The organism is Novosphingobium sp. Leaf2 (genome assembly GCF_001421325.1).
GTDB lineage: Bacteria > Pseudomonadota > Alphaproteobacteria > Sphingomonadales > Sphingomonadaceae > Novosphingobium.
On the sequence record NZ_LMJY01000020.1, the window covers coordinates 114,193 to 170,969 of the forward strand.

The following is a 56,777-nucleotide window of genomic DNA, read 5'->3' on the forward strand; positions in this document are numbered from 1 at the left end:
CAATCTGGCGCTGGTGGTGATCGACGAGCAGCACCGCTTCGGCGTGGGCCAGCGCCTGATGCTGACCCGCAAGGGCCGGCGGGTGCCCCATACGCTGGCGATGACCGCAACGCCCATCCCCCGCACTCTGACATTGGCGCAATACGGCGAAATGGAAGTCTCGAAGCTGGACGAACTGCCGCCCGGCCGGCAGGCGATCGACACGCGGGTCGTCGCGGTGGAGCGCATGGACGATGTGGCCGGTGCACTGGCGCGGCACATCGCCACGGGGCAGCAGGCCTATTGGGTGTGCCCGATGGTCAACGAAAGCGAGACCGAGGATCTTGCCGCCGCCGAATCCCGCTACGCGGCGTTGCAGGCGCGGTTCGGTGATACCGTGGCGCTGGTCCACGGGCAGTTGCGCCCGGAAATCAAGGACGCGGCGATGGAGCGGTTCGCGCGGGGGGAAGCCAGTCTGCTGGTGGCCACCACCGTGATCGAGGTGGGCGTGGACGTGCCCAACGCCACGCTGATGGTGATCGAGCAAGCGGAGCGTTTCGGCCTTGCCCAGTTGCACCAGTTACGCGGACGGGTGGGGCGCGGGTCCGAAAAGTCCACATGCCTGCTGCTACGCGGCGCCCAGCTTTCCGAAACCGCCCGCCAGCGCCTGGCCCTGATGCGCGAGACGCAGGATGGCTTCGTGCTGGCGGAGGAAGACCTCAAGCTGCGCGGCGGCGGCGAACTGCTGGGCACGCGCCAGTCTGGCGATACCCCGTTTCGCATCGCCACGCTGGAGCAGATCACCAAGCTCCTGCCGCTGGCGCATGACGACGCGCGCTTGCTGATCGAGCGTGACGGCGGCCTTGCCGGCCCGCGCGGGGAAGCGGCGCGGTTGCTGCTGTACCTGTTCGAGCGCGACTGGGGTGTGCAGTTACTGCGATCGGGGTGAGGTGGGCCCAAATGTAAGTCGAGCCCGAATCAAAAACGGCGCATCGTTGCCGACGCGCCGTTTTGAACACCCGCAAGGAGTGAAATGGTCGGGGAAAGAGGATTCGAACCTCCGGCCCCTGCCTCCCGAAGACAGTGCTCTACCAGGCTGAGCTATTCCCCGACCGGAGGGCGATCCGAAGACCGCCCGGGGCAGGAGCGCGCCTATATAGGGCGACTTGGGGGGTGGCAAGGGGCTGCAAGACAAAATGATGCACGTGTGCCGGCATCGTGGACGCATCGGGCCTTCACCTTGTTCGGCGGGCGCGATAAGCCTGTGTCCATGACCACCGTCCCGCTTCGCACGCCTGCCGCCGCTGTCCCGCATTGGGAGTGGCAATACCTGGATCTGATGCGGCGGATCTGGGAGCAGGGTGACGAACGGCGCGATCGCACCGGCGTGGGCACCCGCTCGATCTTCGGCGCGACGATCCGCTTCGACTTGGCGGGCGGCGCGATGCCGCTGCTCACCACCAAGCGCGTCTATTGGAAAACCGCGACGCGTGAGCTGTTGTGGTTCCTGTCCGGCGGCACCAACATCCGTCCCTTGTGCGCGCAAGGGGTGGAGATATGGACGGACTGGCCGCTTGAACGCTACCGCGTGGAAACCGGCGACCAGATCGATCGCAAGGCGTTTTCGGCACGCATCGTGGCGGACGCGGCCTTTGCGCAAGCGTGGGGCGATCTCGGCCCGGTCTATGGCAAGCAGTGGGTGGACTGGGCGACGTATGAGCCGGTTGGCGATGGGCTGTATCGGCAGGGCGCGGGCATCAACCAGGTGGCGCAAGTGATCGAAAGCTTGCGCAGCGATCCCGGCAGCCGCCGCCATATCATCGAGGGCTGGAACGTTGCGGAACTGGACGCGATGGCGCTGCCGCCGTGCCACAAGACCTACCAGTTTCATGCCGCCGACGGGCGCTTGTCCTGCTTGCTGTATCAGCGCAGTTGCGACCTTGGCCTGGGCTTCGCGTTCAACATGTGGTCGCTGGCGCTGCTGACGCGGATGATCGCGCAGCAGTGCGACTTGGAACCCGGCGACGCGGTGTGGACCGGCGGGGACGTTCATCTCTACCTCAACCATGCGGATCTGGTGGAAGAACAGCTGTCGCGCGAACCGCAAGGCGATGCGCATATGACTATCGCGCGCCGCCCGGCCTCTATCTTCGACTATCGCATCGAGGATTTTGAAGTGACCGGATATGCACCGCAATCGCACATCGCCGCGCCTGTCGCGGTGTGATTGACATTACGCATGTTTGAAATAATATAACTGCAACGTAGAATTTTGCTGCGCAGTCTGGGGTGGATATCCCGCACTTCGCAAGCTGGGCGGAGAGTGGAGAATGGCCGAACCAACGGCAGCGGCAGACGGATCGGGCGGAGCACGGCGCGCCAACCTTGCGCCTCTGGAACTGCATGTCCCCGAACCGCGATACCGCCCTGGCGATGTGGTGGATTATTCCCACCTGGAGATCCCGCCCGCCGGCCGCGCGCCGCGCCCGGATGAGACATGCCCGGCGAGCGAAACCTGGCCGCTGACGCTGGACATGATCCGCGTGCTCGATGAGGACAACCGGGCGATAGGGCCCTGGAATCCCGCGCTCGATGCGGAAACCTTGCGGCGCATGCTGCGGTCCATGGCGCTCACACGCGCGTTCGACGATCGGATGTATCGCGGGCAGCGGCAGGGCAAGACCAGCTTCTATATGAAATGCACCGGCGAGGAGGCGATCTCGGTCGGCTGCGCGCAGGCGCTGGCCAGCGACGACATGGTGTTCCCCAGCTATCGCCAGCAGGGCATCCTGATTTCGCGTGGCTATCCACTGGTGCAGATGGTCAACCAGATCTATTCCAACCGCGCTGACCCGCTCAAGGGCCGGCAGTTGCCGATAATGTATTCGGCGCGCGATTATGGCTTTTTCAGCATCTCCGGTAACCTCGCCACGCAGTTCCCCCAGGCGGTGGGCTGGGCGATGGCCAGCGCGATCAAAGGCGATACGCGCATCGCCACCAGCTTCGTGGGCGAAGGCTCCAGCGCGGAAGGCGACTTTCATGCCGCGATGACCTTCGCGGCGGTGTATAACGCGCCCGTCGTCCTCAACGTGGTCAACAACCAGTGGGCGATTTCCAGCTTTTCGGGCTTCGCCGGCGCGGAGCGCACCACCTTTGCGGCGCGGGCCACCGGCTACGGGATCGCCGGCCTGCGGGTGGACGGTAACGACCTGCTGGCGGTCTACGCCGCGATGCGGTGGGCCGCTGATCGCGCCCGTGCCAACATGGGCCCCACCTTGATCGAATACTTCACCTACCGGGCAGAAGGTCACTCCACATCGGACGACCCCAATGCCTATCGCTCCGCGCGTGAGGCGACAGAATGGCCGCTGGGTGACCCGATCACGCGGCTCAAGAACCACCTGATCCAGCTTGGCGAATGGTCCGAGGAACGCCATGCGGCGATGGATCTGGAAGTGGCCGACCAAGTGAAGGTCGCTACCAAGGAAGCCGAAGCCAACGGCATCCTCGGCCACGGCCTGCACCATCCGTTCCACACCATGTTCGAGGACGTGTTCGAGGAACTGCCCTGGCACCTGGAGGAACAGGCCGCGCAGGCCATTCGCGAGCGCCAAACCAAATGGCCGGAATGGAAGGATTAGGGCGATGCCTGAGAACGATTTGCCAACCGTGGTCGAGGCTGACGCGCGTCCGATGAACATGATCGAGGCGATCAACGACGCGCTCGACATCATGATGACCCGCGACCCGAACGTGGTGATTTTGGGCGAGGACGTGGGCTACTTCGGCGGCGTGTTCAGGGCCACAGCTGGCCTGCAGAAGAAGCATGGCCGCAACCGCGTGTTCGATTCGCCGATCAACGAATGCGGTATCATCGGCGCGGCGGTGGGCATGGCGGCCTATGGCCTGCGCCCGGTGCCGGAAATCCAGTTCGCCGACTATATCTATCCGGGGCTGGACCAGCTGGTCTCGGAAGCGGCACGGATGCGCTATCGTTCTGCGGGCGAGTTCACCTCCTCGATCACCATCCGCTCGCCGTTTGGCGGCGGCATCTTCGGCGGGCAGACGCACAGCCAGAGCCCGGAGGCCATGTTCACCCATGTGGCGGGCCTCAAGACCGTGATTCCCGCAACGCCTCACGATGCCAAGGGCCTGCTGATCGCCGCGATCGAGGACAACGATCCGGTCATCTTCTTCGAGCCCAAGCGCATCTACAACGGCCCGTTCGACGGCTATTACGACAAGCCTTCGCGCACCTGGAAGGGGCAGCCCGGCGGTCTTGTTCCGCAAGGCTATTACTGTACGCCGCTGGGCAAGGCCCGGATCGTGCGCGAAGGATCGGCGATGACAGTGCTGGCCTACGGCACGATGATCCACGTGGCCGAAGCCGTGCTGGCGGAGAAGGGCGTCGATGCCGAGATCATCGACTTGCGCACGCTGGTCCCGCTTGACATCGAGACTGTGGAAAAGTCGGTGGAGAAGACCGGCAGATGCCTGGTGATACACGAGGCTACCCGCACGTCCGGCTTTGGCGCCGAACTGTCCGCGCTGGTGCAGGAACGCTGCTTCTATCATCTCGAAGCCCCCGTCGAACGGGTAACCGGCTTTGACACACCGTATCCCCACAGCCTGGAATGGGCGTATTTTCCCGGTCCCGTCCGCATCGGCGAAGCGGTCGACCGGTTGTTGAAGGATTGATCGCGATGGGACGCTACACTTTCACGCTCCCCGACATCGGCGAAGGCATCGCCGAGGCCGAGATCGTCGCCTGGCACGTCAAGGTCGGCGATACGATCAAGGAGGACGACCGGGTCGCCGACATGATGACCGACAAGGCCACCGTCGAGATGGAAAGCCCGGTTTCGGGCACCGTCATCGAAGTGGCCGGCGAGGCGGGCGACGTGATCGCCATCGGATCGCCCCTTGTCGTGATCGAAGTCGAAGGCGCCGGCAACGACACGGCGTCCCCCGGCGCCGCGCCTGCGCCCAAGGCCGCCCCGGTCGAGCAGCGGATCGCGGCGGAGAACCCGGACGCGAGCGATGTGGACCGTGTGGAGGCTGCCGTTTCCAACGGCCCCCCACGCCCTGCGGAAAAGCCGGCTCCCGTGGCGAAAGCCGAGCCGCAAGCGGCAGAGCCCCAGCGTGAACACGCACGTGTTCTTGCCAGCCCTGCGGTGCGCCAGCGGGCCAGGGATCTTGGCATCGATCTGGCCGACGTTCGCCCTGCGGAGGATGGCCGGGTGCGTCATGGCGATCTGGACGCGTTCCTGTCCTACAATGCGGGAGGTGGGTTCGCCGTCAGCGGGCGCAAGGCGGTGGACGAGCAGGTCCGCGTCATCGGCCTGCGCCGTCGCATCGCTGAGAACATGGCCGCCTCCAAGCGCAATATTCCGCACTTCGCCTATGTGGAGGAGTTCGATGTCACCGCGCTGGAGGAGACCCGGGCGCAGTTGAACGCCGGGCGTGGTGATCGACCCAAGCTGACGATGCTGCCGTTCCTGATCGCCGCCATCTGCAAGCTGGTGCCCAAATACCCGATGCTCAACGCGCACTACGATGACGAAGCGGGCGTCGTTACCCGGTACGGCGCGGTGCATCTGGGCATTGCCGCGCAGACGCCGGCTGGGCTGATGGTGCCGGTGATCCGCAACGCGCAGGATCACAACTTGTGGCAGCTTGCCGCAGAGATCACCCGCCTTGCCAACGCCGCGCGCGACGGCTCCGCCAAGTCTGCAGAGCTTTCCGGCTCCACGCTGACGGTGACCTCGCTCGGCCCGATGGGCGGGGTGGCGACCACGCCGGTCATCAATCGCCCCGAAGTGGCGATCATCGGCCCCAACCGCATCGTCGAACGCCCGATGTTCGTGCGCGATGCCAGCGGTACGGAGAGGGTGGAAAAGTGCAAACTGATGAACATTTCGATGAGCTGCGATCATCGCGTGGTGGACGGCTGGGATGCCGCCAGTTTCGCCCAGGATCTCAAGAAACTGATCGAAGCGCCGGCGCTGATTTTGGCTGGGTGAGGGGGGGGCGGCGAACGCCCTGCTCTGATCCGGCCTCTGGACGCTAGTCGTCCAGAGTCGGCCCCAGCGCGGCGTCAAGATCACGCGGGCGTTTCAGGTAGGTCAGCTGGCCGCAGCCATCGCTGATCTCCTTCCAGCTATCGATTTCCAGCTGGACGACGGCGTAGGACGCGGTGGGGAACTTGTCCTCCACCACATCGCGCAACGGGCTCGATCCGTCATCCGGCACCAGATCGAAAATCAAGTCTTCCAGTCCCGGGTTGTGGCCGACCAGCATGATCGAGCGCATGTTGGCGTTCTGCTCGCGCAGCAGTTCGATCAGCGCGGCAGAACTGGCCAGGTAAATGCGCCGATCCCAGGTGATGGGCGGGGTTTCCCCGGCCGCTTCGCCCGCCAGTTCGATGGTTTCGGTCACCCGCACGGCGGGCGAGGCGAGGATGCGCTTCCAACCCACCGCATGGTCCGCGATGTGCTTCCCCATTATAGCCGCGCCTTTGCGGCCGCGCGCATTGAGCGGACGGTCGAAATCGCGCAGGCGCGCATCGGTCCAGTCCGATTTCGCATGGCGGAATATGCCCAAGGTTTTCATTGGCGGCTCACAACGAAAGGTCAGAACAGCGGGCGCGAGTCTTCGACCGTGTCCGCCGCGGTCCCTTGAGCATGTCCCGACACGCGCTGTAAAGCCTCCTCCAGCGTGACGCGGCGGATCGGCGTGCCGTCTGGGAATGCGGTCAGCAGGCGGGAGGGGAACGCGGGCGACAGCACGACGAAATGCCCCTTGTCCCCGCGACTGCGGATCAGCCGCCCGAAGGCCTGCGCCAGCCGGGCGCGGATGATCGTATCGTCATAGGCGCCGCCGCCGTTCGCCAGCCGGCGGGCACGGTGCAGGATCGAGGGGCGCGGCCAGGGCACCTGCTCCATCACCACCAGCCGCAGGGAGTGTCCAGGCACGTCTACCCCATCGCGCAGGGCATCGGTGCCTAGCAGCGAGGCGGCGGGATCGTCGCGGAAGATGTCTACCAGCGTGCCGGTGTCGATCGGGTCCACATGCTGGGCGTAAAGAGGCAGGCCGCCGCGTGCCAGCCGGTCGGCGATGCGCCCATGCACTGCGCGCAGCCGGCGGATCGCGGTGAACAGGCCCAGCACGCCGCCGCCCGATGCTTCGATAAGGCGGCCATAAGCTGCCGATAGCAGCGGGATATCGCCCTTGGGCACATCGGTGACGATCAGCACTTCGGCCTGGGCGGCATAGTCGAACGGGCTGGCGTGCAGCGACAGGCGCGGCTGCACGTCGATCTCGGGTGCGCCCGATCGCACCACCGCCTTATGCCAGTCCTCCCCGTCGCGCAGGGTGGCGGACGTCATGATGACGCCGTGCGCGGGCTCCAGCACCACTTTGGCGAACGGCTTCATCGGGTCCAGCCAGCGGCGATGGATGCCAATGTCATACTCGCGTGCGTCGGAGCGGTCGACGGCGAGCCAGTCCACGAATTGCGGGTCCGCCGGGCCACCCATCCGGTCAAGCAGCGATTCCCACGCACCCAGAGTTTCGACCCGCCATGTCAGCGAGTGGCGCGCGCCTTCGATGCGCGCGCGGCCCGGCCCGTCAAGCCAGTCCGGCGGGTCTTCCAGCAAGGCCTCCAGCCGCACGCCGAGCCGGATCAGCGGCTGGCGCAGTTCCGCCAGCGCCATGCGCGCGGCCTGCGCCACTTCGACGAAAGCGCCATCAAGCCCCGCCGCTTCGGTTTCCAGCGCGTAACCCGCGTCCTGCCCGCCGCTTTCATCGCGCGCGTACACGCCGGCCCTTACCGCTGCCAGCAGCTCTTCCAATGGCCCGGACGCCGCATTCTCACCGATGCGCTGGAGCCAGCCGTCCCCCGGCAGCGCTTCGGCTGCGGCCACGGCGGCGGTGATCGCCTTGGCGCCTGCTTCATCGTAGCTGGCGATGTCGGCAAGCCTGGCGGAAAGCCCGCGCCTGCGCCCTTTCGAGGCTTTTTCCGGGCCGATGACCCAACGGCGCAGTTCGATCGTCTCGGCCCCGGTAAGCGCGGCGGCGAAGGTCGAATCGGCCGCATCGAACACATGGTGCCCCTCGTCGAAGACGATACGGGTGGGGCGCGAGGCCGGATCGCGTCCGCGTGCCGCGTTGACCATCACCAGCGCATGATTGCCTATGACGAGGTCGGCACCCACGCTGGCGCGGGTGGCGCGCTCGATGAAGCATTTGCGGTAATGCGGGCAGCCGGCATACACGCATTCGCCGCGCCGGTCAGTGAGGGCGGCCACGCCGCGCTGGCGGAACAACGTGCCCAGCCAGCCCGGCAGGTCGCCGCCGATCATGTCGCCGTCCTGCGTATAGGCGGCCCAGCGTGCCACCAGATGCGCCAGGATCGCGGCCCGACCCGAAAACCCGCCTTGCAGCGCGTCTTCCAGGTTGAGCAGGCACAAATAGTTTTCCCGCCCTTTGCGCACGACCACCGGGCGCGATCCGTCAGCGCGCCGCTCCGGCCACGCGCGGCGGCTTTCCTGGCGCAACTGGCGTTGCAGGGCCTTGGTGTAGGTGGACACCCAGACAGTGCCGCCGGCCTGCTCGGTCCATAACGAGGTGGGGGCCAGATAGCCCAGCGTTTTGCCGATGCCGGTTCCGGCCTGCGCCAGCAACACGTGCGGGCGTGCCGTACGGTCACGCGGGGCAAAGGCGTGCGCGGCTTCGGCTGCAAACGCCTGCTGGCCGGGGCGCAGCTCCGCCGTGGAGCCGGTGAGCTGCGCCAGGCGATCTTGCACCGCCACGCCATCCAGCACGATCTGCCGGGGCTGCGCGGGTTCGGGCGCTTCCTCCCACTCGGGCAGGCGGGTGAACAGCCAGCGTTCGGCGCGTTCCGGCTTGCGAATGCGCGCGGTCAGCAGGGACGACCACGGCCAGCGCATCCGCACCAGCGATTGCAGCGAAGTCCACGCGCCCTCCCGCTCGGGCCACTGCGCACTTTCGCAGATCTCCAGCAGGGCGGCGGCGGCTTCCTGCAGAAGGCGCGGCACATCGGAATCGCCATCCGGCTCGGCAAGACCCAGCGCGTGGGCAAGGCCTTTCGGCGTGGGCACCACGAAGCGCGCAGGATGCACGAAGGCGTAGAGCTCCAGCAGGTCGAGTCCCGACAGGTCCGGGTAGCCCAGCCGGGTGGCCAGCAGGGGGGCGTTGAGGATCAGCTGCGGGGTGTCCGCTGCCGCCATCACCGCCTCGCCTTTGGAGATCGGCCGGGTGGTGCCGCCTTCGCGCGCCCACGATCCGCCATGGCTGGCGTGAAGCGCGGGAAGGGGCAGGGCGGGCATACCTGTGTCTTAGAGACGCGGGCGTCCTTTGAAAATGCCGCCTGTCTAAACGGCACTGATTTAATTGCGGCGGCATGCATTTTGGCCCTTGTCATAAATTATTCTAGATATATCTTAGAAACATCATGAAGCATATTGGACAAACGATGAGAAATTTTCAAAACAGCAGCGAACGTAAAGGCTGCCATCATGGCCGCCGGGATCATGACGCTATGATCGCCGCAGCGGTGGACGGGGTTGAGCGCGTGCGCGCAATGCTGGGCGGACGCGGTCGGCATGGCATTGGACGCGGGCCTTTCGGCGGCGGACGTGATGGCGCCGATGGCGATTTTTCCGGTGAGCGCGGCGGCTGGCATCGGGGGCCGGGCGGCTTTGGCGGCGGGCCTCGTGGTCCGGGTGGTGGACGGCGCAAGCGTCTGTTCGACCAGGCCGAACTGCAGACCCTGCTACTGGCCCTGATCGCGGAAAACCCTCGCCACGGCTATGATCTTATCCGCGAGATCGAAGCGCTTTCGGGCGGTGATTATGCGCCCAGCCCCGGTGTGGTCTATCCCGCGCTGACATACATGGAGGAAGCCGGCTTGATCGCGGCGACTGCTGACGGCGGCGCGCGCAAGGCGTTCGAGCTTACCGATGAAGGTCGTGCCAAAGTAGCCGCGGATGCTGACAAGGCAGTCGCACTGAAGGAACGACTGACCGCACTTGCAGCGCAGCGCGAAAAGGTGGACCCGGCCCCGGTGCGCCGGGCGTTCCATGCCCTGAAGACATCGGTGTTCGACCGTTTGTCCCACGAGGGCGCCGACCGCGAACTTATCCTCAAGATCGCCGATGCGATCGACGAGGCAACCCGTACCATCGAAAGGATCTGACAGATGGCCACCATCGCCGCCAAAGTGCCCACCCAATCGGGCAGCAAATACGTGCAGCAGTTGTGCAAGCACTGGAGCCACAAGTTGGAGACGCATTTCGAAGGGGATGTGGGCACGGTAACGTTTCCGGGCGCGGTCACCACGATGACCGTCGATTCCGAAGGCATTGCCGTTGCCATCACCGGCGAGGATCGCGAAGGGGTGGAGCGGCTGACAGGTGTGGTCGCCAACCACCTCGATCGCTTCGCTTTCCGGGAAGCGCCGCTGACGTATGACTGGACGTGGCGCGAGGATTGATCACTTGGGGAGTGCGGCGGATCAGGCACGTACGCACTCCACGCTTGCGAAAATCGCCCATTTCGCCAATTAGCGCGCGATGACCGAAAACGCCCTGATCGAAGCCGCCCGCGTTTCCAAGGCCTGGCCGTTCCAGGAAGCCCAGAAGCTGCTTAAGCGGTTTCCGCAAGGCAAGCCCGGCGGCGCGCCCGTGCTGTTCGAAACCGGGTACGGGCCATCGGGCCTGCCGCATATCGGTACGTTTCAGGAAGTGCTGCGCACCACGCTGGTGCGTCGCGCTTACGAAGCGCTGACCGGCGGCGCGCCGACTCGGCTGGTTGCCTTTTCCGACGACATGGATGGGCTGCGCAAGGTGCCGGACAATGTGCCCAATGCGCAGTTGCTGGAAGCCAACCTGGGCAAGCCGCTCAGCCGCATTCCCGATCCGTTCGGCACCCACGAAAGCTTTGCGCACCACAACAATGCAATGCTGCGCCAGTTTCTGGACCGTTTCGGGTTCGATTATGAATTCGTGTCAGCCAGCGATCGCTACAACGCAGGCGGTTTCGATGGCGCGCTCAGCGATGTGCTGCGGCACTATGACGCGATCATGGGCGTGATGCTGCCCACCCTGCGCGAGGAACGCCGCAAGACGTATTCACCGGTGCTGCCCATCTCGCCAGCCACCGGCGTGGTGCTGCAAGTGCCGATCGAGGTGCTGGATGCGGCAACGGGGATGATCCGCTTCACCGATACGGACGGCGCCCCGATCGAACAGTCCGTGTTCGGCGGCAAGGCGAAGCTGCAGTGGAAGGTCGACTGGGCGATGCGCTGGTACGCGCTGTGCGTCGACTACGAAATGTGCGGCAAGGACCTGACCGATTCCGTCACCCAGTCCGGCAAGATCGTGCAGATCCTGGGCGGTCGCCGCCCCGAGGGGCTGATTTACGAACTTTTTCTCGACGAAAACGGCGAAAAGATTTCCAAGTCCAAGGGCAACGGTCTGACAATCGAGCAATGGCTGACCTACGGCACCGAGGAATCGCTGGAATTCTATCTGTTCCGCGAACCCAAGAGCGCGAAGCAGCTGCATGTCGGCGTAATCCCCAAGGCGGTGGACGAATACTGGCAGTTTCGCGCCAACCTGGCCGGGCAGCCGATTGACAAGCAGCTGGGCAATCCGGTGTGGCACCTGTTGCGCACCAACGGTGAACGGGCGGGCGCTGGCGATACCGTGCCGGTTACCTTCGCGCTGCTGCTCAACCTGGTGGGCGTACTGGGCGCGGATGCCAGCGCGGAGCAGGTATGGTCGTACCTTGGCAACTACGTGGCCGATGCGAACCCGCAGGCTCATCCCGAACTGGGCGAAATGGTGCGCGCCGCGCTGGCCACCAACCGCGACTTCATCGCCCCCACACTGCAGCGCCGGGCACCCAGCGCGAACGAGGCGGAGGCGCTGCGGGCGCTTGACGAGCAACTGGCGGCGGTGGGCGCGGATGCTTCGGCGGAAACCCTGCAGAACATCGTCTACGAAATCGGTAAGGACGAGGCTTACGGCTTTGAGACCTTAAGGGACTGGTTCAAGGCGCTGTACGAGACCCTGCTGGGCTCAGCGCAAGGACCGCGCATGGGCAGCTTCATCGCGCTGTATGGTATCGCCGAAACGCGCAAGCTGATCGCGCAGGCTTTGCACGTGGCTGCACCGTGATCTGAAGGAAGCCGAAACCATGCACAAGCCGGACTTGACTGTCGAAGAATTGTGCCAGGAACTGCTGGGACGCAAGCTGTGCGATGTCGATAACGAGGAGCAGCGTGTCCTTGAACGCATTGCCATGGGCGAGATTATGGGACCGGACGCCCAAGAAGAAGCGGCGCTGAACGCCACTTTCGGTCAGCGACTGGCCGACCGGGTGGCGGCTGTGGGCGGGTCTTGGGGGTTTATCATCGCCTTTGGCGTGATCCTGCTTTCCTGGATGGCGATCAACAGCCGAATCCTGGAGGATTTCGGGCTGCATCCCTTCGATGCCTATCCGTATATTTTTCTCAATCTTATGCTGTCCATGCTCGCTGCGATCCAAGCACCGGTTATTCTGATGAGCCAGAACCGTCACTCTGAAAAAGATCGCATCGCCGCTAGGCACGATTATGAAGTCAACCTGCGCACTCAGCTGGAAATCCTGCGCCTTCACCAACGTATGGACCAGTTGTTCGACCGGCTCGATAGCTGGTCGCAAAGCGAGCTGAGGTAATTCCCGGCGGTCAGCGCCAAGTGCGGGCGCGAAACCATTTGGTCATCACATACTTCACGCCGCGCAACACTGGGCGGGAGGCATGCATCGTCCACGGGTTGGGCGCGCCATCCGGCAGGGCGTTGTTCCACAGCAGCAGCGTGCCCGCGCAGGGCGGCACGGTGAGCGCCATGCGGGTGAAATCGGTCATGCCGCCTTCCTCCACATCGTTGAGGTAGATCATGGCGGTCCAGCTGCGCTGGCCACCACAGCACCGTTCGCTGCCCCAGTATGGCGCTGCGGTGTCGAACGAATCGCAATGCTCGTTGAAATACTGCCCGCAGGCATAGCGCTGCCCTTGTGCCGATTCACCGCATCGGCCGGCAATCCCGGTCAGCGTGGACAGCCGGTCGTCGATATCGCGCACGACCGCGTCGGCGGGGTCGAGGTCACTGGAGTAGCTGGTGCGATAGGCGGGCCACGCATCCGCGTCGATGAGGCCGGACGGGTGCGCCACCGCGTCGATAAGGCCGATCAGCCGATGGCAAGCCAGCACGGGCAGGAATTGCGCGACCGTGTAGATTTCCGCGCGTGGGTCCGTCAGCCGCGTTACGCGGGCATCGTGGCCAAGCCGGGTACGCACGGCCGTGCCGATGCGGGCAAGGGCATCGCAATCGGGATGGCGGGCAGGTGTCACCATCGCCGCAGCCTACAGGCTTGGCGAGCGACCGCAATCACCATCGGCACATGGAAAAAGCCCCCGGATCACGCGAGCGATCCGGGGGCTTTTTCAGGGTAAGCAGGCGATTAGTAGAAAAAGTCGTAGATCACATCCATGACTTGGCCGGAGTAGACGTCCACCAGCACCACATCGTCATAATACCGGACCCAGCGATACGGGCCATAGACGGGCGGGAGGCGATATGCCCAGGGATCATTGATCCAGTAGCGGCTGCCGTAGAACACCGAGCCCAGCGAAACACCGATGCCTATCCGGCGGTAGGAGTAGTTGCTGTACGGCGCATAATAACGCCCAAGGCTGTAGGCCGACCGGTTGCGATTGCGATAGTCCTGCCAGTTGTAGCGGTTATCGCGGCGCCAGTCGTTACGGTTCCAGGATTGGTACCGTCCGCGATCTCCATCGGGGCGACCGTATCCGGGCCGGCCGTCGTTCCCTGGTCGGCCGTAGCCGGGACGACCATCGCTCCCGGGGCGGCCATAGCCTTGACGGGGGTCATAGCCGGGCCGACCTTGCCCGCCATTGCGATCACCGCCGCGCCAGCCCTCGTTACCGGGCCTGCCGTCATCGCCACGACCGCGATCGCCGCGCTGCCAGTTGCCGCCGCGCCCGTCGTTCTGCACGCCGCCGGGGCGCTGATCACCGCCGGGGCGCTGATCACCGCCGGGACGATTGCCCGACCAACCCGGACGACCCTGCTGTTGACGGCCCTGCTGCTGTTGCTGCTTCCAGGCTTGCTCCTGTTGCAGCCACGTACCCTGCTGCGCACCTTGCGGTGCCCCATTGCGACGTACCGGCACCTGACCCTGAGGTTGCGGTGCACGCTGAGGCCGCTGCATCTCAGGGCGGGGGGCGGCACGCTCAGGGCGCGCCCGGCCATCGCCGCGACCGTCTTCACGCTGCGCGAAACTGGGCGTCGAAACCCCGGTTGCCGCCAGTACCATCATGCTGGCAGCAAGCAGAACGCGCGATCGTGTGTTTTTGTTTTTCGTTGCCATTTCGGTTCTCCAAACCGAAGTGCCGGGACATTTGTTCCGGCTCATCGTGAGATGGCATGTAAAGCGCCGCCGCTGTCCCGAACGTGAACCGGGGCAGTGCTTAACGTTCAGGTTCGTTATTTGTAAAATGAACGAGGCCGCCATCCGGCAGAACCGGTGGCGGCCTCAGTCACATGGGAACGACGCCCAGTGGCCTGCCCGTTAGCGGGTCAGTTTCTTGTAGGCGAGCGCAGTGGGCCGATCGGCGGCATCGCCAAGGCGGCGGCGCTTGTCTTCCTCATAAGCCGCGAAGTTGCCTTCGAACCATTCGACGTGGCTGTTGCCCTCGAACGCCAGGATGTGGGTGGCCAGACGGTCAAGGAAGAAGCGATCGTGGCTGATGACCACGGCGCAGCCCGCAAAGTTCTCGATCGCCTCTTCCAGCGCGCCCAGCGTTTCTACATCGAGGTCGTTGGTCGGCTCATCGAGCAGCAGCACGTTGCCGCCCAGCTTGAGCATCTTGGCCATGTGGACGCGGTTGCGTTCACCGCCCGATAGCTTGCCGACGTTCTTCTGCTGGTCCGCGCCCTTGAAGTTGAACGCGCCCACATAGGCCCGCGTCGACATCTCGTGCTTGTTGACGGTCATGTAGTCATGGCCTTCGGAAATCTCTTCCCACACGTTCTTCTTGGGATCGAGGTGATCGCGGCTCTGATCGACGAAGCCCAGGTGCACGGTGGAGCCGATCTCGATCGTCCCTTCGTCCGGGGTTTCCTTGCCGGTCAGCAGCTTGAAGAGCGTGGACTTGCCCGCGCCGTTGGGGCCGATGACACCCACGATGCCGCCCGGCGGCAGGATGAAGGACAAGTCCTCGAACAACAGCTTGTCGCCATAGGCCTTCGAGATGTTCTTCACTTCGATGACCTTGCCGCCAAGGCGCTCTGGCACCTGGATGACGATCTGCGCCTTGCCGGGCTTGCGGCCGGCCTGCGCTTCCTGCAGTTGCTCGAACTTGCGGATACGGGCCTTTGACTTGGTCTGGCGCGCGGCGGGGGTCTGCCGGATCCATTCCAGCTCTTCCTTGATCGCCTTCTGGCGGCCAGACTCCTCGCGGTCCTCCTGTTCAAGGCGCTTGGCCTTCTTTTCCAGATACGTGGAATAGTTGCCCTCGTACGGGAAGTATTTCCCGCGATCGAGTTCCAGGATCCAGCCCACCACGTTATCCAGGAAGTAGCGATCGTGGGTGATCATCAGCACCGCGCCCGCATATTCCTTGAGGTGGTTTTCCAGCCATTCGACGGATTCGGCGTCAAGGTGGTTGGTCGGCTCGTCAAGCAGCAGGATGGACGGCTTCTGGATCAGCAGGCGGGTGAGCGCGACGCGGCGCTTTTCACCGCCGGAGAGGCTTTTCACCGGCCAGTCGCCCGGCGGGCAGCGCAGGGCCTCCATCGCAATCTCCAGCTGGTTGTCGAGCGTCCAGCCGTCCACCGCGTCGATCTTGTCCTGCAGTTCGCTCATCTCGGCGCCCAGCGCGTCGAAATCGGCGTCTTCCTCGCCCATTTCCATGCCGATCTGGTTGAAGCGCTCCACCATGTCGGCCACGCCCCGCGCGCCGTCCTTGACGTTTTCAAGGACGTTCTTGGTCTCGTCTAGCTCGGGCTCCTGCTCCAGATAGCCGACGGTGATGTTCTCGCCAGCCCAGGCTTCGCCGGTGAAATCGGTGTCGATGCCGGCCATGATCTTGATCAGCGTGGACTTGCCGACGCCGTTGGGGCCGACGATGCCGATTTTCGAGCCCTGGTAGAATTGCAGCGAGATGTCGCTGAGGACCGGCTTGGGAGCGCCGGGGAAGGTCTTGGTCATGCCCTTCATGACATAGGCATATTGAGCGGCCATGGAGTTCCTCTGGGATGTAAGCGTGCTGGTCGATTTGCGGCCCGCTCTACAGGCGCGCGCGGGCCTTGCCAAGGGCGGCGGGGGTCAGGCCTTCGTCAGGCGGGCAACGGCCTTTTAAGGGCCGCGGCGGCCAGCATATGGGCCGTGCGGGGCAGGAATGCGAGCCCGGCCAGGATCGTCGGCGCGATCAGTATCGCCCAGTAGAAGTTCACCGGCCTGGCGAACACCGCGAGCAGAAACACGATGCTGCCCAGCCAGGGCAGGGCGATGCGCGCCAGCGGGCGGGGTGCGCCCATGAACCCGACCAGCGCCAGCAGGGCCGCGAGATAACACCAGGGCCGCGGCATCAGGTTGAGCAGGCTGACGTCAACGATGTCGCGCAAGGGGGCTTCAGGGCCGCGCAGCGCATCCCAACCTTGCGATACGGCGTCACCGGGCAAGGACAGGGGCATGACCATCGCCCGGTGCACCATCAGCGCCGCGGCATAGGCGACCAGCAGGCCCATCCACGCAAGCAGCGCGCGCCGATGGCCGCCGCGCCATGCATGATACGCGCCGATCGCCACGAACGGCACGGCAAGCTCCCGGATCGCCAGCGCGCACGCCGCCGCGACGATCGCCGCCGCCACGTGTCCGCGCGCCAGCAGCGCGCTGGCAAGCGCGATGAGGACGCCGGCCCATAACTCGTGCGACACCATCAGCGTGTCGCTGGCCGCCATCGCGCCGCCACCCAGGGTCAGCAACGTTGCCGCGATGCGTTCCGGCGCGCGGGTCATCGGGCGCAGCATCGCGTACCAGGCCAGCGCAGTGATCAGCAGCAGCGCGCGCAGCATGGCGCGGGTGGCCGGCCAGCCCAGCGCGGCCTCGATCCACGCGAGTGTTGGCAGGCGCACGGTCACGAATGGGCGGGTCGGAAACCCGTGCGCGCGGTGCAGACGGATCGCGGCGTGGTAATAGCCTTCCCCGTTCGCCACGGCATCGCCGATGTCATGGTACAGGCGGATGTCGGAATACGTTCCGTCACCGGTGATCGCCGCGCCGCCGCTGCCGGAGAGGGGCTGAATCGTCAGCGTCCATGCGCCCAGCAGCACGATCACGACGATCAGAAGCCGGGCCTGCAGCGAAGAGAGGGTGTCGAGCATGGTGGCGTTGTGCTGGCGGCGCAGCGTGAGTGCAAGCAGGCCGTTCGGCATTTGTGGTACGCCGTATCCTGGCGGCCTATACAACGGCTTGGCAGCGCACGCAGCCTCGGTTAGCACTTGGGGCCATGACCAACACCCTGCTGCTGCGCGCCGGCCTTGCCGCGCTTGCCTTCACCGTTCCCACCTCAGCTTTCGCGACGCCAACCCAAGGCAGTGGCGTGGCCTGGGATATCGTGGAGGGACTGACGACCGAAATCGGCCCGCGCCCCGCCGGCTCGCCTGCAGAACACCGCGCGCGGGACTGGGGCAAGGCCCGGCTGGACGCGCTGGGCTTCAAGAACGTGCGGATCGAGGAATTCCGTACTCGCGCATGGACCCGTGGCCCCGAAAGCGCGGTTCTGACCGCGCCGTATCAGCAGCCGCTGGCGATCACCGCGCTGGGCTTTTCCGTGCCCACGCCCAAGCAGGGCCTGAAAGCACCGCTGGTCTATTTCCCCAGCCTCGCCGCGCTGGAGGCCGCGCCGGGCGGATCGCTCAAGGGCAAAATCGCCTTTATCGATCACGCCATGCGCGCTTCGCAGGACGGTTCGGGCTACGGCCCGTATGGAGACGTGCGGCGGCGCGGGCCGGGGATCGCGTCGCGCAAGGGCGCGGCGGCCATCGTCATCCGCTCGGCCGGGACGGACAGCCACCGCAACCCGCACACCGGCGTGACGATTTTCCCCGCCGGCGTGGCGCCGATCCCCGCCGGTGCCGTCTCCAACCCAGACGCCGACCTGATTGCCCGCATCGCCGCGCGCGGACAGCCGATGGCGATCGACCTGACCTTGCTGGGCAAGCCGTTTCCCGATGCGCCATCCGGCAACGTGATTGCGGAACTACCGGGCCGCGATCCGTCGCTGCCGATCGTGCTGGTGGGCTGCCACCTTGATTCCTGGGATCTGGGGACTGGCGCGGTGGACAATGCCTCTGGCTGCGCCATCGTCACGGCCGCCGCGCTGGCGGCGCAAAAGGACGGGCAGACTTTACGCACCATCCGGGTGCTATGGGCCGGGAACGAGGAAATGGGCCTGACTGACGGCGGCGGTGCATACTACACCAAGCTGCATGGCGGCGAGCCGCACGCGCTTGCGATGGAAAGTGATTTTGGCGCGGACAAGGTCTGGCAGGTCAAGTTCCACGTTGCACTCCAGAACGCCGCGATGGTGGATAAGGTGAAGGCGGCGCTGTGGCCGATGGGGATTACCCCGCATGCCGGCGCTGCCGATGGCGGAGAAGACGTGTCCGGCATCATCAAGGCACAGAGCCTTGCGGTGATCGATCTGGGGCAGGACGGCACCCGCTACTTCGATCTCCATCACACGCCCGACGACACGCTGGACAAGGTGGACCCTGTATCGCTGCAGCAGAACGTCGATGCCTGGGCCGCCGTACTCAAGGTCGTCGCCAACGAGCCAGGCACCATCGGCAAGGCTGCGCCCGAGAAACAATAGCGGCCTATCTCCCTCAACCCAGGGTGATGCGCCCCGCCATCGCGACCATCTGCTGCGCTTGCTCCAGATGGAGCAGCTCGGTCATCTTGCCGTCAACCCGGATCACGCCCTGGCCGGCGTTTTCAGGCAGTGCGAAAGCGGCGATGACGCTGCGCGCCCACGCAAGGTCAGCCTCGCTGGGTGAGAATACCGTGTTGCACGGATCGATCTGAGCCGGGTGGATCAGGCTCTTGCCATCGAAGCCGAATTGCTGGCCTTGACGCGCCTCGGCCTCGAAGGCGTCCAGATCGCGAAACTCGTTACACACGCCGTCCAGGATCGCTACGCCATGCGCGCGGGCTGCGGCGACCGCCATCGACAGGAACGGCAGGAATGGCGTGCGCTCCGCACTCAACGGCGCCCGCATTTCCTTGGCCAGGTCGTTGATGCCCATGATCCACAGCGATAGCCGGGTAGAGCTGGCCATCGCCGCGATCGGCTCCAGCGCGAACATGCTAGCGCATGTCTCGATCATTGCCCACATCTGCATGCCGGGATGCGCGGACGCCAGGGCGGCCTCGCACCGGGCGATGTCCTGCGGGCCGTTCACCTTGGGCATCAGCACCGCATCTGCGCACGAGCCGGCGATGGCGAAAAGGTCCGCCGCGCCCCATTGCGTGTCCAGTCCGTTGGCCCGGATGGCGACCAGGCGATCGCCAAAACCGCCTTCGGCTACGGCGGTGATGGCAGCCTCCCGCGCGCTCGCCTTGGCCTCAGGAGCGACTGCGTCCTCCAGGTCCAGGATCACCACATCGCACGGCAACGTGCGTGCCTTGGCAATGGCCTTGGCGTTCGACGCGGGCAGGTACAACGCGCTGCGGAGGGGATGGTCGGTGAACGGCATGAAAGGCTTTCCCAAAGATCGCACGAACAGCGCACGTCCTTGAAGCCGCATGCCGGCCTGTCAAGCTGCCGATGTCATGGATAATCACTCGTCAGCGCACCTGATCGCGCAGACACCTATACCAAAGGCACCATTTCCAAGGCTTTGGGTCGTACCTACCCTGATGGCAGCCGCAGACTGTCATGTTAGTCGTGACCCGGTCCGACAATGGAGTATCCCTCTGCTCCGGCCGTTGGATTGCGGCAACCCTTCGGGGTCGCACCCATCGCCCTGCTCCGGTCAACGCGCCGGGGCAGGGCGATGCAGTTTGCGGGCTGACCAAGATCGGGTAGTGGCTGCGCCAAGACAGTTTGACCGACAAGCAGATGACTATGGCAATCCGCTGGACAGGCCATGAATGGCGGGGCACTATCGCCGCCATGAAGCGCCTCCTGCCCTCGATCGCCGCCTTCGGGCTCCTCGCCATTTCCGGTACGGCTCACGCCAGCCTGCCCGTGGGTGCGAAGGCACCCGCCTTCTCGACCCAAGCGGCCAAGGGCGGCAAGACGATGCCGTTCGACTTGCGCGAAGCGCTGCGGCGCGGGCCGGTGGTGCTGTATTTCTACCCCAAGGCCTTCACGCAAGGCTGCACCCTGGAAGCACACGCCTTCGCCGAAGCCACGCCTGAATTCGCCAAGGCTGGCGCCACGGTGATCGGCATGTCGGCGGACGATCTGCCCACGCTGCAGAAATTCTCCACCGAAGCCTGCCGTGACAAGTTTGCGGTCGCGATGGCAACGCCGCAGATCATCAAGGAATACGACGTTTCGCTGAAGAAAGCCGGTGCGCCTGCCGGCATGACCGACCGCACCAGCTACGTCATCGCCAAGGACGGACGCATCGTGATGGTCCATTCAGACCTCGATTACCGCGATCATGTGAAGCTGGCGCTGGAAGCGGTGAACAAGCTCAAGAAGTAAATCGGTGCACCGGCATGCCGCATGGGCGTGCCGGTGGTCGACAGGCTGATCGGTCAGGATGGATGATCTGCGTACCGCAAATCAGGCGATCTGTGTAGTGGTGGATTGAGCCTGAAGTCGATAGCGGGGCCCATACGGGCAATGTTCACGCGCTTGAAGGCAATGGCGGAGACGCCGGGATTCGAACCCGGGGAGCCCCCTTAAGAGCTCGACGGTTTAGCAAACCGCTGGTTTCAGCCACTCACCCACGTCTCCGGATGCGGCTTGGAGCGGTGCCTATAGCGAGAGGGTATGGGGCCGGCAAGGGGAGAAGCGCGCCGGATCGAGCGATGTGGAAAAAACATTTCCAACCGTCGCATATGGCCGCGCCCTGCCGCAAACCGGACTCCGATCGTCGCCCGTTCATTGCGCGGCAATGCCGGGGGATTCACAGGGGACGGTAGGGTAAATATCGCGTACGGGGCGCGGAAGGGGGAGGCAGCACATGCGTCGACCCGCACTATGGCATCGGCAGGAGGGTCAAATCATGCACAACCGCAAGCTGTCCAGCAGGACAAGCACCAATGCGCCATATCGCCGCGCATTGACGGCGGCGATCGCCCTCTTCGCTGCAGTTGCACCGGTGGCCCCGGCGCTCGCGCAAGTCACCACGGTGGACCCGGACGCGACGATCGACGGCGATCTCAACCGCGGTCCGGCAACCTATCCTGCCCCCAACAACCCGGCGCCTGGCAACGGCACGCCCGTGGACGCCCCGCCGCCCGCCACCGGCTGGACGCCGCAGCCAGGCCCCGCCAGCCCGCCGCCGCCAAGCTCTGCACCGGTCGCCCCGCCGCCAACGCCTGCAGGCGACAATACCGCGACGTATCGCGAAGACGACCTGATCGGCGCGGCCGAGGGCGTCTTCGGCAAAGGCGCGAAGGGCCTGGCCGACGTGATCCGCGATCTGCTGGCCAAGCAGGGGCAGCCCAACGCCTATATCGTTGGCCGCGAAGCAGGAGGCGCGATCGCGGTGGGGCTGCGTTATGGCTCGGGTACGCTGCACCACAAGATCGAAGGCGAACGGCCCGTGTACTGGACCGGGCCTTCGATCGGCTTCGATGCCGGTGCCAATGCCAGCAGCGCCTTCGTACTGGTGTACAATCTGTACGATTCGCAGGAACTGTTCCACCGCTTCGGCGCGGGTGAGGGGCAGGCCTATCTGATAGGTGGCTTTACCGTCAGCTACCTGCGTCGCGGCAACACCGTGCTGATCCCGGTGCGTGCCGGGGCGGGGCTGCGGTTGGGCGCAAACATCGGCTACATGAAGTTTTCGGAAAAGCAGCGCTGGCTGCCGTTCTGATGATGTTACTCGCTCTATCGGCGAGGGTCAGGCGCAACAATCTTACGGTGATGGAGGGCGATGCACATTCGGCGGTTGCGCCGCGTGGCGCGCAAGGTTAAGGGCCGCGCGCCATGCTCAACACCCTCACGCAACAGCCCGCCGATGCGCTTCTCGCGCTGATCAAGCTCCACAACATCGACCCCCGGGCCGACAAGATCGACCTTGGCGTCGGCGTTTATCGCACCGGGCAGGGAGATACCCCTGTGTTCGGCGCGATCAAGGCGGCGGAGGCCAGGCTCGTCGCCGAGCAGGACTCCAAAGCCTACCTGGGCCCGGAAGGCGACATGGGCTTCGTCGAAAAGCTCATGCCTTATATCTTCGGCGCGGACAGCGCTGACCTTGGCGGCCGCATCGAAGGCATGCAGACGCCGGGCGGCACCGGCTCGTTGCGCCTGGCTCTGGCGATGGTGAAGCGCGCCGGCTACAGCCGCGTCCTCGTCGGCAAGCCCAGCTGGCCCAACCACAACCAGATCTGCGCCGATCTTGGCCTCGACGTCTTCGAATTCAATCACGCCACGCCCGACGGCCGCACCGATATGGAGGCGCTGCGCGGCGCCCTCGCAGCGGCCGGGGAGGGTGATGCGATCCTGCTCCACGGCTGCTGCCACAACCCCACCGGCATCGATTATTCCAATGCCGAATGGGACGAGATCGCCGGTCTGCTCGGCGCTTCGAAGGTGCTGCCGATCATCGATCTGGCGTATCAGGGCCTGGGACTGGGCATGGAGGAGGACGCTTACGGCCTGCGCCGCGTGCTGGCGCAAGTGCCCGAAGCGCTGGTGTCCTATTCGTGCGACAAGAACTTCGGCCTGTATCGCGATCGTGTAGGCGCGCTGTATGTGGTGGTGGGCGATCCGGCGGATCTTACCAAGGTCATTTCCAACGGTCACGCGCTGGCCCGCGCCAACTGGTCGCAACCGCCAGATCATGGCGCCGCCGCCGTGCGGCTCGTGCTGGAGGATGAGGCGCTCACCGCCCAGTGGCTGGACGAACTGCACCAGATGCGAGACCGTATGCGCCAAGTGCGCGCACGCCTTGGCGCGGCGGGCAAGACCGGCGGCGTCGATCTTACCCCGGTTGGCAACCAGCACGGCCTGTTCTCCATCATCCCCTTCACCGCGGAACAGGTGCAGGCGATGCGGGCCGAACACGGGATCTACTTTGCAGCATCGGGGCGCATCAACGTGGCGGGCCTGACGATGGGCAACATCGACCAGTTCCTGGCCGCTGTGGAAAGCGTCACCGCCTGACATGGATCGTCAGCCGGTTCTCCATGGGGATCGGCTGACGCTGCGCCCGCTGCTGTCAGGTGACTGGGACGCGCTGTACGCGGTTGCCGCCGATCCGCAGATCTGGGCGGTCCACCCCGCGCACGATCGCTGGCAGGAGCCGGTATTACGCGCATTTTTCGATGAAGGTCTGGCGCACGGTGGCGCCCTGGCGATCGTGCTGCGCGAAAGCGGCGCCATCATCGGCTCCAGCCGCTATGGCGAGCCGCAGCAAGACCACCCCGACGAGATCGAGATCGGCTGGTCGTTTCTGGCGCGCCGCTTCTGGGGCGGGGGCTATAACGCGGAATTCAAGCGCCTCATGATTGGGCATGCGCTTGAGCATTACGCCAGCGTGATATTTCAGGTCGGCGAGGACAACGTGGTGTCCCGCAAGGCGATGGCGAATATCGGCGGCGCGTTGACGGACCGCACTGTCAGCCACGAACGCGGCGGGGTGATGGTGCGCCACGTGATCTACGCCATAACGCGCGAGAGTTTCGCGCATGGCCCGCTAAGCGCGCCGATGCGCTGAAAACCGCGCCGATGCCGTTGAAAAATGGTGACCCCTACGAGAATCGAACTCGTGTTTACGCCGTGAGAGGGCGTCGTCCTAACCGCTAGACGAAGGGGCCATGGGCCATTTGCGTTTCCGAAACCATCAACCGATGGTGACCCCTACGGGAATCGAACCCGTGTTTCAGCCGTGAAAGGGCCGCGTCCTAACCGCTAGACGAAGGGGCCAAACCGGGTTGCGCCGGAGGCAGGACCGGCCCTCTAGCGGGGCCTCCAAAGACGGTCAACCCCTGCGGCGACATAAAAGTGCAGATCGCTTTTCAGTCGCAGAAGGCGGCGTCATCAAGGTGGAGTTCGGCGGCCGGACGGCTGCCCCAGTCATCGATCCTGGCGCGTCCGGCCAGCCACAGGCGGCGCCCTTGCGCGGCGTGCAGCAGCGCTTGGCCCATCTCCGTCTCGCCCGAACGAAAGGCCATGGCTTTGAACCGGCCGCCATCCGGCCCGGTGACGATCAGGCGAACATGATCGGCGCCTACGATGTCCGCCTTGACGATCCGCACCGGCCCCACCGCGATGCGCGGACCGGGCCAGCCCATGCCGTAGGGCCCGGCGCTTTCCAGCGTCTCCACCAGCGCCGGGTTCAGGCCGCCGGGTGACAGGGCCAAGTCCAGCAGCATGTGCCGTCCGGCGGATGATTGCGCCACGTCTGCCGCCAGCCGTTCGTCCAGCCACTGCGACAGGGCGTCCAGTTTGTCCGGTGCAACGGTAAGGCCTGCCGCCATTGCATGGCCACCGCCGGCGATCAGCAGCCCGGCTTCGCGCGCGGCAATGATTGCCGCGCCAAGATCCACGCCGGCAATGGACCGCCCTGAGCCCTTGCCATTGCCCGCCTCGTCAGCGCTCATGGCGATGACCAAGGTGGGCTTGCCGGTCTTTTCCTTGATGCGCCCGGCCACGATGCCGATCACGCCGGGGTGCCACCCTTCGCCTGCAACCACAATCACCGAACGGTTGTGCTGCCGGTCAAGCTGGCTTTCGGCCACTTGCTGCACCTCCTGCTCGATGGCCCGGCGTTCATCGTTCAGGCGCGAAAGCTGCGCGGCGATAGTCTGCGCCTCGTCGGCGTCCGTCGTGGTGAGCAGCCGCACGCCCAGCGTGGATTCGCCCACGCGCCCGCCGGCGTTGATGCGTGGGCCCAAGGCAAAGCCCAGGTCGCTGCACGTAGGAGCGCGGCCAAGCCGGCTGGCGTCGATCAGCGCGGACATGCCGATGTTGTCCCGCTTGGCCATCACCTTCAGGCCCTGCGCCACGAGTGCCCGGTTGAGGCCATGCAACGCGGCGACGTCGGCCACAGTGCCCAGCGCCACCAGATCGAGCAGGCCGAACAGATCGGGCTCCCGCCGGGTTTCGAAATAGCCACGCAGCCGCAGCGTGCGCACGGTGGCGACGGCGAGCAGGAACGCCACGCCCACGGCGGCCAGATGGCCGTGCGCGGCGCCCAGCGCGTCCTCGTCCAGCCGGTTGGGGTTCACCAGCGCAACCGCGCGGGGCAGCTGGGGCGAACACTTGTGGTGATCGACCACGATGACATCGACGCCGGCCTGGTGCGCCATCTCCAGCGCTTCGTGCGCCATGGCCCCGCAGTCCACGGTGACGACAAGGCTGGACCCTTCGCCTGCGATCCGCACTAGCGCTTCGCCGCTGGGGCCGTAGCCTTCCAGCAGGCGGTCCGGAATGTAGTAGCGGGCATCGTGGCCCAACTGGCGCAGCAGCAGGATCAGCAGCGCGGCGCTGGTGGCGCCATCGACGTCGTAATCACCATAGACGGTCACGCTCTCGCCTGTCAGCACCGCCTGGGCGATGCGCTCTGCCGCCACGTCCATGTCCTGAAACACGGACGGGTCCGGAAGGAACGCGCGCAGCGAGGGGTTTCGGTGACGCTCCAGATCGGCGCGCGGCACGCCGCGAGACAGCAGGAGTTGGGTGACGATATCGTCTTCAAGGCCAGCCGGACCATCGCTGAGGTCCATGTTGCCGCCGCGCCATTGCCAGGCCTTGCCAGACAGCGAACGGTCGATCCCGAAAACGCAGGCGGATCGTGATTCCATAGTCATTGGCGTTAGCCTACCTGTCACCATGCGCAAAGGGCCGATGCGGGTGTTTCCAGCGTGGCGGTTGCAGCTATGGTGTGGGCCGAGACGATTCTCATTCTGGAGTGACCTTTGCAGCCCGATCCCAGCCTTTCGCTGCTGTTCGCCCCCGGAACGCGCCCCACTGCGGACCGGATGGCTGCGCTCATCGAGGCCGCAGCGCGCGACGGGCTGGCGGCACGGGTGAGCCATTGCCCGCCCGCCGAGCAGGGATGGCTGGAAGTTCTCGCGAGCGGCCTGACGTTCGATGTGCGAGGGCTTGCGCCAGCGAAATCTGCCCCGACACCCGCGATCCAGGACAGCTTCGGCTTCGACGATGACCGCCCTACCGCCACCGATCATGAAGCGCTGACGCTATTGCCCGCCAGCCATATCCTCGCAGGCGCAGCGCAAATGCCGGTGGTGCGCACGATGATGGGGCTCGCGGCGAACCTTGCCCTCCATCTGCCTGTGCGCGCCGTTGCCTGGGGGCCAGCGCAGACAGTGATGGAGCCGCGCTATTTTTCGCGTGCGGTGATGAACTGGCTGGCGGGCGGTCCGTTTCCCGCCCACGGCCTTGTCGCCCTGCAACCAAGGGCGGATGGCACAATCGTCAGCCGTGGCCTGGTCTTCTTCACCGGTCAGGAAATGCAGATGGAAGCCAAGACCGGCGAAAGCCCTGCCGAGGCGCAAAGCCATGCGGCGTTCGCGATCGATGGGCTCATCCGGCATGGCGCGATCGACGAGCCGGTGCGGCTGGCTCAAGGGCCGTCTGCTTTGATCGCCGAACCTTCGAAAGTCGGCAAGCTGGTGCTGGTCTGGCGCGAAGCGACGCACGCGCTGTAAAAAGTTACGGGCGAGTCCTGCGCGCCACACACACTTCATCTTGAGTCCCGCGCGCTGTCAAAGCCCCGACATGTTGTGCCGGATTCGTTTTGTTCTCGCACAAGGTCCCGCTGTAAACCCTTGGAATCTGGCGAGTCGAGCCTTGACGCGGAGTCCGCAATGACTCACCGTGCTGCCTTATCCACAGTTTGGCGGAGCAGTCATGGGGCAGATTTTGGTCAAGGAACGCATCCGGGCGCGGGCACCAGCCCCCACGCCCAGGGAACTGCTTCCGCTCGGCCACATCATTCCCGGCGACTGCGTGGAGGCGATGCGTACCATCCCCGATGGCAGCGTGGATATGGTGTTCGCCGACCCGCCCTACAACCTGCAACTGGGCGGCGACTTGTCCCGCCCGGATGGCAGCCACGTGGATGCCGTCACCAACGACTGGGATAAGTTCGCCAGCTTCGCGACGTATGACCAGTTCACCCGCGAATGGCTGACCGAGGCGCGCCGCGTCCTGAAGCCCGAAGGGTCGCTGTGGGTGATCGGATCGTATCACAACATCTTCCGCCTGGGCGCGATCATGCAAGACATGGGGTTCTGGATCCTGAACGACATCGTGTGGCGCAAGGCGAACCCGATGCCCAACTTCAAGGGCACCCGCTTTACCAACGCGCACGAAACGCTGATCTGGGCCTCGATGGGTGAAAAGGCGAAGTACACCTTCAACTACCGCGCCATGAAGACCCTGAATGACGAGTTGCAGATGCGCTCTGACTGGGTGCTGCCGATCTGCAACGGAGCAGAGCGGTTGAAGAAGGATGGCCGCAAGGTTCATCCCACGCAAAAACCAGAGGCGCTGCTGTACCGGGTGATGCTGGCCACCACCAACAAGGGTGACGTTGTGCTTGACCCGTTCTTCGGCACCGGCACCACCGGGGCGGTTGCCAAGCGGTTGGGGCGCGAATGGATCGGGTGCGAGCGTGAGGGGGATTATCGCGCCGCTGCCATGGAGCGGATCGAGATGGCCCTGCCGCTGGATGAAAGCGCGCTCAAGACCATGCAGTCCAAGCGCAGCGCGCCCAAAGTGGCGTTCGGCACGCTGGTCGAAACAGGCTGGATCGCGCCGGGAACCCTGGTGTGGGACAAGAAGCGCCGGCATGTCGCCACGGTACGGGCCGATGGTTCGCTTGGGTCTGGCGATGCCTCGGGGTCGATCCATGCGGTGGGGGCGCAACTGCAGGGCGCACCCTCGTGCAACGGCTGGACGTTCTGGCACCTTGAACATCAGGGCGAGGTCAAGCCGCTTGACGTGATCCGCCAGCTTTACCTGCTCGCCACCGAACCGTGACCGACCGCAAGGTCTATATCCGGCCCATCGCGTTTGCGGAAAGCCCGCAAAGCGAGGAGGGCGAGGCGGTGCGTCTGGCCGGCGCGATGGTGTGGGCCAGCCGCTTCGCCGTCATCGTGCGGGAAGGGGGCAGGGTGCTGTCCCGCCAGCGGGTCGCGGTTAATGAAGTCCCTAAGGCCCTGGCCGCACTGCCCGCTGATCTGGGCGCGGCGGCGGAGCGTCAGTGGAGCAATCTGCGCAAAGCCCACGCGCCGTTGAGCGTGGCGCTGACCAACGGCGACGCGCGCACGATCCGGCTCGACCAGCCGCAAGTCATGGGCATCCTGAACATGACGCCGGACAGTTTCTCCGACGGCGGGCAGTTTCTGGACGACGGCACAATCGCCGCCGATCACGCTTTCGCGATGGTGGAGGCGGGCGCCGCAATCATCGACGTGGGTGGGGAATCGACCCGGCCCGGCGCAGCGGCCGTTTGGGAAGGCGACGAACTGCGCCGCGTAGTGCCGATGGTGGAGCGGCTTGCGGCTATGGGCACCGCGATCAGCATCGATACCCGCCGACCAGCCGTGATGGAGGCGGCGCTGACGGCGGGCGCGCATATTCTCAACGACGTATCCGCGCTGCGCTACGATCCGCGCAGCCTGGAGCTTGCGGCGGCATCAGGTGCGCCGGTGGTGCTGATGCACGCGCCGGGCAAGGCGGACGACTTGCATTCCGGCGCCGCGTTCCACGATGTGGCGCTGGACGTGTTCGACTGGCTGGAGGCGCGCCGCGATGCCTGCGTGGCCGCCGGGATCGCCGCGGACCGCATCGTGCTGGACCCCGGTTTCGGCTTCGGACTTTCGCTGGCGGAGAACCTGGCGCTGTTCAACGCCCTGCCGCTGTTTCACGCGCTGGGCCAGCCGCTGCTGGTGGGAGTCAGCCGCAAACGGATGATCGGCGCGCTGGCTAACGAAGCGCCCGCCCACCAGCGGCTGGGCGGGTCGCTGGCGCTGGCGGTCAAGGCGATGGATGCCGGCGCCCACATCCTGCGCGTTCACGATGTACCCGAAACGGTGCAGGCGGTGCGCGTCTGGCGGGGCCTGCGCGATGCGGCGCTGACCGCGTTTTCGCAGATGCCGGGCTGACGTCGGCGCTGGGTGAAGGGGCGGCGGCACTCACGCCGCATACCCGCCATCGCTGACCAGCACGGCGCCGGTGATCGTGGCCGCCGCATCGGACAGCAGGAAGCTGATTTGGGCCGCCACTTCTTCTGCCGTGGCGAAACGGCCCAGCGGCGTGGCGGCGCTGCCCATCGCGGCGATGGCGGCGCTGCGGCTGCCGGCGTCTGTCGCCATATCGGCGAACATCGGGACCGCGTCCCACATCGGCGTATCCACGCCGCCCGGCGCGATGGCGTTGACGCGGATGCCAAGCGGTGCGCCTTCCTTGGCGGCCACTTTGGCAAGGTGGATGACCGCCGCCTTGCTGGCCCCGTAAGCGGCGGTGCCGGGTTCCGCCTTGATGCCGCTGGCCGATGCGGTGAGGACGATGGCGCCGCCGCGTTGCCGCATGGCCCGCATCGCACACCGCAACGAAAGTGCGGCCCCGTCCAGATTGGTGGACAGCACCGCGCGCCACTGTGCAAAGTCCAGATCGACGATCGCGCCGGATGCGGTGACGCCGGCATTCAGGATCGCCAGATCCAGCCCGCCGTCCAGCGCCGCATCCACGCGGTCCCATGTGTCCGGTTCCGCAACGTCGCCAGCAATGCAGGTGGTGGGGCATCGGACGCCCAGCGCTTCCATGGCGCCGTGGTTGCGATCCACCAGGATCAGGCGAGCGGCGCCTTCTTCAGAGAGCAGCCGCGCGCATGCAGCGCCGATGCCCGATGCCGCGCCGGTGATAAGCGCAGTCTTGCCGATGAATGATGGCATGATGAATTCTTCCAATACGTTCGGTCCCTGCGGCCATCTAAAGCCGCTAATCGTGTGCAAACGCTCCGCCGGGGCGGTGTTACTGGACCAAGTGGAAGAACTCCGTTGCTGGTGGGGAGGAGTATCGCGCTCTCATGCCGCGTTGTCGATCCCCAGTTCCGACAACTTGCGGTACAGCGTGGACCGGCCTATCCCCAGCCTGCGCGCCACCTCGGTCATCCGCCCGCGATACAGGCCGATCGCCAGCCGGATCACGTCCGCCTCGATGTCCTCCAGCGGTCGCAAGTGGCCATCCGGGGTATAGAGCATGACGCCCGAACTTTCCTGCATGGGGTTCGACGCTGTGGACGGACCTGTTCCCAGGATGTTGAGAAGCTGTGGAAAATCGTCTGACGTCAGCGCATCGCCATCGCAGAACACCGCGGCGCGAAACAGCACGGCCTGCAACTGGCGCACGTTGCCCGGCCAGTCGTAGGCGGCCAGAAGCGACAACGCGCCGTCGGTTATGCCCAACTCGCGCAGGCCCGGCTGTTCGCCGATGCGCGCCAGGAAAAACCGGGTGAGGGCGGGAATGTCGCCGGTGCGCTCGCGCAGGCGCGGGAGATAGACTTTGGTGGGGGAAATGGCCGCGAGCAGTTCGGGCATAAAATGGCCCTGATCGGCAAGGTCCGCCAGCGGCAGGTTGCTGGCCGCGATCAGACGCACATCGACGCGGAAGGAATGGCGCGCCCCGATAGGGCGGCAATCGCCCTTGCGCACCGCTTCCAGCAGCCGTTCCTGCACGGGCAAGGGCAGGCGGTCGATCTCGTCCAGCGCCAGGGTTGCCCCGTCGCAGTGTTGCAGGGCACCGATCTGCCGGTCGAACGCGCCGGGAAAAGCGCCTTTCTCATGCCCGAACAGCGCGGATTCGATGGAGTTGGCGGGCACCCCGCCGATGTTGATGATCCGCAGCGGCAGGCGCGAGCGGGGCGAGGCGGCGTGCATCGCCCGGATCAGCATTTCCTTGCCCGTGCCGCTTTCGCCCTCGATCAGCACCGGCGAATGGCCGCGCGCGGCTTTTGCGGCCACGGCCAGAGCCTTGCGGAAGTTCGGCGATGCCCCGATCATCGATTCGAAGTCCGGGTTGGACGGCATTTTCTCGGTCAGCGGGGCAAGCTCGTCCCGCGGGGCTTCCAGCGTGGTGGCGGACCGCAGGGCCTCCATCAGCCGGTCCGGCGCGACAGGCTTGACCAGATAATCGGTCGCGCCGGCGCGCATCGCCTCTACGGCCAGCAAGGGCGAAGTGCTAGCGGTCAGCATCAGGATCGGCAAAGCGGGGCGGCGCACTTTGAGTTCGGCAATCAGTGCGCAGGCGTCGTCGCCGGGCACCCACTGGTCCAGCACAATGGCGGAAAGCTGCATGCCCTGCCGGGTGCCCAGCGTCGCGATAGCGGTTTCGGCGTCGCGTACGATCAGCGTGCGCCACCCTTCGCGGGAGGCGAGGGCCGAGATGAGCCGGCTTTGCGCCGGTTCATCGTCGATGAGCATGAGAAGGCGCTGATCAAGTTCCGCCATGTGTCGTTGCTTTGTCAGGCCTTGCTGTGAAGTTCGCAAGGGGAGTCTTTAGGGCAAAGCGGTAAAGACCGCATTAAGCCTGCCCTTGCGGTGAAGCGTGGAAATGCAGCAGCGCATTTGATGCGCTTGGGCACTTGAGAGGAAACAGTCGGGAGGCTAAGACCGTGCTCAAATTCAACGACACCGGGGAAAATGGATCATGGCTTCAGGCAAAGACATCAAGGTCGCCACCGAAACGTATAACGGCTTCATCAAGGCCGCTACCTGGGGCACGATCGCCTGTTTCGTGATCGCGGCAGGGGTCGTCGCCCTCATCGCGTCCTGATGTCTTTACGGTTCGCGGACGCCGCTGCGTGATCCGTGCGGTGGTCGCGCTGGCCCTGCTCGTCTTCGTCGCGTCGGCGGGATGGTATGGCGTCAACTGGTATGCGCAGGACCGCGTGCGCGCCGCTTTCCTCAATGCCGGGATGAGCGAGGACGCTGCGTCCTGCATGGGTCGGCGCCTCGCCAAGCGCCTGTCGCTGCGCCAGTTGCACGAACTGGGAAGCCTGCACGATCGCATGCACACACAAGCCGATGCCATAGCCGCGCTGCAAAGCCTGGACGACCGCCGGATCGTCAAGGTCACCACCAGTTCGGCGCTCTTGTGCTCCACTGGCCTGTCCCGCTAGGGGCGAGGCGAACGGCCGTCCGCTGCCGTAGAATTGCGGAGTGCGCGCTTTGACCTTGGCTCCTTACGCTTGCGACCCGGCGCGTACACGCGGTCGGGAGTTTCCGGCCGACAGCGGCCTCGCCCGCGGTGCGCGCAGCCCGTATCAGCGCGACCGGGATCGCATCATACATTCCATCGCGTTCCGCCGCCTGCGCTACAAGACGCAGGTGTTCATCGCGCCGGATGGCGATCATTACCGCGTTCGCCTGACGCACAGCCTGGAGGTGGCGCAGATCGCCCGCGTGATCGCCCGCATCCTGGGCCTCGACGAAGACCTGACCGAGGCGCTGGCGCTGGCGCATGACATTGGCCACCCCCCGTTCGGCCACGCCGGGGAGGATGCACTGAACGCTGCGCTGCACAAGGCGGGCGGCTTCGATCACAACGCGCACACCTTGCGCACGCTGATGCGGATCGACAGCCCCTATTGCGAGCATGATGGCCTGAACCTGACGTGGGAGACGCTGGAGGGCCTGGCCAAGCACAACGGTCCGGTTGCGGAGCCCACCTGGGCGCTGGCGCAACTTGACAACGCTTATCCGCTTCAGTTGCAAACCCACGCCTCGCTGGAAGCGCAAGTGGCGGCCCTGTCCGACGACATCGCGTACGACAACCACGATATCGACGATGGCCTGCGCGCCGGGTTCCTCGACCTGGACGAACTGCTCGCGCATCCTTTCGTCGCCGCGCAATGGGCGCAGGTGGAGCGGCGCTATCCCGGCGTGGAGATCGGGCGGCAGCTTTCGGAACTGATCCGCAGCCAGATCGGCCACATGGTCAACGATCTGGTGGCGCAGACCCAGGCGAACCTGGTTGGCGTCTCCAGCGTTGACGAAGTGCGCGCCGCGGGGCGGCCGCTCGTGGCATTCTCGCCGGAGATGGCCGCGGCAGAGCGCGCGTTCAAGCGGTTCATGTACGACAAGCTGTATTACCATCCCGAGCAGATGGAAACCGCACGCCGGGCCCGTGCCGTGCTGGCTGAGCTGTACTCCGCGTATTCGCAGGAGCCGGTGCTGATGGAAGAAAGCTGGATCGACACACTGCCCCGCTTCGAGCCGGACCGCAGCCGTCACATCGCCGATTACATCGCCGGCATGACCGACCGGTTCGCCATCGCCCGCCATGCCGACATCTACGGGCGCACGCCCGAAGGCCTGAGCAATGTCTAGGCGGCGCTGAGCGTGGGGGAACGGCCTTTGCGCCTCTGTCTCGTCGGCGCCACCGGGCTGGTTGGCCGCGCGATCTGCGAACAGGCCATCAGCGTGCCGGGTATCCACGTGATCGGCGTGGGACGGCCAAAGGCCGGAGCGGCGGCCAACCCATGTCCCGAAATGCTGGTCGCGGAGCCCATAGACTGGCCCGAGTTGATCGCGTCTGCGAATGCCGACGTGCTGGTCTGCGCGCTGGGCACCACGATCAAGGCGGCCGGCAGCCGCGCGCAGTTCAACGCCATCGACCATGACCTGATCCGTTTCGTTGCCGAGGCCGCGCTGGCGGGCGGCATCGGGCACATGATCCTGGTGTCATCCGTCGGCGCGGATGCGCACAGCAGCAATTTCTATCTGGCGGTGAAGGGGCTGACGGAAGCTGCCGTGACGCGACTTGGCATTCGCCGTCTCGACATCTTGCGCCCCGGCCTGCTGCGCGGGAAGCGTGCGCAACGGCGCGGGCTCGAAACGCTGGGGCAGTTGGCCGCGCCGCTGCTTGACCGGGTGGTGTTGCACGGGCCACTGCGCCGGTATCGCTCGATCCCCGCCAACGCGGTCGCCAAAGCGGCGCTTGGCTTGGCGCGAGATGCAACGCCCGGCGCTTACGTGCACGAACATGATGCCTTGATCGCAGCGGGATTATCGCTCGGTTCGACATGACGCTGATTGACTTGCGTCGGAGGCTAACCCAAGGCTGACGCACTTCGCTGACACGCGCGGGAGAGTTCGTTTCGATTCGTCGAAACGGCGCCGAAGGAGCAACCGCCCCGGAATCTCTCAGGCAAAAGGACCGCGCGGCGTCTACAGCGAGCCTCTGGAAAGTGCCCCGTGCATGCGCACGTGGCCGCCGACGGTGTAACCCGGTCCGTCCCGTCGTGGATGATGCCGGGGAAGCTCTCAGGCTTCCGTGACAGAGGGGGCACCGATTGGTGAACCATACCTGCTGCGGAGCCGTGTCTTGAGCGAATATCCTGTTTCCGAAGATGAAGACGGCGCGGAAGATCTGGCCCCGCTGACCCTGCCGCTTGATGCCTGGCATCGTGAGCGTGGCGGTCGCATGGTCGAATTCGCGGGCTACGTGATGCCCGTCCAGTACGAAGGGATCATGGCCGAGCACTTGTGGACGCGCGAGAATGCAGGTCTTTTCGATGTCAGCCACATGGGCCAGTTGCTGGTATCGGGCGAGGGCGTGGAGCCCGCGCTGGAGGGCGCGCTGCCGATCGACCTGTCCACGCTCAAGCTGGGCGCGGTGCGCTATTCGCTGCTGCTGGATGAAAACGGCGGGATCCTGGATGATCTCATGGTCGCGCGCTGGCCGGGCGGTTTCTATCTGGTCGTCAACGGCGCCACCAAATGGGACGATATCGGCACCTTGCGCGAAACCCTGCCGGATGACATCACGCTCAATCACCTGGATGACCGCGCGCTGCTGGCGCTGCAAGGGCCCAAGGCCTTTGCTGCGTTGGAACGCCACATTGGCGGCCAGTATCCGCTTGCAGGACTGACGTTCATGAAGGGCGGCCAATTCACCATCGGCGGTGTAGAAGCGTGGATCAGCCGGTCCGGCTATACCGGCGAAGACGGTTTCGAGATTTCCATTACGGCCGAAGATGCCGCGACGGTCGCTGATCTGCTATGCGGCGAACCGGAGGTGAAGCCGATCGGGCTGGGCGCGCGCGACTCCTTGCGTCTTGAAGCGGGACTGCCGCTGTACGGACATGATTTGTCGCCGGAAACCAGCGCGGTAGATGCCGACTTGAAGTTCGCGATCAACAAGCGCCGTCGCACCGACGGCGGGTTTCCCGGTGCCGAGCGCGTGCAGGCTGACTTTGCCAACGGCACCACCCGCCGCCGCATTGGCCTGCTTCTCGATGGCCGCATGGCGGCGCGTGAAGGCGCCAAGGTTTTTGCCGGAGATGAGCAGGTTGGCCTCGTAACTTCAGGTGGATTCTCACCCTCTTTGCAGCGTCCCATTGCCATGGCGTACGTCGATGTCGCGCACGCCCAGGATGGCACGCCCCTGTCTGTCGAAATGCGCGGCAAGCGTCTTGATGCACGCGTAGCCGCGATGCCTTTCGTCCCCCACCGCTATCACCGCTGAGGAGCTTTTGATGACCCGCTATTTCTCGCAAGACCATGAGTGGATCGAAGTCGACGGCGATGTCGGCACCGTTGGCATCACCGATTATGCACAGGGCCAGCTTGGCGACATCACGTTCGTTGACCTGCCCGCCGAAGGCGCCAGCGTGGGCAAGGGCGATGCCGTTTCGGTGGTGGATTCGGTGAAGGCCGCGTCCGATGTTTATACCCCGGTGTCCGGCTCGATCGCCGCTGTAAACGAGGCGCTCGCCGATCAACCCGAACTGGTGAACACCGATGCCGAAACAGGCGGCTGGCTGTTCCGCGTCACGCTGTCGGACACGTCAGAGCTGGGCGCGCTGATGGATGAAGCCGCCTACAAGACTTTCGTCGATAGCCTCTGATCACGGTTCTGGCCCATTCGCCCTGAATTAGGGGGACGGGTCAGACCTGCCAGTCGGCCGCGCCCATCCGCGCCCAAGCAAGAGATACGCCTTCATGCGCTACCTTCCCCTGACGTCGTCCGACCGGGCGGCGATGCTCGAAACCATCGGCGTTGCCGGCGTGGACGACCTGTTCGTCGACGTACCCGCAGCCGCGCGCTTGTCCGGTCCCATCGAAGGCTTGCCCCCGCACGCCAGCGAGATGGCGGTGGAACGGCACATGACCGCATTGGCGGCAAAGAACCTGAGCGCAGGCTCCGTTCCGTTCTTCCTTGGAGCAGGGGCATATCGCCATCACGTTCCGGCCTCGGTCGATCACCTGATCCAGCGCGGCGAATTTCTGACCGCTTACACGCCCTATCAGCCGGAAATCGCCCAAGGCACGCTGCAGGTGCTGTTCGAATTCCAGACCCAGGTCGCCCGCCTGTTCGGTACGGACATCGCCAATGCCTCGATGTACGACGGGTCGACCGCGTGCTGGGAAGCCATCCTCATGGCTGCGCGCATTACCCGGCGCGGGCGCACGGTGCTGTCGGGCGGTCTGCACCCGCATTACGGCGAAGTGGTCCGGACGATGGCCAAGTTCACGCAGGACGACATCGTCAGCCTGGCCCCGGAACTGGTCGCCGACCCTGACGATGCTGCGGTCATCACGCAAATCGACGCGGATACCTCCAGCGTCGTCGTTCAATATCCCGACGTTCTGGGCCGCATTCCGGACCTTGCCGCGATCGCCGACGCAGCGCATGCCAAAGGCGCGCTGCTGGTCGTCGTCGTTACCGAGCCGGTCGCGCTGGGCATGATCGAGGCGCCTGGCGTGCTGGGCGCGGATATCGTGGTGGGCGAAGGCCAATCGCTGGGCGTGGGCCTGCAGTTTGGCGGGCCTTACCTTGGCCTGTTCGGTTGCCGGGAAAAGTTCGTTCGGCAAATGCCCGGAAGGCTATGCGGCCAGACCGTGGATGCTGCCGGCAAGCGCGGCTTTGTGCTGACGCTGTCCACGCGTGAGCAGCATATTCGCCGCGAAAAGGCGACCAGTAATATTTGCACGAATTCAGGGCTTTGTGCGCTGGCTTTCAGCATTCACCTGACCTTGCTTGGCGGCGAGGGCGTGGCAAGGCTGGCCGGCCTTAACCACGAAAAGGCGCAAATGACCTTTGATCGCCTGGCCCGCATCCCCGGCGTGTCACTGCTGAATGCGGCATACTTCAATGAGGCGACTGTGCTGTTGCCCCGCGATGCGCGCGAAGTCGTTCGTGACCTGGCGGATCGCGGAATTCTTGGTGGCGTCTCGCTGGGCCGTCTTTTCCCGGTGGCGGACGGCCTGCACAATGGTCTGCTTGTCGCCGTGACGGAAACCACGACCGATGACGACATCGAGGCTTTCGCCGTCGCCCTGGAAGCCATTCTCGCAGGAGAAACCGCATGAACGCCCCTAACGCATCCGGCTGGCGACCGTCTCTGGGCGACGCGGCTCAAGCAAAAAATGCAACGTCCAGCGGTGATTACGCGCTGATGCTCGAAGAGGCTCTGAGCTTCGAGCTGGGGTCTGCGGACAAGTGCGGCGTCGATCTGGAAGCACCTGGACGTGCGCCCGCCGCAGGGCTGGCGAAGTTCATGCGCAAGGCCGCACCCGTTCTGCCTGGCCTTACCGAGCCGGAAACCGTGCGGCACTACACGCGCCTGTCGCGCCAGAATTATGGCATCGACCTTGGGCCGTTCCCGCTGGGTTCGTGCACGATGAAGCACAACCCGCGCCTGAATGAAAAAATGGCCCGGTTGCCGGGCTTTGCCGACGTGCACCCGTTGCAGCCGCAGGCGACCGTGCAAGGGGCCCTCGAAGTTATCGAACAACTGGCCCACTGGTTGATAACGCTGACCGGCATGGCCTCCGTAGCGATGAGCCCGAAGGCTGGTGCCCACGGCGAATTGTGCGGATTGCTGTGCATCCGCGCCGCGCTGGATGCGCGCGGCGAAAAGCGCGATGTGGTGCTGGTGCCGGAAAGCGCCCACGGCACCAATCCCGCCACCGCCGCGTTCGCAGGCTTCAAGGTGGAGTCCATCCCCGCCACGCCGGCAGGCCGCGTCGATCTCGCCGCGCTCAAGAGCAAGCTGGGGCCCAACGTCGCCGGGGTGATGATCACCAACCCCAACACTTGCGGCCTGTTCGAGCCGGACATGCGCGCCATCGCCGATGCCGTTCACGCGGTGGGCGGCTATGTCTATTGTGATGGGGCCAACTTCAACGCGATCGTCGGCAAAGTGCGGCCCGGCGATCTTGGCATCGATGCCATGCACATCAACCTGCACAAGACGTTCTCCACGCCCCACGGCGGTGGCGGGCCAGGCGCGGGTCCGGTGGTGCTGTCGGAAGCGCTGGCGCCGTTCGCGCCGTTGCCCTTCGTCACCCGCGGCGATGATGGGTCGATGCATCTGGTCGAGGAAGAAAACGCCAGCGAAGGCCACGGGCAGGCGTTCGGCCGCATGGTGGCGTTCCACGGGCAGATGGGCATGTTCACCCGCGCGCTGACGTACATCCTCAGCCACGGCGCCGATGGTCTGCGCCAGGTTGCCGAGGATGCCGTGCTCAATGCCAACTACGTACTGCGCGCCTGCGCGGACGTGCTGCCCGCACCGTTTGCCGACAGCGGCCCGTGCATGCACGAGGCCTTGTTCAGCGATAGCGGGCTGGCGCCCGGCTTTTCCACGCTGGATATCGCGAAAGGGCTGATCGACGAGGGCTTCCACCCGATGACGGTCTATTTCCCGCTGGTGGTGAAGGGCGCGATGCTGGTGGAGCCTACCGAAACGGAAAGCAAGGCGGGCCTGGACCGGTTCATCACGTCGCTGCGAAGCGTTGCCCAGCGCGCCAAGGACGGCGATGACAGCCTGCACGCGGCACCGCATTACGCACCGCGCCGCAGGCTTGACGAAACGCTGGCGGCGCGCAAACCTGTGCTGGTGTGGCAAGGTGAGCCCGGCATGGCCGGAACCCCGTCGCTCAGCGAGATCGGTGGGAGCTAGACTATGCATGCGGGCGCAAGCACGGGATGGGCGGCGTATCTGCCGCTGCTCATTTTTCTGGGTGTAATGGCCTGGCGCTTTCGCACCGTGAACAGGGCCCGCCCGTTGCGCCTGCCGCTGCTGTGGATCATGCCGCTGCTGGTGACTGCGGCGGTATGCCTTGCCCTGTATGGCATGCCGCCCACTGGGCTTGGCTGGCTGTCGCTGGCGGCAGGGCTGGCAATAGGCGGAGGGATCGGGGCGCAACGATCGCGTCTGATGCGCCTTCACGTGGAAGGTGAGGGCGGTGATGCGCGGGTGATGGTGCGGCAATCACCGGTCGCGCTGGTGCTGATTTTAGGGGTGTTTGCCCTGCGACGGCTTATACTTCCAGGCGGCGGATCGTCGGTGTCTATGCATGATGCCCATGCGTTGCTGATAACCGACGCGATGCTGGGGTTCGCACTGGGAATGATTGTGTTCAGCCGCACTGTACTTTGGCTTCGGGCCAAGACGCTGGTTGCACATCATGTTCAAACGGCCTGACAGGCCGAAACGCGCGATTAATAGAGCGCGCGTGTTTTTCAAATCCATGCCGCAGGCTGGCCGCACTCGGTGGGTAAGCGGCCTGCCTGCGAGATGGTACGCGCTTACTTGATCGCGTTTTCGCCAGCCTGGCCTACCGACTCGACGTCGCGGCCAGCGCCCTTGACGGTGTTGCAAGCCGAAGCCGAAAGCACGATGCCACCGGCGACCAGAGCGAATACCAACTTCTTGACCATGATCCTGTTCCTTTAAGGTTGCGGCCGGTCACCCCAAGCCGCGCAACGGTCAAAACACGTATAACCAGAACAGGTTCCCTGATGCGCGAAATCTGGTTCGCCCAAACGGGTAAAATCTTGCCGACGGAAAGCTGTTCACGGGACGGATCAGCGCGTTAAAAGCGCGGGATGGACCACGTTTTATTACTCACCGGGCTGGGCCTGATAGCCAGCGCCGTTGCGATCATCGCGTGGATCGGGGATCGGCGGCGTTTCCACCGTCAGCACATTGACCGTGTCGGCATCATGCCTTGGACAACCATCTTTTTCTGGGCCCTGTTGGTCGCAGTGCTTTGCCTTGGCATGGCAGCCCGGGCGTGGATGGCCAGATAGCTGCCGGCCCGATCCACGCGATCGACCTTACGCAATGCGATTGTGCAGGAAACTTGAACGCAACCACCCAGTTTATCGCAGTGTCTATCGGGTAATTTTAGTGCGAAGAAACACCCGGTAAATCTCAGGAGACACAATCATGAAGCACATCGCTGCTGCAACTCTCGCCATCGCCACACTGGCCGTCGGCGCCCCGATCATCGCCCAGCAGGCAAACACCAGCGCAGCTTCGGTGCAGGCCGGAACGTACGCCATCGACAGCGCCCATACGCTCGTTCGCTTCACCGTCGATCACTTCGGCATCAGCGAATTTTTTGGCACGTTGCCCGGTGCCACCGGCACGCTCTCCATCGATCCCAAGAACGTGGCCGCCGCCAAGCTGGACGTATCCGTCCCCACAGCCAGCGTTTCGACGACGAACAAGACACTTGATGATGAACTGGTCGGCGCGGAGTGGCTGGATGCCGCAAAGTATCCGCAGATCCGCTTCGTCTCGACCAAGGTTTTGAAAACCGGGCCGTCTACAGCCGACATCACCGGCAACCTGACGCTCCACGGTGTGACCCGCCCGGTAACGCTGAAGGCCAGGTTCAAGGCCGGTGCCATCAATCCGATGAAGAAGGTGTACACGATCGGCTTCACAGCGGAAGGCATGATCAAGCGCACCGCGTTTGGCGTCACCAAGTATGCGCCACTGGTCAGTGATGATACGCAGATCGCGATCACCGCTGCCTTCGAAAAGAAGTGAGCTTCAGCTAACGTGGCGGAACTCCAAGGCGGCGCTGTTATGGCGCTGCCTTACAGGCAGGCTTCCAGATAGGCCTGATCGAACCCGAACTGGCGTGCCTTCTCAAGCGTATAGGGTCGCAGGCCGGATGGGCGGAATTCCCCGATGATCTTGCCGTCGTCGGATTCGTCCAGATATTCGAACTTGAACAGCTCCTGGGTGACGATCACGTCGCCTTCCATGCCGATAACTTCGGTGATGTTAGTGGTGCGGCGCGAACCGTCGCGCAGGCGCTTTACCTGCACGATAAGATCCACCGATTCCGCGATCTGGCGGCTGATGGCTTCCTTGGGGATCTTGATGTCACCCATCAGGATCATGTTTTCCATACGCCCCAGGCATTCGCGTGGGCTGTTGGCGTGAAGCGTGCACATCGAGCCATCGTGTCCAGTGTTCATGGCCGCGAGCAGATCGAAGCACTCAGCGCCGCGGATTTCGCCCAGAATGATGCGGTCCGGGCGCATACGCAGGGCGTTCTTGACCAGATCACCGATGGTAATCGCGCCTTGGCCCTCCAGGTTGGGCGGACGTGTTTCCAGCGGCAGCCAGTGTGGTTGCTGCAGGCGTAGTTCCGCCGCGTCCTCGATCGTCAGCACGCGCTCGCCCGGGTCGATCATCTTCGACAGCGCGTTGAGCATCGTCGTCTTGCCCGAGCCGGTACCGCCTGAGATGACGACGTTCATGCGGCACGCCCCCGCGATTTTCAGCGCGGTGGCCATCTTCTCGTCCATCGAGCCGAAGTCCTTCAGCATATCGATGGTGATCGGCTTTTCGGAAAACTTACGGATCGAGATGGCGGTGCCGCGCAGCGAGAGCGGCGGCACGATGACGTTGACGCGGCTGCCGTCCTTGAGACGTGCGTCGGCCAACGGCGTGGTCTGATCAACGCGGCGGCCCACCTGGTTGACGATGCGCTGGGCGATCTGAAACAGATGCTGCTCGTCGCGAAACTTGGTGGGCGCTAGCTGCAGCCGGCCCTTCTTTTCGATGTAGGTCTGGTTCGGCCCGTTGACCATGATGTCGGAAATATCGGGGTCGTTGAGCAGCTCCTCCAGCGGCCCGAAGCCGAGCAGCTCGTCGATCAGCACCTTCTCCAGCGCAAACTGCTCGCGCCGGTTGAAGGTGATCTTCAGTTCGGCAAGTACCTCCATAATGATGGGGCGGAACTCTTCCGAAAGCTCGTCCTTGGTCAGCGTCGCGGCGGCTTCGGGATCGACCCGTTCCAGCAGGCGGGGTAGCACTTGTTCCTTGATCTTGTGGATCGAGGCTTCGAAGCTGTTCTGCTCGCCCTGACTGTGAACCGCATTGGCCCGATCGGCAAGCCGCGCCATCGCATCATCGCGCGTTGGGGCAAGGCCATCACCGGGCAGTCCAGGAAACGAATCGCCCGGAACCGGCGCGCCGGAGTTTGTGGCAGAGGGTTTGTCGGTGCTGCCTTTGAGCGGCTTGGCCACGCCGAACGCGGGGCGTGCGCCCGGGCTCATCCCGCCAATACCGTTACGCCGACCAAATGCCGTCATGAAGCCATCAACCCTTGCGTAGCCTGATCGGTCAGGCGCGTACCCATGTGAATAGGGGCACAGTTAAGGTTGAAACTTTGATAACTTACTAATGGTCGGCGAGATTGTGCTTTCCCGCGGTGTCGAGGGGGCGGGCGCTGCGCCCAACCCCCTCGACCGCACGACTTAGTTCTTGGCCTTGTCGACCAGCGCGTTGGCCGCGATCCACGGCATCATCGCGCGCAGCTTGGCGCCGGTTTCCTCGATCGGATGGCGCAGCGCAGCCTTGCGCGAGGCTTTCAGCTCGGGCTGGCCGGCGCGGTTGTCCATCACGAAGTCCTTGACGAAACGGCCGGACTGGATGTCCTCCAACACGCGCTTCATCTCCTTCTTGGTTTCCTCGGTGATGATGCGCGGGCCGGTCTTGATGTCGCCGTATTCGGCGGTGTTCGAGATCGAGTAGCGCATGTTGGCGATACCGCCTTCATACATCAGATCGACGATCAGCTTCAGTTCGTGGAGGCATTCGAAATACGCCATTTCCGGGGCATAGCCTGCTTCCACCAGCGTTTCGAAGCCGGCCTGCACCAGCGCAGTCGCGCCGCCGCACAGCACGGCCTGCTCGCCGAACAGGTCGGTTTCGCATTCCTCGCGGAAGTTGGTTTCGATGATGCCCGAACGACCGCCGCCGACGCCCGACGCATAGGCCAGCGCGACGTCATGGGCATTGCCGGTCACGTCCTGATGGATGGCCACCAGGCAGGGTACGCCGCCGCCGCGCTGGTATTCGGAGCGCACGGTATGGCCGGGGCCCTTCGGAGCGATCATGATCACGTCGATGTCTGAACGCGGCTCGATCAGGCCAAAGTGCACGTTGAGGCCGTGCGCGAAGGCGAGGGCGGCGCCCGGCTTCAGGTTGGCGTGCAGGTCTTCGGCGTAGATGGCGGCCTGATGCTCGTCAGGGGCAAGGATCATGACCACGTCAGCCCACTTGGCGGCCTCGACGTTGGACAGCACCTTGAAGCCTGCGCCTTCAGCCTTCTTGGCCGTGGCCGAACCAGCGCGCAGCGCGATCGCCACCTCCTTGACGCCGGAATCGCGCAGGTTCTGCGCGTGGGCATGGCCCTGGCTGCCGTAGCCGAGCACAGCGACCTTCTTGTTCGTGATCAGGTTGATGTCGCAATCGGCGTCGTAATAGACCTTCATCGTTCTTCCTTCCGTCGTCCCGGCCGGGCGGGACCGCTATAGATCGTGCGCCGTCCGCCTGGCAGCGGCGCACCGTTGAAATTTCAGGCTTCAGCCGCTCCGCGCGCCATGGCGACGATGCCGGTACGCCCCACTTCGACCAGCCCGAGATCGCGCATCAGCGACACGAACGAGTCGATCTTGTCAGGATTGCCGGTGAGTTCGAAAATGAAGCTCTCTGTCGTGGTATCCACCGGCTTGGCGCGGAATACATCGGCGATCCGCAGCGCCTCGACGCGCTTTTCGCCGATGCCCGCAACCTTCACCAGCGCCAGTTCGCGCGCCACGTGCGGGCCGACTTCGGTCAGGTCCACCACCTTGTGTACCGGCACCAGCCGTTCCAGCTGGGCATGGATCTGGTCGATCTGGCTGCGCGGCCCGTGGGTGACGATGGTGATCCGGCTGACCGCATGGTTATCGGTGATATCGGCCACCGTCAGGCTGTCGATGTTGTAGCCGCGTGCGGTGAACAGGCCGGCGATCTTGGCAAGGATGCCCGCCTCGTTGTCGACGGTGACCGTGAGGACATGGCGTTCCTCAATTTCATGCTGAATGTGCGTCATGAAGTGTCTTTCGTGCTCAGACCAGCGCCTTGGCTTCATCGTCCATGGTGCCTTGCACCTCATCGCCGTACAGCAGCATTTCGGTATGCGCCGCGCCTGATGGGATCATCGGGAAGCAATTGGCTTCCTTGCTGACCAGGCAATCGACGATGACCGGGCCGGGATGGTCGATCATTGCCTGGATGCCTGCATCCAGCTGGCTCTCGTTCTCGATGCGGATGCCCTTCCAGCCGTAGGCTTCGGCCAGCTTCACGAAATCTGGCAGGCTGTCGGAGTACGAATTGGAGTAGCGGCTCTCGTACGTCAGTTCCTGCCACTGGCGGACCATGCCCATCCACTCGTTGTTGAGGATGAACACCTTCACCGGCAGGCGGTATTGCGTGGCGGTGCCCAGTTCCTGGATATTCATCTGGATCGAGGCGTCGCCGGCAATGTCGATCACCAGACTGTCAGGGTTGCCGCACTGCGCGCCGATCGCGGCGGGCAGACCATAGCCCATCGTGCCCAGGCCGCCCGAGGTCAGCCACTTGTTAGGCGAGAAGAACGGGAAATACTGGGCGGCCCACATCTGGTGCTGGCCCACTTCGGTGGAGATCACCGGGTCCTTGTGCTTGGTGAGCGCGTACAGCCGCTCGACCGCCAGTTGCGGCATGATCGCTGCGGCATTGGCGGGGTAGGACAGGCTCTTGCGCGCACGCCACTGGTCTACCTGCGCCTTCCAGGCCGAAATATCCGGCAATGCCCGCGTGCCCAGCCCGTCGATGATCTGCCCGAGGACGATGGCGCAATCGCCGATGATCGGCAGATCGACCTGCACCGTCTTGTTGATGGACGCGCGGTCGATATCGATGTGGATCTTGAGCGAGTTGGGCGCGAACGCGTCAAGCCGCCCTGTGACGCGGTCGTCAAAACGGGCGCCCACGCAGATGATCAGGTCGGCCTGGTTCATCGCCATGTTCGCTTCGTAGGTGCCATGCATACCCAGCATCCCCAGCCAGTCGGCATGGTCGGCCGGAAAGGCGCCGAGGCCCATCAGCGTGGAGGTGACCGGCGCGCCTGTCCGGGTCTGCAGGTCGCGCAGCAGCGCGGTTGCGCGCGGGCCGGAATTAATGACGCCGCCGCCCGTGTAGAGCACCGGCGCCCTGGCCTGCGCGATCATCTCCACCGCGCGCGCGATCTCGTCCGCTGTCCCTTGCGTGCGCGGATTGTAGCGCTGATGGCGCTGGGTGGGGCCTTCGGACCATATCGCCGTGGCGATCTGCACGTCCTTGGGAATGTCGATAAGCACGGGGCCGGGGCGCCCCGTAGTGGCGATCTGGAACGCCTCGTCGATCACGCCGGCAAGGTCAGCCGGGTCTTTGACGAGGTAATTGTGCTTCGTGCAGTGCCGCGAGATGCCGACCGTATCCGCTTCCTGGAAAGCGTCGGACCCGATCAGCGCGGTAGGAACCTGGCCGGTGATGACGACCAGCGGGATGGAATCGAGGAATGCGTCGGCGATGCCGGTGATGGCGTTGGTGGCGCCGGGGCCGGAGGTGACCAGGACGACGCCGGGCTTGCCCGTCGAACGGGCATAGCCTTCGGCGGCGTGAGCAGCCCCGGCTTCATGCCGCACGAGGATATGGCGCAGCCGCTCGTCGCCGAACAAGGCATCGTAGATCGGAAGCACGGCGCCGCCGGGATAGCCGAACACGAATTCGACCCCCTGCTTGACCAGGCTTTCGACCAGGATGCTGGCGCCGCTGCGCTCTTCACTCACGATACGTTCCTTTTCACGCGATGGCGAAGGCATGGGCCTTGCCAAGGCCTGCGGCACTTCTTGAAAACAAGAAAATGTCGCCGGCTTAGATAGATGGTGTCCTGAATGACGACAGCACACACGGGTGGCCAATGCACTTCAGAAGATGCCCCGCCGTTGGAGGGCATCTAAGGGGGGCAAGCTGTCAGGTCAACCGAGAAAACGCAATAAAATATCGCTCAAAGTGTCTTTAGTGAAATTTTTAAACGATATGCCGGGCCATGACGGTGGTGGTTGGTGTCTCAGCCACGTGAACTGGCGTTTTGCGTAGTTTCGCGTGGCCTGTGCTGCCTGCGCGGTAGCATCTTCAAGCGCGGTGGTACCGGCGATCACCCCTGCCAGTTCCGCCACGCCGATCGCGCGCATGACCGGAAGATCGGGGTCGAGCCGCCGCGCCAGCAAGAGCGCGACTTCGTCCAACGCGCCGCGCTCCAACATGCGCGCGAACCTTAGATCGCAGCGCGCATACAGGCTTTCGCGCTCTGGCAGCAGAATGACCGGATGTAGCACAACGTGCGCGCCGATGCCGCCCTCCGTCCGTGCCTGCCAATGCGCGAGGCCGTGGCCGGTGGAACGCACCACTTCCAGCGCGCGCGCCACGCGGGCGCTGTCGGCAGGCCCCAGCTTTGCGGCCCGCTCGGGGTCTTCGTTTAGCAGCGCCGCGTAGGCCTGGTCGACGGGCAGGGCGCGGACGTGCGCGCGCACCTGCGGGTCTATCACCGGCACCGGCGCGATGCCGTCCAGCAGGGTGCGGATATACAGGCCGGTGCCGCCTACCACGATCGGCACCGCGCCCTGCGCGTGCAACTGCGCGATTTGCGCGCGCGCCGCCGCCGCCCAGTCCGCCGCGGAGCAGCTTTGCGCCCCGTCCCACGCGCCGAACAGGCGGTGCTCGATGCCGCCCATCTCCTCGGGCGTAGGCCGTGCGCTCAGGATCGTGAGGTCGGCATAGACCTGCGAGCTGTCCGCGTTGATCACTACCGCCCGCCGGCCGCGTCGCTCCAGCGCCTGGGCCAGGGCGACGGCACAATCGCTCTTGCCGCTGGCGGTCGGCCCTGCGATGAGCGCCAGCGGTGGCCGGTCTCCGGCGGCCATATCGTATGGTGAATCAAGGAAATTCGTAGTGCTCATTGCCCGGCTGATAGCAGAACCGGATCACCTTTCGGCAAGACTTGACGCTGCAAGGGCTCAGATGGCGCAAGGGGGCGTGCGGATCGCGGATGCGGCGATGCTGAATTTCTGCGGCCAGACCATGCAGATCGATTCCCCGGATGATGACACGGCAGCGATGCGCGGCGCGCTCGACGCGCACTTTTCGCCCAGCGACGGGCTGATTACGGCTGACGAACCGGTGGTGCCGCAAGTGTTCATTTCGGACATGGATTCCACCATGATCGGGCAGGAGTGCATCGATGAACTGGCGGACTTCGCCGGGCTCAAGGATCGGATCGCCGCGATCACTGAAAGGGCGATGCAGGGCGAACTCGACTTCGCGCAGGCATTGCATGAGCGGGTGGGCCTGCTGGCGGGCCTTTCGACCAGCGCCATCGACGAGTGCCTGGCCACGCGGATCAAGCCGATGCCAGGCGCCAGAACACTGGTGCAGACGCTGCGCAAGATGGGTTGCCGTACGGTGCTGGTGACCGGGGGATTTCATCAGTTCGCTGATCCGGTGGCCGAGATGCTGGGGTTCGATCATGTGGTGGGCAACCGGCTTGCGGTGTCCGATGGCAAGCTGACCGGCGGGCTGCTGGGCGGCATCGTCGATTCCGCCGTGAAGAAGGCCACGCTGGAAGCGGAAGTCGCGGCGCTGGGGGGCGGCGCGATCAGCCTGGCGACCGGCGACGGGGCGAACGATATACCAATGATTGCAGCGGCGACGTATGGCATTGCCTATCGCGCCAAGCCAAAGGCGCGCGCCGCAGCTAATGGCTGGGTCGATCGCGGCGACCTGACGAGCGTGCTACGGCTGCTGGGTATTCCCGAGGCCGACTGGGTCCGCTAGCGTTTTAATCCGATGTCCACAGGGGTGTAGCCGTGAAATCCATAAGCCATCCGCGCTACATCCTGTTTCTGGGCGTGTTTGCCCTGAGCAGCATCGTGCTGGCCAGCCTTACGCACCGGGCGTTGGCGGTGGTGGGCGGTTTCGATGTGGGTGTATTGGCGTTCGTGTTGTCCTGCGTGCCGCTCTGGCGGAAGGGCGATGCGGACACGATCCGCCGGCAGGCGCGCCGCGACGATGCCGGGCAGGTCATGCTGCTGTGCCTTACCGGCATCATCAGCTTGGTCATTCTGGCCGCGCTCAGCGCGTTGTATCTGGATGGCGGCAAGATGGGGGCCGTCGATATCGCGGTGCTGATCGCGACGCTTCTGGCCAGCTGGACGTTCACCAACCTGATCCTGGCTTTCCATTACGCCCGGATGTATTATTCGGCTGACGACGGGAAGGACCAGGAAGGCCTCAATTTCCCCGGCGACTGCGTGCCCGACTTTTCCGACTTCGTGAACTTCGCGTTCGTGATCGGGATGACCTGCCAGACCGCCGATATCGCGATCGCCACTACACCGATGCGGCGGGTATCGACATTCCACGGGCTGTTCGCGTTTTTTTTCAACCTGGGCATACTGGCCCTGACGGTGAACGTTCTGGCGTCCACCGCGGGCAAATGAGCGCCCGTTGCCGGGACTGCCCGCAACGGTCTATCCCTTAAGCGTCCATCCAGTCCCGGAAGAAGGCCTCATTGGCGGCGCGCAGCGCTTCGATTTCAACGCCGCCTACCGCGCTGCCGCCAACCCGGCCGATCCGCACCGCACCTTCCAGCACAGCGCCCGGCGCTGCGGTCACAATGTAGCGGGATTGATCTTCGCCGAAGGCCTGCGCGGTGGACAGGTCCGCATCCAGGATGCAGCCAAGCCCGCTGGCCAGCGCCATTTCCGCCAGCGCGACGATCAAGCCGCCATCGCTGATGTCGTGCACCGCCGTCACCCTTCCATCGCGGATCCATTCGCGCACCACGCCGCCGTTCACCGCCTCGCGGTGAAGATCGACCGGCGGCGGGGGGCCTGCTTCGAGGCCCATGATTTCGCGCAGCCAAAGCGACTGGCCAAGGTGCGTGCCCTCACCGCCGAGCAGGAAAATGTCGTCGCCCTCTGCTTTGAATGCGATCGTGGCCATCTGATCGTGATCGGTGAGCAGCCCGACGCCGCCGATCGCCGGGGTGGGCAGGATGGCCGAGCCGCCGCCGGTCGCTTTCGATTCGTTGTAGAGTGACACGTTGCCGGACACGATCGGGTAATCCAGCGCCCGGCAGGCATCGCCCATGCCGTTGAGGCAACCCACGATCTGCGCCATGATTTCGGGCCGCTGCGGGTTGGCGAAATTGAGGCAGTTGGTGATCGCCAGGGGCAGGGCGCCCACCGCGCTGATATTACGATAGGTTTCGGCCACTGCCTGCTTGCCGCCCTCATAAGGATCGGCATAGCAATAGCGCGGCGAACAGTCGGTGCTCATCGCCAGCGCCTTGCGGGTGCCATGCACGCGCACCACCGCAGCATCGCCGCCGGACTTTTGCATGGTGTCAGCGCCGACCTGGCTGTCGTACTGCTCCCAGATCCACTTGCGCGACGCCAGGTCCGCGCCGGCCATCAGGATGAGCAGGTCGGCGCCCAGATCGGTCATCGCCGGAACCTCGGGCAGCGCAGGAACGCGCGCCCATGCTTTGTATTCCTCTGCCGACACGTACGGACGCTGGTATTCCGGCGCTTCGTCCGCCAGCGGCTCAAGCGGAATGTCGCAAACGATCTCGCCGTTGAATTCAAGCACCATATGGCCGGTATCGGTCACTTCGCCGATCACCGCAAAGTCCAGTTCCCACTTGCGGAAGATCGCCTCTGCCATCGGCTCCTTGCCCGGCTTCAGGACCATGAGCATGCGTTCCTGCGATTCGGACAGCATCATCTCATACGGCGTCATCGCTTCTTCGCGGCAGGGCACCTTGTTCATGTTGAGACGGATGCCCGCGCCGCCCTTGCTGGCCATTTCCACCGAGGAGGAGGTGAGGCCCGCCGCGCCCATGTCCTGGATCGCCACGATCGCATCGGTGGCCATCAGTTCAAGGCACGCCTCGATCAGCAGCTTCTCGGTGAACGGATCGCCCACTTGCACGGTCGGACGCTTCTCATCCGAATGCTCGTCGAAATCCGCGGATGCCATGGTGGCGCCGTGAATACCGTCGCGCCCGGTCTTGGAGCCGACGTAGACGATCGGATTGCCCAGGCCGGTTGCGGCGCTATAGAAAATCTTGTCGGTATCGGCGACGCCCACGGTCATCGCGTTGACCAGGATGTTGCCGTCGTACGCCTTGTGAAAATTGGTCTCGCCCCCGACCGTGGGCACGCCCACGCAATTGCCGTAGCCGCCGATGCCGGCCACTACGCCTTTGACCAGATGCTTCATCTTGGGATGATCTGGGCGTCCGAAGCGCAGTGCGTTCATGTTCGCCACGGGCCGCGCGCCCATCGTGAACACATCGCGCAGGATACCGCCAACGCCGGTGGCGGCGCCCTGATACGGCTCAATGTAGCTGGGGTGGTTGTGGCTTTCCATCTTGAAGATTGCCGCTTGCCCATCGCCAATGTCGATGATGCCCGCGTTCTCGCCCGGTCCGCAGATTACCCAAGGTGCCTCGGTAGGCAGTTTCTTGAGATGGAACCGGCTGGACTTGTAGGAGCAGTGTTCGGACCACATCACCGAAAAAATGCCGAGTTCCACGAGGTTCGGCTCTCGCCCAAGGGCATGCAGCACGCGCGCGTATTCTTCGGGATTGAGGCCATGCGCCTCGACGACGTCAGGGGTGATTCCGCTCATGCGACGCGCCTTAGCCATGTCGATGCGGCTGCGCCAGTGGTGACGGCGTTCTTGACCGCGCCCGCCGCGCCCGCCATTGCTGCCGCATGGCTTCCGACACGCACGCTCTTGAAGAGCAGACCATAGCGCACCTCAGTTTCGAAGACGCCCTGCGCGCGCTGGAAACCATCGTGCGCCAGCTTGAGAGCGGCGATGTGCCGCTTGAGGATTCGATTTCGCTCTACGAACGCGGGGAAACGCTGCGCCAGCACTGCCAGAAACGGCTGGATGCAGCGCAGGCGCGGATCGAGCGGATCGTGGCCGGGCCGGATGGTACGCCCACCGGCACCCAGCCGTTCGATGCGGCGGATCGCTAAGCGATGAGCGGGGTTCACGTGAACGATTCGCTGCTGGCCGAAGGTCTGTCGCGCATAGCCGAAGAGATCGACGGCGCGTTCGACGCGTTGTTGCCGGTGCCGGAAGATGCGCGCGCGCGCTTGATCGAGGCGATGCGCTATGCCGCGATCGGCGGCGGAAAGCGCCTGCGCCCGCTACTGGTGGCTGGCGTTGCCGAGATGTACGGCGTCCAGCGCGAAGCGGCGATCCGCGCCGGCGTGGCGATCGAGGCGATCCATGCCTATTCGCTGATCCACGACGACTTGCCCTGCATGGACGATGACGCCGTGCGCCACGGCAAGCCAACCGTGCATCTGGCGTTCGATCAGGCGACCGCGGTTTTGGCCGGCGATTCGCTCCACGCCTTCGCCTTCGAGGTGCTGGCGGATCCGGCGACCAGCGCCGATCCCTTCACCCGCGTCGAGCTGATCCAGACCCTGGGGCACGCCAGCGGCGCGCAAGGCATGGCCGGCGGGCAGATGATGGACCTGGTGGCAGAAACCACGCAGTTCGATCTGCACACGGTCACCCGCCTGCAGCAGCTCAAGACCGGCGCGCTGCTGGGCGCGGCGGTAGAGATGGGGGCGATCCTGGGGCGAGTCATGCCGGAAGGGCGCACGCACTTGCGCGGCTATGCCCGCGATATCGGCCTGGCGTTCCAGATCGCTGACGACCTGATTGATCACGAAGGCGATGCGGCGCTGGCCGGCAAGGCGGTGGGCAAGGATGCTGCTGCCGGCAAACAGACGTTCGTGTCCCTCCTGGGAGCCGAGCGCGCGCGTGAACAGGCGCGTATGCTGGTGGATCAGGCGATTGCCCATCTGGCGCAGCACGGGCGTGAGGCGGACCTTCTGCGTGCGATTGCGCGCTACATCGTCGAGAGGGATCACTGATGGGCACCAGCGAACGCATCGGCGTGTATCCTGGAACTTTTGATCCCATTACATTGGGCCATGCGGACATCATCCGGCGCGGCGCCAAGCTGGTGGATCAGCTGATCATCGGTGTCACTACCAACCCTTCCAAGGACCCGTTGTTCACCCCGGCGGAGCGCATCGCCATGGTGGAGCGTGAGGTGGCATCGCTGGGCATGAGCAACGTTACCGTGGTGGGTTTCAACGCCCTGCTGATGAAGTTTGCGCAGGCGCAAGGCGCCAGCATAATCGTACGCGGCTTGCGCGCGGTGGCGGATTTTGAATACGAATACCAGATGGCCGGCATGAACCAGCAACTCAACGCCACCATTGAAACCGTGTTTCTGATGGCTGACGTGGGCCTGCAGCCCATCGCGTCCAAGCTGGTCAAGGAAATCGCGATGTTCGGCGGTGACATCGCCAAATTCGTAAGCCCGGCGGTGCGTTCCGACGTGATGGAGCGGGTTGCCCAGAAGGGTCTTCTCGGAGACTATTGACCGACCGGGTTGGCGGGCCCGGCGGGTGAAATCGTTCATTGTATCGACAGCGGCGGCGCTCTATCGCGTTGGCCTTGCAGATCGATCGTAACTGCGCAGTGAGAAATAGATGAATTTTCGCCTTTCAGTGACTGCGTTGATGTTCGGTGCCGCGCTTGCGGCATCGCCTGCCTTTGCCAAGGAAAAAGTCGCGGCAACGCCGGCGCCTGCCGCGTTGCCTGTCGTAGTCGACACCAACATCGCCCACGACCCGGACAATGTGCTGATCCTCGACTTGTCGAACGGCGGGCGCGTGGCGATCCGGCTGATGCCGCAGTGGGCTCCGCATCACGTTGAGCGGATCAAGACGCTGACCCTGCAGGGTTTCTACAACGGTCTGATCTTCCACCGCGTGATCGATGGTTTCATGGCGCAGACTGGCGATCCCACCGGCACTGGGCAAAGTGGCTCGAAGCTGCCGGACCTGCAGGCCGAGTTCAATTCGATGCCGCACCTTCGCGGCACGGTTTCGATGGCGCGCACCAACGATCCGAACAGCGCCAACAGTCAGTTTTTCATCGTCTTCTACCCCCGCTTTGCGCTGGACCATAAATACACCGTATTCGGTCGCGTGATTTCGGGGATGAACTACGTGGACCAGATCCAGCGCGGCGAACCGCCCCAGAACCCGACCAAGATCACGCAAGCCTCGCTGGCGTCGCAAAACAAGGCCCCGCCACCCGCCCCCATAGCGCCGGCGGCAGCGCCGGCGCCGTCGCTCACAACGCCGGCCTCCCAAGCGGACACGCCCGCCGCGAATTGACGGCTACGGCACGGCTTGTCTGTGCGCGCGCAAAGGTCTAGCGCGCGCCGCCATGCGCGTTGATCTTTTCGATTTCGATCTGCCCACCAGGAACATTGCCCTGCGCCCCGCAAGGCCGCGGGATTCGGCGCGGATGCTGATAGTCGAAGGGGACCATTCCCTTGTCGATGGTCACGTTCGCGACCTTCCGGGATGCCTGCGGGCGGGCGATGTGCTGGTGTTCAACGACACCCGCGTCATTCCCGCCCAGCTCGAAGGGCAGCGGGGCGAGGCCCGCATAGGCGCAACTTTGCACAAGCGCGTGGACCTGCGCCGCTGGCAGGCGTTCATCCGAAACGCCAAGCGCATCCGCCAGGGCGATAGTATCGCCTTTCCCGCCGGCGTCACGGCTCTGGCTGAGGAGCGTCACCCGGACGGCAGCTGGACGCTGGCGTTCGAAGGCGATGAGCCGGTAGAGGTGCTGCTGGACCGGGCCGGGCAAGTGCCGCTGCCGCCCTACATCGCCGGCAAGCGCGCGATCGACGAGGCCGACGCCAGCGACTACCAGACCATGTTCGCGCGCGAAAAAGGCGCCGTTGCCGCGCCGACGGCAGCTTTGCACTTCACGCCAGATCTTATGGCTGCCGTCCAAACTGCTGGAATCGCGTGCGAAACCCTGACGCTCCATGTGGGCGCGGGCACATTTCTGCCGGTGAAGGCAGACAATACCGCGGATCATCAGATGCATGCCGAATGGGGCCGGATCGATGCCGCCACGGCAGACCGGCTGAATGCCGTACGCGCGGGTGGCGGCCGGCTCATCGCGGTCGGCACCACATCACTGCGGCTGCTGGAAAGCGCCACAGGAGACGATGGCGTGATCCGCCCCTTCGAGGGTGACACGGCGATTTTCATCACCCCAGGATACAGGTTCAAGGCCATCGACGGCCTGATGACCAACTTCCATTTGCCCAAGTCCACGCTGTTCATGCTGGTTTCCGCCCTGATGGGGCTCGACCGGATGCAAGGGGCTTACGCCCATGCCATCGAAAGTGGCTACCGTTTCTACTCTTACGGTGATTCCTCGCTTCTTCTTCCTTAAAAGAGGGATTGGCTAGGGTAGCGAATTTGATCCTAGTGAAAGCGCTTTCAGGTGGAGGACGGTGGGGGACCGATGGGAAGCCGCCTCCACCCCACCTTCATTCGTAATGATGGGGTCACAGGTTCGAATCCTGTAAGCGGCACCACCTTCCTGAAGGCACTTCCACCCAGACATCGGCGGTTTCCCACGGGAAGGGCTTTCCAGCTTGGGGAGCGCTTGGGTCAAGGCTGGGGCGCCTTTGGGCCGATTCGGATTCAGCCCCGCCGTCTGAACAATTAAACGGCAGGGCGCTGCTAGATCACGCTGCTACGATTTGATCGATCACCGTTGCCATTCCAGAAGGTCGCTGGTTGGTATCAGCCATGCGCGTGAGGATCATGTTCCGTAGGGTCTCGTACGAGATACCGTTCGCTAAGCGGCCGGCGTATGCTTTTAGGATGTCGCGGCCTGGGAGGCGCGAGCGCCACGAGCCGTCTGCAAAGGCCGTTTCAATCTCATCGGTCACCGACTGCTCTGCGGCACGAACGGCGTCGTCTGACAAAGGCCCCTCCCGCAAGCCGGAAAGGCGTTTTAAAGAGCGGTCGGCGGCATTTAAAATCTCTTTAGTAAAGTCGCCAGCAGCGGGGTTCGAGCTGAGGTCAATGGCGCGGATCAGTTGTTGGCTCACATAGCTGTTCACGCGGTAGCGTACCGCAAAAGGTACGGTTTCCCTTGCAGCAGATCGAAGTTCCTCGATAACTTTTTCCGGAGTAGTTACGCCAGACAATGACAAGGAGCTTACGACATGAGAGATAGCGTTTTCATCAAGCAAGTAATTTTCAATGTGATAAACGTCCCACGAAAAAGTTTTAACTACGGCATCATTTGAGTTTTCAGGATTTTCGAAATCTCTGTCCACTATAGCATAGAAAGAGGTTTTCAGGTCTCCTCTTTCATGCGCTCTATTGAGAACTTCATGAAGGGCGCGAACCTTTGATTTGTTGCTGCCGGAGACAAGGTTGATCGACTTTCCTAATTCTGGAAAGAGGCGGAGGGTCATTGATTGATCGAAATCACTGTCGCCGCCACCTTCAAATATGATGGCTTTCCTCCCCGGTTCATAAGCAGCTAAGTCGCCGACAATATCAGTCAAAGCAATGTCTACGTCTTGCGTTGCACTGAGCGGTTTGAGTTGATTTTGCCCGAGGCTGCTGGTGATGAAGCCCGCCTGCATCTGTGATGTCGCCGCTTGCATATGGAAGACGTCGAATCCAGGCTTTCCGACCGCTTCTCGAAGCAGGGCGTCGGAGTGAGATACCAGCCATATTTGATTATTTAATGCTCTCCCCAGGTGCTTCCTATAAAATTCAGGAAGGTTTCGGATCAGTCGGGGATTGAGATGAAGCTCTGGCTCATCCAACAAAATGATAGAGTGCTTGGGAGCAGAATTTCGAATTCTTAGATATCCGTATAGTATCTCTTTCTCACCAGCACTTAAATCATCAAGGTCATGAGTTGTTCCTGCTGTCGTTGATACAGGAAAGCTTAAGTTTCCGTCGGGAGTAGGAGTAGGTCCTTCAAAGGTTTTGTCAGGAAAGAACGTTTTGAACAGTTCTTTCATGGTATCAGTTAGGCTTGTTGTTGGTTCATCAGAGCCAGCTTTCTTGGCAAAAAGCTCTTTAATATAACTTGCTGCTAACTCGCTCTTTATATTGTTATATTTATTTGAATAATTGTAGAGGGCATGCTGTCTCTGTTGCTGCGAAGACTGATCTAGGCTGATGTTTACGGCTTGGACCAATTCACGGCCATAATGGCGCTGTGCTCCGTGATAATCTACGACCCCAATCTCTTGAGGTCTATAGGTAGTGAATACCACTGGAAGCAAAAAAGACGGCCTAATCATTATTCCTGCCCCAACAGGAACGGTGACGTGGCCAATGATTTGCTGCTGGGCAAGTTCGGCCTTCAAGCCCGGCAATTCGGCTTCCACACGTGCCTTTACCTCGGGCTCTCGATCGCGAAACTGGCTCG

52 protein-coding genes, 4 tRNA genes and 2 riboswitches (2 of these 58 only partly in view) are annotated in these 56,777 nt (G+C 64.2%); of the genes, 34 read left to right on the forward strand and 22 right to left on the reverse strand.

Translation table 11 applies throughout. The features are described 5' to 3' along the window. Positions 1–928: the 3' portion of an ATP-dependent DNA helicase RecG gene (gene recG, locus ASE49_RS15950; RefSeq protein ID WP_056774771.1), read on the forward strand. 1,130 nt of this gene lie to the left of the window's left edge; the window shows 928 of its 2,058 coding nt (coding positions 1,131–2,058); the start codon falls outside the window, past its left edge; its stop codon occupies positions 926–928. 85 nt (positions 929–1,013) lie between these two features. On the opposite strand, the gene ASE49_RS15955 is transcribed toward recG, so the two are convergent. Continuing rightward, positions 1,014–1,090 (reverse strand) — tRNA-Pro (locus ASE49_RS15955). 159 nt (positions 1,091–1,249) lie between these two features. Here ASE49_RS15955 and thyA point away from each other — a divergent pair. From thyA to ASE49_RS15975, 4 genes are all read left to right on the forward strand, one after another. Then, on the forward strand, positions 1,250–2,206 hold the full coding sequence (gene thyA / locus ASE49_RS15960) for a thymidylate synthase (protein ID WP_056774954.1): 957 nt from the start codon (positions 1,250–1,252) through the stop codon (positions 2,204–2,206). A gap of 103 nt (positions 2,207–2,309) precedes the next feature. Next, positions 2,310–3,620 carry a 3-methyl-2-oxobutanoate dehydrogenase (2-methylpropanoyl-transferring) subunit alpha gene (locus ASE49_RS15965; RefSeq protein ID WP_056774772.1) on the forward strand — a complete coding sequence of 437 codons (1,311 nt, stop codon included), beginning with the start codon at positions 2,310–2,312 and terminating at the stop codon, positions 3,618–3,620. A 52-nt stretch (positions 3,621–3,672) separates the two neighbouring features. Then, complete coding sequence (locus tag ASE49_RS15970) at positions 3,673–4,677, forward strand: alpha-ketoacid dehydrogenase subunit beta (protein ID WP_056774956.1); 1,005 nt, start codon at positions 3,673–3,675, stop codon at positions 4,675–4,677. Between the two features lie 5 nt (positions 4,678–4,682). After that, positions 4,683–6,002 (forward strand): dihydrolipoamide acetyltransferase family protein, encoded by a 1,320-nt coding sequence (locus ASE49_RS15975; RefSeq protein ID WP_056774776.1) that lies wholly within the window; start codon positions 4,683–4,685, stop codon positions 6,000–6,002. Between the two features lie 43 nt (positions 6,003–6,045). On the opposite strand, the gene ASE49_RS15980 is transcribed toward ASE49_RS15975, so the two are convergent. Together ASE49_RS15980 and ASE49_RS15985 are read right to left on the reverse strand one after the other, a co-directional pair. Further along, positions 6,046–6,591 (reverse strand): SixA phosphatase family protein, encoded by a 546-nt coding sequence (locus ASE49_RS15980; protein ID WP_056774778.1) that lies wholly within the window; start codon positions 6,589–6,591, stop codon positions 6,046–6,048. 20 nt (positions 6,592–6,611) lie between these two features. After that, complete coding sequence (locus ASE49_RS15985; protein WP_056774781.1) at positions 6,612–9,329, reverse strand: ATP-dependent DNA helicase; 2,718 nt, start codon at positions 9,327–9,329, stop codon at positions 6,612–6,614. 212 nt (positions 9,330–9,541) lie between these two features. Between ASE49_RS15985 and ASE49_RS17930 the strand changes: the two genes are divergently transcribed. The 4 genes from ASE49_RS17930 (at position 9,542) to ASE49_RS16005 (ending at position 12,723) form a co-directional block, all read left to right on the forward strand. Further along, entirely contained in the window at positions 9,542–10,198 is a 657-nt protein-coding gene (locus ASE49_RS17930) for a PadR family transcriptional regulator (protein ID WP_235523019.1), read from the forward strand. A 3-nt stretch (positions 10,199–10,201) separates the two neighbouring features. Next, on the forward strand, positions 10,202–10,495 hold the full coding sequence (locus ASE49_RS15995; protein WP_056774784.1) for a DUF2218 domain-containing protein: 294 nt from the start codon (positions 10,202–10,204) through the stop codon (positions 10,493–10,495). A gap of 79 nt (positions 10,496–10,574) precedes the next feature. After that, positions 10,575–12,182, forward strand: a complete 1,608-nt coding sequence (locus ASE49_RS16000) for a lysine--tRNA ligase (protein WP_056774786.1) — start codon at positions 10,575–10,577, stop codon at positions 12,180–12,182. Positions 12,183–12,201: 19 nt separating this feature from the next. Next, positions 12,202–12,723 (forward strand): DUF1003 domain-containing protein, encoded by a 522-nt coding sequence (locus ASE49_RS16005; RefSeq protein WP_056774788.1) that lies wholly within the window; start codon positions 12,202–12,204, stop codon positions 12,721–12,723. A gap of 10 nt (positions 12,724–12,733) precedes the next feature. On the opposite strand, the gene ASE49_RS16010 is transcribed toward ASE49_RS16005, so the two are convergent. The 4 genes from ASE49_RS16010 to ASE49_RS16025 form a co-directional block, all read right to left on the reverse strand. Next, positions 12,734–13,402 (reverse strand): prolyl hydroxylase family protein, encoded by a 669-nt coding sequence (locus ASE49_RS16010; protein ID WP_056774791.1) that lies wholly within the window; start codon positions 13,400–13,402, stop codon positions 12,734–12,736. Positions 13,403–13,509: 107 nt separating this feature from the next. Continuing rightward, positions 13,510–14,439, reverse strand: a complete 930-nt coding sequence (locus ASE49_RS17935) for an RcnB family protein (protein WP_156370360.1) — start codon at positions 14,437–14,439, stop codon at positions 13,510–13,512. Between the two features lie 201 nt (positions 14,440–14,640). Next, positions 14,641–16,314: an energy-dependent translational throttle protein EttA gene (ettA, locus tag ASE49_RS16020; protein WP_056774794.1), complete on the reverse strand. Its 1,674-nt coding sequence runs from the start codon at positions 16,312–16,314 to the stop codon at positions 14,641–14,643. Positions 16,315–16,409: 95 nt separating this feature from the next. After that, positions 16,410–17,507: a hypothetical protein gene (locus tag ASE49_RS16025; RefSeq protein ID WP_162234265.1), complete on the reverse strand. Its 1,098-nt coding sequence runs from the start codon at positions 17,505–17,507 to the stop codon at positions 16,410–16,412. Positions 17,508–17,581: 74 nt separating this feature from the next. Between ASE49_RS16025 and ASE49_RS16030 the strand changes: the two genes are divergently transcribed. After that, a complete protein-coding gene (locus ASE49_RS16030) occupies positions 17,582–18,949 on the forward strand; it encodes a M28 family peptidase (RefSeq protein WP_082456523.1) in 1,368 nt (455 codons plus the stop codon). 13 nt (positions 18,950–18,962) lie between these two features. On the opposite strand, the gene ASE49_RS16035 is transcribed toward ASE49_RS16030, so the two are convergent. Next, positions 18,963–19,832 carry an HpcH/HpaI aldolase/citrate lyase family protein gene (locus tag ASE49_RS16035; RefSeq protein WP_056774969.1) on the reverse strand — a complete coding sequence of 290 codons (870 nt, stop codon included), beginning with the start codon at positions 19,830–19,832 and terminating at the stop codon, positions 18,963–18,965. A 419-nt stretch (positions 19,833–20,251) separates the two neighbouring features. Here ASE49_RS16035 and ASE49_RS16040 point away from each other — a divergent pair, with 419 nt between their 5' ends. Further along, positions 20,252–20,791 (forward strand): peroxiredoxin, encoded by a 540-nt coding sequence (locus ASE49_RS16040; protein ID WP_056774972.1) that lies wholly within the window; start codon positions 20,252–20,254, stop codon positions 20,789–20,791. A 163-nt stretch (positions 20,792–20,954) separates the two neighbouring features. Here the strand turns inward: ASE49_RS16040 and ASE49_RS16045 are convergent. Next, a tRNA-Ser gene (locus ASE49_RS16045) sits at positions 20,955–21,046 on the reverse strand. Positions 21,047–21,317: 271 nt separating this feature from the next. Between ASE49_RS16045 and ASE49_RS16050 the strand changes: the two genes are divergently transcribed. The 3 genes from ASE49_RS16050 (at position 21,318) to ASE49_RS16060 (ending at position 23,978) form a co-directional block, all read left to right on the forward strand. Next, on the forward strand, positions 21,318–22,133 hold the full coding sequence (locus ASE49_RS16050) for a DUF1134 domain-containing protein (RefSeq protein ID WP_056774796.1): 816 nt from the start codon (positions 21,318–21,320) through the stop codon (positions 22,131–22,133). Between the two features lie 113 nt (positions 22,134–22,246). Continuing rightward, positions 22,247–23,425, forward strand: coding sequence for an amino acid aminotransferase (locus ASE49_RS16055; protein WP_056774800.1), 1,179 nt, complete (start codon positions 22,247–22,249; stop codon positions 23,423–23,425). Position 23,426: 1 nt separating this feature from the next. Then, entirely contained in the window at positions 23,427–23,978 is a 552-nt protein-coding gene (locus ASE49_RS16060) for a GNAT family N-acetyltransferase (protein WP_056774802.1), read from the forward strand. A 25-nt stretch (positions 23,979–24,003) separates the two neighbouring features. Here ASE49_RS16060 and ASE49_RS16065 read toward each other — a convergent pair. The 3 genes from ASE49_RS16065 to recJ all read right to left on the reverse strand — a co-directional run bounded on the left by ASE49_RS16065 (position 24,004) and on the right by recJ (position 26,067). Beyond that, positions 24,004–24,078: transfer RNA gene (locus tag ASE49_RS16065), tRNA-Glu, on the reverse strand. 34 nt (positions 24,079–24,112) lie between these two features. Further along, positions 24,113–24,187 (reverse strand) — tRNA-Glu (locus ASE49_RS16070). A gap of 92 nt (positions 24,188–24,279) precedes the next feature. Next, positions 24,280–26,067 (reverse strand): single-stranded-DNA-specific exonuclease RecJ, encoded by a 1,788-nt coding sequence (recJ, locus tag ASE49_RS16075; RefSeq protein ID WP_056774805.1) that lies wholly within the window; start codon positions 26,065–26,067, stop codon positions 24,280–24,282. A gap of 114 nt (positions 26,068–26,181) precedes the next feature. On the opposite strand from recJ, the gene ASE49_RS16080 reads away from it, so the two are divergent. The 3 genes from ASE49_RS16080 to folP all read left to right on the forward strand — a co-directional run bounded on the left by ASE49_RS16080 (position 26,182) and on the right by folP (position 29,397). Then, on the forward strand, positions 26,182–26,934 hold the full coding sequence (locus ASE49_RS16080) for a hypothetical protein (RefSeq protein ID WP_056774808.1): 753 nt from the start codon (positions 26,182–26,184) through the stop codon (positions 26,932–26,934). Between the two features lie 202 nt (positions 26,935–27,136). Then, positions 27,137–28,270 carry a site-specific DNA-methyltransferase gene (locus tag ASE49_RS16085; protein ID WP_056774811.1) on the forward strand — a complete coding sequence of 378 codons (1,134 nt, stop codon included), beginning with the start codon at positions 27,137–27,139 and terminating at the stop codon, positions 28,268–28,270. Beyond that, entirely contained in the window at positions 28,267–29,397 is a 1,131-nt protein-coding gene (gene folP / locus ASE49_RS16090; protein ID WP_056774814.1) for a dihydropteroate synthase, read from the forward strand. The genes ASE49_RS16085 and folP overlap by 4 nt, the downstream gene beginning before the upstream one ends. A 30-nt stretch (positions 29,398–29,427) precedes the next feature. Here the strand turns inward: folP and ASE49_RS16095 are convergent, their stop codons facing one another. Both ASE49_RS16095 and ASE49_RS16100 read right to left on the reverse strand, forming a co-directional pair. After that, entirely contained in the window at positions 29,428–30,186 is a 759-nt protein-coding gene (locus ASE49_RS16095; protein ID WP_056774976.1) for an SDR family NAD(P)-dependent oxidoreductase, read from the reverse strand. 132 nt (positions 30,187–30,318) lie between these two features. Then, complete coding sequence (locus ASE49_RS16100) at positions 30,319–31,740, reverse strand: sigma-54-dependent transcriptional regulator (protein ID WP_056774816.1); 1,422 nt, start codon at positions 31,738–31,740, stop codon at positions 30,319–30,321. Between the two features lie 172 nt (positions 31,741–31,912). On the opposite strand from ASE49_RS16100, the gene ASE49_RS17940 reads away from it, so the two are divergent. The 9 genes from ASE49_RS17940 to ASE49_RS16140 all read left to right on the forward strand — a co-directional run bounded on the left by ASE49_RS17940 (position 31,913) and on the right by ASE49_RS16140 (position 39,728). After that, complete coding sequence (locus tag ASE49_RS17940; RefSeq protein WP_327195770.1) at positions 31,913–32,065, forward strand: aa3-type cytochrome c oxidase subunit IV; 153 nt, start codon at positions 31,913–31,915, stop codon at positions 32,063–32,065. A 28-nt stretch (positions 32,066–32,093) separates the two neighbouring features. After that, entirely contained in the window at positions 32,094–32,411 is a 318-nt protein-coding gene (locus tag ASE49_RS16105) for a hypothetical protein (RefSeq protein ID WP_056774818.1), read from the forward strand. Positions 32,412–32,460: 49 nt separating this feature from the next. Beyond that, positions 32,461–33,621 (forward strand): deoxyguanosinetriphosphate triphosphohydrolase, encoded by a 1,161-nt coding sequence (locus ASE49_RS16110; protein ID WP_056774821.1) that lies wholly within the window; start codon positions 32,461–32,463, stop codon positions 33,619–33,621. A 12-nt stretch (positions 33,622–33,633) separates the two neighbouring features. Next, positions 33,634–34,320 (forward strand): NAD(P)H-binding protein, encoded by a 687-nt coding sequence (locus ASE49_RS16115; protein WP_082456525.1) that lies wholly within the window; start codon positions 33,634–33,636, stop codon positions 34,318–34,320. A gap of 47 nt (positions 34,321–34,367) precedes the next feature. Then, a riboswitch (glycine riboswitch) is annotated at positions 34,368–34,463 on the forward strand. A gap of 1 nt (position 34,464) precedes the next feature. Further along, positions 34,465–34,584: riboswitch (glycine riboswitch) on the forward strand. Positions 34,585–34,618: 34 nt separating this feature from the next. Continuing rightward, a complete protein-coding gene (gcvT, locus tag ASE49_RS16120; protein WP_056774826.1) occupies positions 34,619–35,761 on the forward strand; it encodes a glycine cleavage system aminomethyltransferase GcvT in 1,143 nt (380 codons plus the stop codon). Between the two features lie 10 nt (positions 35,762–35,771). After that, entirely contained in the window at positions 35,772–36,143 is a 372-nt protein-coding gene (gene gcvH / locus ASE49_RS16125; RefSeq protein WP_056774829.1) for a glycine cleavage system protein GcvH, read from the forward strand. 94 nt (positions 36,144–36,237) lie between these two features. Next, a complete protein-coding gene (gene gcvPA / locus ASE49_RS16130) occupies positions 36,238–37,608 on the forward strand; it encodes an aminomethyl-transferring glycine dehydrogenase subunit GcvPA (RefSeq protein WP_056774831.1) in 1,371 nt (456 codons plus the stop codon). Beyond that, positions 37,605–39,203, forward strand: a complete 1,599-nt coding sequence (gcvPB, locus tag ASE49_RS16135; protein ID WP_056774834.1) for an aminomethyl-transferring glycine dehydrogenase subunit GcvPB — start codon at positions 37,605–37,607, stop codon at positions 39,201–39,203. The genes gcvPA and gcvPB overlap by 4 nt, the downstream gene beginning before the upstream one ends. 3 nt (positions 39,204–39,206) lie before the next feature. Beyond that, entirely contained in the window at positions 39,207–39,728 is a 522-nt protein-coding gene (locus tag ASE49_RS16140) for a CcdC protein domain-containing protein (RefSeq protein ID WP_056774836.1), read from the forward strand. A 104-nt stretch (positions 39,729–39,832) separates the two neighbouring features. Here ASE49_RS16140 and ASE49_RS16145 read toward each other — a convergent pair whose 3' ends face one another. Continuing rightward, entirely contained in the window at positions 39,833–39,964 is a 132-nt protein-coding gene (locus tag ASE49_RS16145; protein ID WP_056774839.1) for an entericidin A/B family lipoprotein, read from the reverse strand. Positions 39,965–40,475: 511 nt separating this feature from the next. Between ASE49_RS16145 and ASE49_RS16155 the strand changes: the two genes are divergently transcribed. Beyond that, the gene (locus ASE49_RS16155; RefSeq protein ID WP_056774843.1) at positions 40,476–41,084 is read left to right on the forward strand and encodes a YceI family protein; all 609 of its coding nucleotides are present in this window, start codon (positions 40,476–40,478) and stop codon (positions 41,082–41,084) included. A gap of 50 nt (positions 41,085–41,134) precedes the next feature. On the opposite strand, the gene ASE49_RS16160 is transcribed toward ASE49_RS16155, so the two are convergent. The 5 genes from ASE49_RS16160 to miaA form a co-directional block, all read right to left on the reverse strand. Then, positions 41,135–42,643, reverse strand: a complete 1,509-nt coding sequence (locus tag ASE49_RS16160; RefSeq protein WP_200922076.1) for a CpaF family protein — start codon at positions 42,641–42,643, stop codon at positions 41,135–41,137. Between the two features lie 165 nt (positions 42,644–42,808). Then, entirely contained in the window at positions 42,809–43,828 is a 1,020-nt protein-coding gene (gene ilvC, locus ASE49_RS16165) for a ketol-acid reductoisomerase (RefSeq protein WP_056774849.1), read from the reverse strand. Between the two features lie 83 nt (positions 43,829–43,911). Next, positions 43,912–44,430, reverse strand: coding sequence for an acetolactate synthase small subunit (gene ilvN / locus ASE49_RS16170; RefSeq protein ID WP_056774851.1), 519 nt, complete (start codon positions 44,428–44,430; stop codon positions 43,912–43,914). A 16-nt stretch (positions 44,431–44,446) separates the two neighbouring features. Then, positions 44,447–46,189, reverse strand: coding sequence for a biosynthetic-type acetolactate synthase large subunit (gene ilvB, locus ASE49_RS16175; protein WP_056774978.1), 1,743 nt, complete (start codon positions 46,187–46,189; stop codon positions 44,447–44,449). A 189-nt stretch (positions 46,190–46,378) separates the two neighbouring features. Next, positions 46,379–47,359 carry a tRNA (adenosine(37)-N6)-dimethylallyltransferase MiaA gene (gene miaA / locus ASE49_RS16180; RefSeq protein WP_056774854.1) on the reverse strand — a complete coding sequence of 327 codons (981 nt, stop codon included), beginning with the start codon at positions 47,357–47,359 and terminating at the stop codon, positions 46,379–46,381. Between the two features lie 61 nt (positions 47,360–47,420). Between miaA and serB the strand changes: the two genes are divergently transcribed. Together serB and ASE49_RS16190 are read left to right on the forward strand one after the other, a co-directional pair. Further along, positions 47,421–48,233: a phosphoserine phosphatase SerB gene (serB, locus tag ASE49_RS16185; RefSeq protein ID WP_200922078.1), complete on the forward strand. Its 813-nt coding sequence runs from the start codon at positions 47,421–47,423 to the stop codon at positions 48,231–48,233. Between the two features lie 32 nt (positions 48,234–48,265). Beyond that, a complete protein-coding gene (locus ASE49_RS16190; RefSeq protein WP_235523020.1) occupies positions 48,266–48,898 on the forward strand; it encodes a DUF1345 domain-containing protein in 633 nt (210 codons plus the stop codon). 37 nt (positions 48,899–48,935) lie between these two features. Here ASE49_RS16190 and purL read toward each other — a convergent pair whose 3' ends face one another. Further along, entirely contained in the window at positions 48,936–51,095 is a 2,160-nt protein-coding gene (gene purL, locus ASE49_RS16195; protein WP_056774859.1) for a phosphoribosylformylglycinamidine synthase subunit PurL, read from the reverse strand. Positions 51,096–51,181: 86 nt separating this feature from the next. Between purL and ASE49_RS16200 the strand changes: the two genes are divergently transcribed. From ASE49_RS16200 to queA, 5 genes are all read left to right on the forward strand, one after another. Continuing rightward, positions 51,182–51,451, forward strand: a complete 270-nt coding sequence (locus ASE49_RS16200) for an exodeoxyribonuclease VII small subunit (protein WP_056774863.1) — start codon at positions 51,182–51,184, stop codon at positions 51,449–51,451. A 3-nt stretch (positions 51,452–51,454) separates the two neighbouring features. Continuing rightward, on the forward strand, positions 51,455–52,363 hold the full coding sequence (locus ASE49_RS16205) for a polyprenyl synthetase family protein (RefSeq protein ID WP_056774864.1): 909 nt from the start codon (positions 51,455–51,457) through the stop codon (positions 52,361–52,363). Continuing rightward, a complete protein-coding gene (coaD, locus tag ASE49_RS16210) occupies positions 52,363–52,881 on the forward strand; it encodes a pantetheine-phosphate adenylyltransferase (RefSeq protein ID WP_056774867.1) in 519 nt (172 codons plus the stop codon). The genes ASE49_RS16205 and coaD overlap by 1 nt, the downstream gene beginning before the upstream one ends. Before the next feature lie 109 nt (positions 52,882–52,990). Next, a complete protein-coding gene (locus tag ASE49_RS16215; protein WP_056774869.1) occupies positions 52,991–53,683 on the forward strand; it encodes a peptidylprolyl isomerase in 693 nt (230 codons plus the stop codon). 52 nt (positions 53,684–53,735) lie between these two features. Beyond that, a complete protein-coding gene (queA, locus tag ASE49_RS16220) occupies positions 53,736–54,764 on the forward strand; it encodes a tRNA preQ1(34) S-adenosylmethionine ribosyltransferase-isomerase QueA (RefSeq protein WP_056774873.1) in 1,029 nt (342 codons plus the stop codon). 298 nt (positions 54,765–55,062) lie between these two features. On the opposite strand, the gene ASE49_RS17945 is transcribed toward queA, so the two are convergent. Next, positions 55,063–56,777: the 3' portion of an AAA family ATPase gene (locus ASE49_RS17945; protein WP_162234266.1), read on the reverse strand. The gene runs 403 nt beyond the window's last position; 1,715 of the gene's 2,118 nt are visible here — the last part of the coding sequence; the start codon falls outside the window, past its right edge — the gene reads right to left on this strand; its stop codon occupies positions 55,063–55,065.

Excerpts from the sequence above, each read along its gene's own strand:
- miaA (WP_056774854.1), bottom strand. The coding sequence starts at position 47,359 with ATGAGCACTACGAATTTCCTTGATTCACCATACGATATGGCCGCCGGA.
- ASE49_RS17935 (WP_156370360.1), bottom strand. The coding sequence starts at position 14,439 with ATGGCAACGAAAAACAAAAACACACGATCGCGCGTTCTGCTTGCTGCC.
- ettA (WP_056774794.1), bottom strand. The coding sequence starts at position 16,314 with ATGGCCGCTCAATATGCCTATGTCATGAAGGGCATGACCAAGACCTTC.
- ASE49_RS15965 (WP_056774772.1), top strand. The coding sequence starts at position 2,310 with ATGGCCGAACCAACGGCAGCGGCAGACGGATCGGGCGGAGCACGGCGC.
- ilvC (WP_056774849.1), bottom strand. The coding sequence starts at position 43,828 with ATGAAGGTCTATTACGACGCCGATTGCGACATCAACCTGATCACGAAC.
- recJ (WP_056774805.1), bottom strand. The coding sequence starts at position 26,067 with ATGGAATCACGATCCGCCTGCGTTTTCGGGATCGACCGTTCGCTGTCT.
- purL (WP_056774859.1), bottom strand. The coding sequence starts at position 51,095 with ATGAGCGGAATCACCCCTGACGTCGTCGAGGCGCATGGCCTCAATCCC.
- gcvPB (WP_056774834.1), top strand. The coding sequence starts at position 37,605 with ATGAACGCCCCTAACGCATCCGGCTGGCGACCGTCTCTGGGCGACGCG.
- ilvN (WP_056774851.1), bottom strand. The coding sequence starts at position 44,430 with ATGACGCACATTCAGCATGAAATTGAGGAACGCCATGTCCTCACGGTC.
- thyA (WP_056774954.1), top strand. The coding sequence starts at position 1,250 with ATGACCACCGTCCCGCTTCGCACGCCTGCCGCCGCTGTCCCGCATTGG.
- ASE49_RS16050 (WP_056774796.1), top strand. The coding sequence starts at position 21,318 with ATGCACAACCGCAAGCTGTCCAGCAGGACAAGCACCAATGCGCCATAT.
- ASE49_RS16155 (WP_056774843.1), top strand. The coding sequence starts at position 40,476 with ATGAAGCACATCGCTGCTGCAACTCTCGCCATCGCCACACTGGCCGTC.
- ASE49_RS17930 (WP_235523019.1), top strand. The coding sequence starts at position 9,542 with ATGATCGCCGCAGCGGTGGACGGGGTTGAGCGCGTGCGCGCAATGCTG.
- ASE49_RS15985 (WP_056774781.1), bottom strand. The coding sequence starts at position 9,329 with ATGCCCGCCCTGCCCCTTCCCGCGCTTCACGCCAGCCATGGCGGATCG.
- ASE49_RS16200 (WP_056774863.1), top strand. The coding sequence starts at position 51,182 with ATGGCTTCCGACACGCACGCTCTTGAAGAGCAGACCATAGCGCACCTC.
- ASE49_RS16095 (WP_056774976.1), bottom strand. The coding sequence starts at position 30,186 with ATGCCATCATTCATCGGCAAGACTGCGCTTATCACCGGCGCGGCATCG.
- ASE49_RS16145 (WP_056774839.1), bottom strand. The coding sequence starts at position 39,964 with ATGGTCAAGAAGTTGGTATTCGCTCTGGTCGCCGGTGGCATCGTGCTT.
- ASE49_RS15980 (WP_056774778.1), bottom strand. The coding sequence starts at position 6,591 with ATGAAAACCTTGGGCATATTCCGCCATGCGAAATCGGACTGGACCGAT.
- ASE49_RS16000 (WP_056774786.1), top strand. The coding sequence starts at position 10,575 with ATGACCGAAAACGCCCTGATCGAAGCCGCCCGCGTTTCCAAGGCCTGG.
- serB (WP_200922078.1), top strand. The coding sequence starts at position 47,421 with ATGGCGCAAGGGGGCGTGCGGATCGCGGATGCGGCGATGCTGAATTTC.
- ASE49_RS15995 (WP_056774784.1), top strand. The coding sequence starts at position 10,202 with ATGGCCACCATCGCCGCCAAAGTGCCCACCCAATCGGGCAGCAAATAC.
- ASE49_RS16215 (WP_056774869.1), top strand. The coding sequence starts at position 52,991 with ATGAATTTTCGCCTTTCAGTGACTGCGTTGATGTTCGGTGCCGCGCTT.
- ASE49_RS15975 (WP_056774776.1), top strand. The coding sequence starts at position 4,683 with ATGGGACGCTACACTTTCACGCTCCCCGACATCGGCGAAGGCATCGCC.
- ASE49_RS16005 (WP_056774788.1), top strand. The coding sequence starts at position 12,202 with ATGCACAAGCCGGACTTGACTGTCGAAGAATTGTGCCAGGAACTGCTG.
- queA (WP_056774873.1), top strand. The coding sequence starts at position 53,736 with ATGCGCGTTGATCTTTTCGATTTCGATCTGCCCACCAGGAACATTGCC.
- ASE49_RS16010 (WP_056774791.1), bottom strand. The coding sequence starts at position 13,402 with ATGGTGACACCTGCCCGCCATCCCGATTGCGATGCCCTTGCCCGCATC.
- ASE49_RS16035 (WP_056774969.1), bottom strand. The coding sequence starts at position 19,832 with ATGCCGTTCACCGACCATCCCCTCCGCAGCGCGTTGTACCTGCCCGCG.
- coaD (WP_056774867.1), top strand. The coding sequence starts at position 52,363 with ATGGGCACCAGCGAACGCATCGGCGTGTATCCTGGAACTTTTGATCCC.
- ASE49_RS16100 (WP_056774816.1), bottom strand. The coding sequence starts at position 31,740 with ATGGCGGAACTTGATCAGCGCCTTCTCATGCTCATCGACGATGAACCG.
- gcvPA (WP_056774831.1), top strand. The coding sequence starts at position 36,238 with ATGCGCTACCTTCCCCTGACGTCGTCCGACCGGGCGGCGATGCTCGAA.
- gcvH (WP_056774829.1), top strand. The coding sequence starts at position 35,772 with ATGACCCGCTATTTCTCGCAAGACCATGAGTGGATCGAAGTCGACGGC.
- ASE49_RS16160 (WP_200922076.1), bottom strand. The coding sequence starts at position 42,643 with ATGACGGCATTTGGTCGGCGTAACGGTATTGGCGGGATGAGCCCGGGC.
- ASE49_RS15970 (WP_056774956.1), top strand. The coding sequence starts at position 3,673 with ATGAACATGATCGAGGCGATCAACGACGCGCTCGACATCATGATGACC.
- ASE49_RS16085 (WP_056774811.1), top strand. The coding sequence starts at position 27,137 with ATGGGGCAGATTTTGGTCAAGGAACGCATCCGGGCGCGGGCACCAGCC.
- ASE49_RS16025 (WP_162234265.1), bottom strand. The coding sequence starts at position 17,507 with ATGCCGAACGGCCTGCTTGCACTCACGCTGCGCCGCCAGCACAACGCC.
- ASE49_RS16060 (WP_056774802.1), top strand. The coding sequence starts at position 23,427 with ATGGATCGTCAGCCGGTTCTCCATGGGGATCGGCTGACGCTGCGCCCG.
- ASE49_RS16205 (WP_056774864.1), top strand. The coding sequence starts at position 51,455 with ATGAGCGGGGTTCACGTGAACGATTCGCTGCTGGCCGAAGGTCTGTCG.
- ASE49_RS16140 (WP_056774836.1), top strand. The coding sequence starts at position 39,207 with ATGCATGCGGGCGCAAGCACGGGATGGGCGGCGTATCTGCCGCTGCTC.
- ASE49_RS16055 (WP_056774800.1), top strand. The coding sequence starts at position 22,247 with ATGCTCAACACCCTCACGCAACAGCCCGCCGATGCGCTTCTCGCGCTG.
- ASE49_RS16040 (WP_056774972.1), top strand. The coding sequence starts at position 20,252 with ATGAAGCGCCTCCTGCCCTCGATCGCCGCCTTCGGGCTCCTCGCCATT.
- ASE49_RS16030 (WP_082456523.1), top strand. The coding sequence starts at position 17,582 with ATGACCAACACCCTGCTGCTGCGCGCCGGCCTTGCCGCGCTTGCCTTC.